This window comes from Acidobacteriota bacterium (genome assembly GCA_039028635.1).
Classification (GTDB): domain Bacteria; phylum Acidobacteriota; class Thermoanaerobaculia; order Multivoradales; family JBCCEF01; genus JBCCEF01.
In genome coordinates this window covers 1-56,137 of record JBCCHV010000025.1, presented here as the reverse complement: position 1 = coordinate 56,137, position 56,137 = coordinate 1, and the positions used below count along the sequence as shown (strand labels likewise).

49 protein-coding genes (1 of these 49 cut by a window edge) are annotated in these 56,137 nt (G+C 67.2%); 25 read left to right on the top strand and 24 right to left on the bottom strand.

What is annotated here, in order from left to right:
• Nucleotides 1-1,123, bottom strand: partial view of an aminotransferase class V-fold PLP-dependent enzyme gene (locus tag AAF604_11990; GenBank protein ID MEM7050376.1) — the 5' portion only. The gene continues 290 nt to the left of window position 1, outside the view; 1,123 of the gene's 1,413 nt are visible here — the first part of the coding sequence; it begins with the start codon at nt 1,121-1,123; its stop codon lies beyond the left edge, outside the window.
• 97 nt (nt 1,124-1,220) lie between these two features.
• On the opposite strand from AAF604_11990, the gene AAF604_11985 reads away from it, so the two are divergent.
• Both AAF604_11985 and AAF604_11980 read left to right on the top strand, forming a co-directional pair.
• Entirely contained in the window at nt 1,221-2,687 is a 1,467-nt protein-coding gene (locus AAF604_11985) for a PLP-dependent aminotransferase family protein (GenBank protein MEM7050375.1), read from the top strand.
• A gap of 121 nt (nt 2,688-2,808) precedes the next feature.
• Nucleotides 2,809-3,108 (top strand): DUF1330 domain-containing protein, encoded by a 300-nt coding sequence (locus tag AAF604_11980; GenBank protein ID MEM7050374.1) that lies wholly within the window; start codon nt 2,809-2,811, stop codon nt 3,106-3,108.
• Here the strand turns inward: AAF604_11980 and AAF604_11975 are convergent.
• The 5 genes from AAF604_11975 to AAF604_11955 all read right to left on the bottom strand — a co-directional run bounded on the left by AAF604_11975 (nt 3,102) and on the right by AAF604_11955 (nt 13,484).
• A complete protein-coding gene (locus AAF604_11975; protein MEM7050373.1) occupies nt 3,102-4,829 on the bottom strand; it encodes a glycosyltransferase family 39 protein in 1,728 nt (575 codons plus the stop codon). The two genes, AAF604_11980 and AAF604_11975, sit on opposite strands and share 7 nt — an antisense overlap.
• 152 nt (nt 4,830-4,981) lie before the next feature.
• On the bottom strand, nt 4,982-6,679 hold the full coding sequence (locus AAF604_11970; GenBank protein ID MEM7050372.1) for a hypothetical protein: 1,698 nt from the start codon (nt 6,677-6,679) through the stop codon (nt 4,982-4,984).
• Between the two features lie 159 nt (nt 6,680-6,838).
• Nucleotides 6,839-11,185, bottom strand: coding sequence for a C25 family cysteine peptidase (locus AAF604_11965; GenBank protein ID MEM7050371.1), 4,347 nt, complete (start codon nt 11,183-11,185; stop codon nt 6,839-6,841).
• A gap of 163 nt (nt 11,186-11,348) precedes the next feature.
• Entirely contained in the window at nt 11,349-12,638 is a 1,290-nt protein-coding gene (locus AAF604_11960; protein ID MEM7050370.1) for an MFS transporter, read from the bottom strand.
• Between the two features lie 24 nt (nt 12,639-12,662).
• The gene (locus tag AAF604_11955) at nt 12,663-13,484 is read right to left on the bottom strand and encodes a hypothetical protein (protein ID MEM7050369.1); all 822 of its coding nucleotides are present in this window, start codon (nt 13,482-13,484) and stop codon (nt 12,663-12,665) included.
• Nucleotides 13,485-13,608: 124 nt separating this feature from the next.
• Here AAF604_11955 and AAF604_11950 point away from each other — a divergent pair, with 124 nt between their 5' ends.
• The 3 genes from AAF604_11950 (at nt 13,609) to AAF604_11940 (ending at nt 19,087) form a co-directional block, all read left to right on the top strand.
• Nucleotides 13,609-15,042 (top strand): hypothetical protein, encoded by a 1,434-nt coding sequence (locus AAF604_11950; GenBank protein ID MEM7050368.1) that lies wholly within the window; start codon nt 13,609-13,611, stop codon nt 15,040-15,042.
• Complete coding sequence (locus tag AAF604_11945) at nt 15,039-16,406, top strand: NAD-dependent succinate-semialdehyde dehydrogenase (protein ID MEM7050367.1); 1,368 nt, start codon at nt 15,039-15,041, stop codon at nt 16,404-16,406. The genes AAF604_11950 and AAF604_11945 overlap by 4 nt, the downstream gene beginning before the upstream one ends.
• 92 nt (nt 16,407-16,498) lie before the next feature.
• The gene (locus AAF604_11940) at nt 16,499-19,087 is read left to right on the top strand and encodes a M14 family metallopeptidase (GenBank protein MEM7050366.1); all 2,589 of its coding nucleotides are present in this window, start codon (nt 16,499-16,501) and stop codon (nt 19,085-19,087) included.
• A gap of 3 nt (nt 19,088-19,090) precedes the next feature.
• Here the strand turns inward: AAF604_11940 and AAF604_11935 are convergent, their stop codons facing one another.
• Together AAF604_11935 and proB are read right to left on the bottom strand one after the other, a co-directional pair.
• Nucleotides 19,091-20,455, bottom strand: a complete 1,365-nt coding sequence (locus tag AAF604_11935; protein ID MEM7050365.1) for a glutamate-5-semialdehyde dehydrogenase — start codon at nt 20,453-20,455, stop codon at nt 19,091-19,093.
• Entirely contained in the window at nt 20,415-21,566 is a 1,152-nt protein-coding gene (gene proB, locus AAF604_11930; protein MEM7050364.1) for a glutamate 5-kinase, read from the bottom strand. Before proB ends, AAF604_11935 begins: the two co-directional genes overlap by 41 nt.
• Nucleotides 21,567-21,949: 383 nt before the next feature.
• On the opposite strand from proB, the gene AAF604_11925 reads away from it, so the two are divergent.
• A complete protein-coding gene (locus AAF604_11925; GenBank protein ID MEM7050363.1) occupies nt 21,950-22,936 on the top strand; it encodes a DUF4388 domain-containing protein in 987 nt (328 codons plus the stop codon).
• Between the two features lie 87 nt (nt 22,937-23,023).
• On the opposite strand, the gene AAF604_11920 is transcribed toward AAF604_11925, so the two are convergent.
• Nucleotides 23,024-24,874: a mechanosensitive ion channel gene (locus AAF604_11920; GenBank protein ID MEM7050362.1), complete on the bottom strand. Its 1,851-nt coding sequence runs from the start codon at nt 24,872-24,874 to the stop codon at nt 23,024-23,026.
• A gap of 210 nt (nt 24,875-25,084) precedes the next feature.
• On the opposite strand from AAF604_11920, the gene AAF604_11915 reads away from it, so the two are divergent.
• The 5 genes from AAF604_11915 (at nt 25,085) to mscL (ending at nt 28,252) form a co-directional block, all read left to right on the top strand.
• On the top strand, nt 25,085-25,666 hold the full coding sequence (locus tag AAF604_11915; protein ID MEM7050361.1) for an RNA polymerase sigma factor: 582 nt from the start codon (nt 25,085-25,087) through the stop codon (nt 25,664-25,666).
• Nucleotides 25,663-25,890 (top strand): hypothetical protein, encoded by a 228-nt coding sequence (locus AAF604_11910; protein MEM7050360.1) that lies wholly within the window; start codon nt 25,663-25,665, stop codon nt 25,888-25,890. Before AAF604_11915 ends, AAF604_11910 begins: the two co-directional genes overlap by 4 nt.
• Nucleotides 25,880-26,704: a hypothetical protein gene (locus tag AAF604_11905; protein MEM7050359.1), complete on the top strand. Its 825-nt coding sequence runs from the start codon at nt 25,880-25,882 to the stop codon at nt 26,702-26,704. The genes AAF604_11910 and AAF604_11905 overlap by 11 nt, the downstream gene beginning before the upstream one ends.
• 99 nt (nt 26,705-26,803) lie before the next feature.
• Entirely contained in the window at nt 26,804-27,667 is an 864-nt protein-coding gene (locus tag AAF604_11900) for a DUF481 domain-containing protein (protein ID MEM7050358.1), read from the top strand.
• 165 nt (nt 27,668-27,832) lie between these two features.
• Nucleotides 27,833-28,252, top strand: coding sequence for a large conductance mechanosensitive channel protein MscL (gene mscL, locus AAF604_11895; protein ID MEM7050357.1), 420 nt, complete (start codon nt 27,833-27,835; stop codon nt 28,250-28,252).
• Nucleotides 28,253-28,353: 101 nt separating this feature from the next.
• Here mscL and AAF604_11890 read toward each other — a convergent pair whose 3' ends face one another.
• From AAF604_11890 to AAF604_11865, 6 genes are all read right to left on the bottom strand, one after another.
• A complete protein-coding gene (locus tag AAF604_11890) occupies nt 28,354-28,878 on the bottom strand; it encodes a GNAT family N-acetyltransferase (protein ID MEM7050356.1) in 525 nt (174 codons plus the stop codon).
• 480 nt (nt 28,879-29,358) lie between these two features.
• On the bottom strand, nt 29,359-30,525 hold the full coding sequence (locus AAF604_11885; GenBank protein ID MEM7050355.1) for a S53 family peptidase: 1,167 nt from the start codon (nt 30,523-30,525) through the stop codon (nt 29,359-29,361).
• Nucleotides 30,526-30,651: 126 nt separating this feature from the next.
• Nucleotides 30,652-31,374 carry a DUF5715 family protein gene (locus AAF604_11880; protein MEM7050354.1) on the bottom strand — a complete coding sequence of 241 codons (723 nt, stop codon included), beginning with the start codon at nt 31,372-31,374 and terminating at the stop codon, nt 30,652-30,654.
• Between the two features lie 51 nt (nt 31,375-31,425).
• The gene (locus AAF604_11875; GenBank protein MEM7050353.1) at nt 31,426-31,728 is read right to left on the bottom strand and encodes a hypothetical protein; all 303 of its coding nucleotides are present in this window, start codon (nt 31,726-31,728) and stop codon (nt 31,426-31,428) included.
• Nucleotides 31,729-31,766: 38 nt separating this feature from the next.
• Complete coding sequence (locus tag AAF604_11870) at nt 31,767-32,639, bottom strand: alpha/beta hydrolase (GenBank protein MEM7050352.1); 873 nt, start codon at nt 32,637-32,639, stop codon at nt 31,767-31,769.
• Nucleotides 32,640-32,893: 254 nt separating this feature from the next.
• A complete protein-coding gene (locus tag AAF604_11865) occupies nt 32,894-33,505 on the bottom strand; it encodes an inorganic pyrophosphatase (GenBank protein MEM7050351.1) in 612 nt (203 codons plus the stop codon).
• 184 nt (nt 33,506-33,689) lie between these two features.
• Here AAF604_11865 and rpsD point away from each other — a divergent pair, with 184 nt between their 5' ends.
• Nucleotides 33,690-34,295: a 30S ribosomal protein S4 gene (gene rpsD / locus AAF604_11860; GenBank protein ID MEM7050350.1), complete on the top strand. Its 606-nt coding sequence runs from the start codon at nt 33,690-33,692 to the stop codon at nt 34,293-34,295.
• 175 nt (nt 34,296-34,470) lie between these two features.
• A complete protein-coding gene (locus AAF604_11855; GenBank protein MEM7050349.1) occupies nt 34,471-35,334 on the top strand; it encodes a DMT family transporter in 864 nt (287 codons plus the stop codon).
• A 138-nt stretch (nt 35,335-35,472) separates the two neighbouring features.
• Here AAF604_11855 and AAF604_11850 read toward each other — a convergent pair whose 3' ends face one another.
• Entirely contained in the window at nt 35,473-36,327 is an 855-nt protein-coding gene (locus AAF604_11850) for a penicillin-binding transpeptidase domain-containing protein (GenBank protein ID MEM7050348.1), read from the bottom strand.
• Between the two features lie 130 nt (nt 36,328-36,457).
• A complete protein-coding gene (locus AAF604_11845) occupies nt 36,458-36,982 on the bottom strand; it encodes a hypothetical protein (protein MEM7050347.1) in 525 nt (174 codons plus the stop codon).
• 269 nt (nt 36,983-37,251) lie between these two features.
• Here AAF604_11845 and hflK point away from each other — a divergent pair, with 269 nt between their 5' ends.
• The 4 genes from hflK to AAF604_11825 all read left to right on the top strand — a co-directional run bounded on the left by hflK (nt 37,252) and on the right by AAF604_11825 (nt 41,954).
• Nucleotides 37,252-38,271: an FtsH protease activity modulator HflK gene (gene hflK, locus AAF604_11840; GenBank protein ID MEM7050346.1), complete on the top strand. Its 1,020-nt coding sequence runs from the start codon at nt 37,252-37,254 to the stop codon at nt 38,269-38,271.
• Nucleotides 38,271-39,203, top strand: a complete 933-nt coding sequence (hflC, locus tag AAF604_11835; GenBank protein MEM7050345.1) for a protease modulator HflC — start codon at nt 38,271-38,273, stop codon at nt 39,201-39,203. Before hflK ends, hflC begins: the two co-directional genes overlap by 1 nt.
• Complete coding sequence (locus AAF604_11830) at nt 39,200-40,399, top strand: NupC/NupG family nucleoside CNT transporter (protein MEM7050344.1); 1,200 nt, start codon at nt 39,200-39,202, stop codon at nt 40,397-40,399. The genes hflC and AAF604_11830 overlap by 4 nt, the downstream gene beginning before the upstream one ends.
• A 130-nt stretch (nt 40,400-40,529) precedes the next feature.
• A complete protein-coding gene (locus AAF604_11825; protein ID MEM7050343.1) occupies nt 40,530-41,954 on the top strand; it encodes a hypothetical protein in 1,425 nt (474 codons plus the stop codon).
• Between the two features lie 123 nt (nt 41,955-42,077).
• Here AAF604_11825 and AAF604_11820 read toward each other — a convergent pair whose 3' ends face one another.
• Nucleotides 42,078-43,247 carry a hypothetical protein gene (locus AAF604_11820; protein MEM7050342.1) on the bottom strand — a complete coding sequence of 390 codons (1,170 nt, stop codon included), beginning with the start codon at nt 43,245-43,247 and terminating at the stop codon, nt 42,078-42,080.
• Between the two features lie 674 nt (nt 43,248-43,921).
• On the opposite strand from AAF604_11820, the gene AAF604_11815 reads away from it, so the two are divergent.
• From AAF604_11815 to AAF604_11800, 4 genes are all read left to right on the top strand, one after another.
• Nucleotides 43,922-44,584, top strand: coding sequence for an OmpW family outer membrane protein (locus AAF604_11815; protein MEM7050341.1), 663 nt, complete (start codon nt 43,922-43,924; stop codon nt 44,582-44,584).
• A 21-nt stretch (nt 44,585-44,605) separates the two neighbouring features.
• A complete protein-coding gene (locus AAF604_11810) occupies nt 44,606-45,268 on the top strand; it encodes an OmpW family outer membrane protein (GenBank protein MEM7050340.1) in 663 nt (220 codons plus the stop codon).
• Between the two features lie 36 nt (nt 45,269-45,304).
• The gene (locus tag AAF604_11805; protein ID MEM7050339.1) at nt 45,305-45,808 is read left to right on the top strand and encodes a GNAT family N-acetyltransferase; all 504 of its coding nucleotides are present in this window, start codon (nt 45,305-45,307) and stop codon (nt 45,806-45,808) included.
• 73 nt (nt 45,809-45,881) lie between these two features.
• Entirely contained in the window at nt 45,882-47,291 is a 1,410-nt protein-coding gene (locus tag AAF604_11800) for a hypothetical protein (GenBank protein ID MEM7050338.1), read from the top strand.
• Between the two features lie 32 nt (nt 47,292-47,323).
• On the opposite strand, the gene AAF604_11795 is transcribed toward AAF604_11800, so the two are convergent.
• The 4 genes from AAF604_11795 to AAF604_11780 all read right to left on the bottom strand — a co-directional run bounded on the left by AAF604_11795 (nt 47,324) and on the right by AAF604_11780 (nt 50,537).
• Nucleotides 47,324-48,052 (bottom strand): SDR family oxidoreductase, encoded by a 729-nt coding sequence (locus tag AAF604_11795; protein MEM7050337.1) that lies wholly within the window; start codon nt 48,050-48,052, stop codon nt 47,324-47,326.
• Complete coding sequence (gene nrtS, locus AAF604_11790; GenBank protein MEM7050336.1) at nt 48,049-48,285, bottom strand: nitrate/nitrite transporter NrtS; 237 nt, start codon at nt 48,283-48,285, stop codon at nt 48,049-48,051. The genes AAF604_11795 and nrtS overlap by 4 nt, the downstream gene beginning before the upstream one ends.
• On the bottom strand, nt 48,282-49,511 hold the full coding sequence (locus tag AAF604_11785; protein MEM7050335.1) for an alkaline phosphatase: 1,230 nt from the start codon (nt 49,509-49,511) through the stop codon (nt 48,282-48,284). The genes nrtS and AAF604_11785 overlap by 4 nt, the downstream gene beginning before the upstream one ends.
• Before the next feature lie 165 nt (nt 49,512-49,676).
• Nucleotides 49,677-50,537: a metallophosphoesterase family protein gene (locus AAF604_11780; GenBank protein MEM7050334.1), complete on the bottom strand. Its 861-nt coding sequence runs from the start codon at nt 50,535-50,537 to the stop codon at nt 49,677-49,679.
• A 129-nt stretch (nt 50,538-50,666) separates the two neighbouring features.
• On the opposite strand from AAF604_11780, the gene AAF604_11775 reads away from it, so the two are divergent.
• Nucleotides 50,667-51,449 (top strand): AraC family transcriptional regulator, encoded by a 783-nt coding sequence (locus AAF604_11775; GenBank protein MEM7050333.1) that lies wholly within the window; start codon nt 50,667-50,669, stop codon nt 51,447-51,449.
• Entirely contained in the window at nt 51,446-51,907 is a 462-nt protein-coding gene (locus tag AAF604_11770) for a VOC family protein (GenBank protein ID MEM7050332.1), read from the top strand. The genes AAF604_11775 and AAF604_11770 overlap by 4 nt, the downstream gene beginning before the upstream one ends.
• Here the strand turns inward: AAF604_11770 and AAF604_11765 are convergent.
• Both AAF604_11765 and AAF604_11760 read right to left on the bottom strand, forming a co-directional pair.
• Nucleotides 51,889-53,154, bottom strand: coding sequence for a PQQ-binding-like beta-propeller repeat protein (locus AAF604_11765; GenBank protein MEM7050331.1), 1,266 nt, complete (start codon nt 53,152-53,154; stop codon nt 51,889-51,891). The two genes, AAF604_11770 and AAF604_11765, sit on opposite strands and share 19 nt — an antisense overlap.
• Entirely contained in the window at nt 53,151-53,585 is a 435-nt protein-coding gene (locus AAF604_11760; protein MEM7050330.1) for a hypothetical protein, read from the bottom strand. Before AAF604_11760 ends, AAF604_11765 begins: the two co-directional genes overlap by 4 nt.
• Nucleotides 53,586-53,723: 138 nt before the next feature.
• On the opposite strand from AAF604_11760, the gene AAF604_11755 reads away from it, so the two are divergent.
• The gene (locus tag AAF604_11755; protein MEM7050329.1) at nt 53,724-54,275 is read left to right on the top strand and encodes a PH domain-containing protein; all 552 of its coding nucleotides are present in this window, start codon (nt 53,724-53,726) and stop codon (nt 54,273-54,275) included.
• On the top strand, nt 54,265-55,767 hold the full coding sequence (locus tag AAF604_11750) for a PH domain-containing protein (GenBank protein MEM7050328.1): 1,503 nt from the start codon (nt 54,265-54,267) through the stop codon (nt 55,765-55,767). The genes AAF604_11755 and AAF604_11750 overlap by 11 nt, the downstream gene beginning before the upstream one ends.
• Nucleotides 55,768-56,137 lie beyond the last annotated feature (370 nt).

The following is a 56,137-nucleotide window of genomic DNA, read 5'->3' as shown; positions in this document are numbered from 1 at the left end:
CCGCGGCGAGCTGGCGGGCCCGGCCGCAGAGTTGGGAGACCAGATCGTCGATGCCGCGACGGCCGAGGGTCAGCAGGCACGCCCACAGCTCGACGGCGCGGGCTCGCCGCGACATGTCCGGCGTGTGGTGCATCGCTTGGCGCTCGCCTTCGCTGGCGAGGTAGGCGGCGTCGGCCCGCAGGCTGGCGGCGAGCTCGCCGCGGTGGCGGCAGAGAATGATGCCGCAGTCGTAGGGCACGTTGAGGGTCTTGTGGGCGTCGACGGACCAGGAGTCGGCGCGCTCGATGCCGGCGTAGAGGTGAGCGGTCTCGCGGCAGGCGCCGGCCCACAGGCCGAAGGCGCCGTCGACGTGCACCCAGGCGCCGGCGGCGGCGGCTTGCCGGCAGACCTCGCCCACCGGATCGAAGGCGCCACTGTTGACGTTGCCAGCTTGGGCGAGGACCAGGGTGCGGTCGTCGAGGGTCGGCAGGTCTTCGAGCAACAGGCGACCCTGGTCGTCGACCTCGACCCATTCGACGCGCTCGCTGCCGAGGCCCGCCAGCGACAGGGCACGGCGGGCCGCGGCGTGGGCCTGGCTGCCGGCGACGACGCGAATCTCCGGGGCACCGTAGAGGCCCTGGCCGTGAACGTCCCAGCCCTGGCGCCGCAGCAGGCTGTCGCGGGCGGTGACGATGCCGCAGAGGAGCGAGGCCGAGGTGCCGGTGACGAAGCCGGCGGCGGTCTTCGGTGGCAGCCCGAAGAGCTGGACCAACCAACGCTCGCAGAGCAGTTCGAGGCGGGCGGCGATCGGCGACATGACGTCGAGGGCGGCGTTCTGGTCCCAGACGTCGGCGAGCCAGCGGGCGGCCACCGCCGGGGGCAAGGCACCGCCGTTGACGAAGCCGAAGTAGCGGCCGGCGGTCTGGGCGACGGTGGCGGGAGAGCCGACCTCGTGGAGCAAGGCGAGCATCGCCTCCGGGCTCGAGGGGGAATCGGGTAGCGGCCCGTCGAGCTCGGCAAGGCGCCGGCGGGCGGTGGCAGCGGGAAAGACCGGCTGATCCTCGACCTGTTCGATGTAGCGGCGGGCATAGCCGGCGGCCTGCTCCAGAAGGCCGAGGTAGCGCTCCGTCGTCCAGTCCTTCATGGCTCCTCCTCGAGTGTTCTCCGAAGAACACCCTAGCGGGCGATGGTGAACTGGAACAGATGCAGAAAATCGCTCCTTTGACTGGTACAGTCGAATCGTGACTCCTCCCCTGCCGGGTTCCCTCACTCCTCCGAACGGTCCGCGTTACCGCCTGCTGGCCGAGGAGATCGAACGCCAGATCTCTGCCGGAGCCCTGCAACGGGGAGACCGGCTGACCTCCCTGCGGCGTCGGGCGCGGGATCGTGGCCTGAGCGTGGGAACGGTGCTCGAGGCCTACCTGCTGCTCGAGCGTCGCGGCCTGCTCGAGGCGCGGCCGCGATCGGGCTTCTACGTCCGGGGTCCGGGCGCCGACCCGCGGTACGACAAGTTGCCCGAGGCGGCAGCGCCGCCGGCCGCTTCGCGGCCCCTCTCTTTGGCCCTCGAAGCCTTGAGCGGGGATGTCGTCAGCCGCGCCCAACTTTCGGATCTGGTGCCCCTGGGGATCGCCAAGCTGCATCGGTCGCTGCTGCCGACGGCGGCCCTCAACCGCTGCGCTCGGCGGGCCCTGCGGACTTATCCGGAGCATGGCTCGGACTACGACAACCCGCAGGTTTCCAGACGTCTCCGGCGGCAGATCGCGCGGCGCCTCGCCCTCGGCGGGGCGTCGGTGGCGCCGGAGGAGCTACTGATCACCAACGGAGCGACGGAGGCTCTCAGCCTGGCCTTGCGGGCGTTGGCGCGGCGCGGTGACGAAGTGGTGGTGGAAACCCCCACCTACTACGGCCTCTTGGAGATCCTGGCGGCCCTCGGCCTGCGGGTGGTGGAGGTGCCCTGCTGTCCGCAGCGCGGGCCGGAGATCGCGGCTCTGCGCCGGGCCCTGGCGCGGCCGGCGGTGCGCGCCCTGGTGCTGATGCCCAATGGCCACAATCCTCTGGGCTACGTCCTGGAAGAGGGCATCAAGGGCGAGATCGTGGCGCTGGCCGAAGAGCGCGGGGTGGCGATCATCGAGGATGACGTCTACGGCGAGCTGTGCCAGCGGCCATCGCGGCCCCGTACCTTGAGCTCCTTCGACCGTCACGGCTCGGTGTTGCTGTGCTCCTCCTTCTCGAAGCTCATCGGGCCCGGCTATCGCCTAGGCTTTCTGGCGCCCGGGCGATTCGGCGCTCGCGTCGCCGCTCTCAAGGGCTTGACCAGTGTCTCGAATGCAGTGCTGCCTCAGGCGATCGTTGCCGAGTACCTCGAGAGCGGCCAGTTCGACCGTTTCGTGGTGACCGTCAACCGCCGCGTCGAGGCGCAGCTGGATCAGCTTCGCCAGGCGGTGGTGGCGGCTTTCCCCGCCGGCCTGCGGGTTTCCCGGCCGGCCGGCGGCTGTGTGCTATGGCTCCAGCTCCCGGCGGGGGTCTCCGGCCTCGAGCTCTACCGTGCCGCCCTCGAAGAGGGCATCGGCATCTTGCCCGGCGATATCTACTCGCCGAGTGGTCGTTTCGGCGAGTACGTGCGGATCAGCGGCGGCAATCCCTGGAGCGACGAGATTGCGGCGGCGGTCGAGACCCTCGGCCGCCTGTGTCGTCACCTGCGGGCCTGATGGACTTCTGTTCCGGCTGAGATCGGGCCCGACTGTCGCTGGCGCGAGGCTGAGCTCGGCCGCTAGGGTCGACCCTGTAAAGGCGTTCTTCGGAGTCGGTGGACGCTCAGGAGGTCATCCCGTGGCAGACCAACCAAGCTACTTTCTCGCCCTCATCGACATCGAGGATCCGGCGACCTACGACCGCTATCTGGCGGGCTTTGACCGCATCTTCGCCGACTATCAGGGGGAAGTCATGGTGGTGGACGATGCGCCGGAAGTGCTCGAAGGCGATTGGCCGGCCCGTCGCACCGTGCTGATTCGTTTTCCCAGTCGCCGTGAGCTGCGCCGCTGGTACACCTCGCCGGATTACCAGGCCATCGCGCGCTACCGGCGGTCGGCCTCGCGCTCCCGGGTGGCGGTGCTGGCCGGGCGCTACTGAGTCTCAACGCCCTCTCTGGCAAGGGGGGCGCGGCTGGTGTCGCGCGGGCGGTTCTTCCAGCGCCGTTGCCAGATCCGGGAGGTTCGTTCGGCGTCGAGCTGGTGCATTCTCTGGGTGGTCCAGCGCCGGCGGTCGTCGAGGGCGGCGGTGGCCGTCTGGAGATCGTGATACCGGGCGACGGCGTCGGCGTCGCCGCGGCGCTGCGCCAGGTCGAGCAGGTGGGCGTAGATCGCTTCATAGCGAGCCTCGACGGGCCAGCGACCGACCACCAGATCAAACAAGCACCGCTCGATTTCCCGGTAGGCCGCCTCGCGGTCGGAGGCCTGCAGGCGAATCACCGTCAGGCGACGGAAAGCGCGGATCTCGCGACCACAGGTGGGTGCCACATCTCGTAGCACCAGGAAGAGCTGCTCGGGGAGAGCCGCCGTGGTGCGCTCGAGCTTGCTGAGCAGGAGCCAGTCGTAGGTCGCCGCCGCGGGCCGGGGGTCGAGGCTGTGGGTGGTGACGAGGTCGGTCGCCAGGACCAGAGTGGGAGTCTCCCGGCTCTCGCTGAGGAGGTGCTGGCGCAGGGTGTCCCAGGGATACTGCGCTTGGTCCTGCCAGCGCTCGATCAGGTTCGGAGCCCAGGTGAGAGCCAGCGCCACCGCCAGGGGGAGCACCAATCCTCGCCGTTGGCCGACGCCGACGGTGCCTTTGAGGCCGGCGGCGAGCAGGATGATCAGGAGCGGCAGCACGAACACCAGGAAGCGTGCCACCCCCCAGGGGTAGTGAGAGATGCCTTGGAGGGCGAGAAGGATGGGCGGAATCAGGACCAGTCCGAGGGCGAGCTGGAGACTGCTGCGGTGGGCGATGGCGCGCCAGCCGGCGAGGCCGAGGAGGGCGAGCGTCGGCCAGCCCCAAAAACCAGCGGCGAAGAAGTCGGACCAGACCGGCGAGAGATAGCCCAGGCCGGTGGGCGCCTGGTCGTGGAAGCGCTCGCCGGCTCGCGCCATCGGGCCGAGTAGGGCGCGGTAGGCGAGGAACCCGCCGAGAACGGCGAGGACGGATGGCACGACGAGGGTCACGGCGCTCCTCCAGCCGCGACGCCAGATGTCGTCGCTCAGCAGGTAGAGGAGGGCGAGGGCGGCGAGTGGATAGGCGCCATTGGGGTGGGCGAGCACCAGCAGCAAGGCGCAGGCCGCGAACCAGCAGCCGTCCCGCCAGCGGCGATGGCGCAACCAGCGGCAGAAGAGGATTAGGGCCAGGATGGCGAAAGCGGCGAGCAGGGCGTAGGAGCGGATGGTGACCGACTGGTGGATCAGGTAGGGGTTGAAGGCGATCAAAAGGCCGGCGGCGAGACTCGCCTCGGAGGTGAGAAAACGGCGCGCGAGCAAAGCGGTGAGGGGAATGGTGGCGACGCCAAAGAGCCAGGGCAGGGCGACGAGCACCCAGCGCTCGCTGCCGAAGGCTTCGACCATCGCCTTCTCGATCACCAGGAAGTAGTTCATCGTCAGCCAGGTGTCGAAGTGGCGGAGGAGGAAGCCGTAGCTCTCCTCGATCCAGCGTAGGGTGCCGAGCTCGTCGCCGAGGAAAGAGCGCTGGCGCTGGTAGAGGACGCGCAGCAGGGCTCCGGCGGCGGGGATCACCGCCAGGAGGATGCCCTCGCGGCGGCTGAAGGGCCTGGAAGGCGCCGCGGCGAGGTCGAGCCAGAGTCGGCGCAGGGCCGCCGGGCTAGCGGCCATGGCTTGCGGTCCAGCGGCGAGCGGCAAGAAAGATTGGACGGAGGATTCGCTGCACGACGTTTCGGGTTGCGACAGAGAAAAGAGGCCCAGACCTTATACCGACACCGCCCGCGACGGCGATCGTCATCGCGGGCGGTGCGGACTGTCGGTCTTTACAGCCGCGAGCTGGTGAGCTCGATGTCCGCCAGGTCCCAGGCCCGTTCGAAGCGCTGGCGGGTGGCGGCGGCGTCCTCTGCCTTGCCCTGCTGCTCGAGACTCTGCATCAACCCGAAGAGGGACCAGCCGTTGCGCGGGTAGTCCTTCAGGTCGCGGCGATAGACCGCCTCCGCCTGCGCCCCTTCGCTGGCGGCGAGCAGCGCGGCGCCGAGGGATTGGCGGGTCGGGTAGTACCAGAAGGGCGGCTCCATGTAGGGCAGCCCATCCTGAAGCTCGACGGCACGCTCGTAGTGCTCGATGGCCTCCGGCAGGCGATCCGCCGCCTGCGCGATCTCGCCCGCCACCAGGGCATCGGCGATGGCGAGGAGGGTGCTCGCCGGGTAGTCCGAGCCATCGAGGGCCAGCACCTTGTCGGTGGCGAGGAGCGGCTGCAGCGCCGTCTGCTCGGCGCGCGCCGCGACGAGATTACCGAGACGGGCCTGGGCGGTGGCGCGCACGTAGTGCCAGATGGCGTTCGAGAACTCGAGGTCGGCTCGCGGCTGGGGCTCTTCCAGGACCGCCTGCCACTGGCCGAATTGAGTCAGCGCCAGTAGCGGAATGGTGTGGAAGAACTCCACCGGCGGAAACTCCTCGATCATCTCGAGGCGGACGTTGGCGGCCACCTTGCGGGCGGCCTCGAGGGCGATGGCGCTGCGCCCTTCCATGCTCGAGGCGGCCCACAGGAAGTGGATGTTGTGCGGGTAGTAGAGGGCCGGATAGAAGCCCTGGGCGTTGCACTGGGCGATATAGGCCTCGTCCACCGCCGCCGCCCGGACGTTGGCCTCGGCGGCGTCGTGGTAGCGCCCGACGCGCCAGTAGATGTGGGCCGGCATGTGGACCAGGTGCCCCGCCCCGGGGACGAGATCGGCGAGGCGATCGGCGGCGGCTTCGGCGCGCTCCGGCTTGGAGGAGGCCTCGACGGCGTGGATGTAGAGGTGGAGCGCGAGGGGGTGCTCCGGCGAGCGTTCGAGCACCCCTTCGAGGGTGGCCAGCACTTGCGCCGTCTCCGGTTTGGGATTCTCGCCGTCGAGCCAGTAGTCCCAGGGCATGGTGTTCATCACCGCTTCGGCGTAGAGCGACTGGGCGTCGTCGTCCTCCGGGTACTTCGCCGCCAGTGCGGCCATGGCCTCGGCATAGGCACGGTCGAGGGGCTCGCGATCGCTGGCGGGATCGCCGTCGTAGCGCGTCGCCAGGGCGTCGATGTAGTCCTGTTCCTTGGTGCTCACCTGGTCTTTGCGGGCGATCGCCTGCTGAAGGGCCGCGAAGGCGGCGGTGCGCTCGTCCGGGCTCATCACCGCCTTGCCGTTGCTGGTGACGTTGATGTTCGGGCCGGTGGCGAGGGCCTCGCCCCAGAAGCACATGGCGCAGTCGTCGTCGAGGCGCTGGGCCGCCTTGAAGGAACGGATCGACTCGGCGTGGTTGAAGGCGAAAGCGATCACCATGCCTTGATCGAAGTAGCGCTGAGCGCCAGGGTGCGAGGTGGTGATCGGGTGGTGGTGATTGCCCATGCCCTCGAACAGCGGTGAGTCGGCCTCGGCGACGAGGGCCTCCTTCTCGGCCGCCGAGAGCGGGCCCGGTGGCATGTCTGGAGCGCCCGAAGAACAGGCGATGGCCAACGGCAGGATACAGATCGACAGCGGTCGTAGACGGAACATAGCGGTGGTCTCCCCGGCAATCCAACGTCTCGTGTGAGGCGACTCTTTTTCTCGAAGGTGTCGCCCACGAGTATACGCAACGACTTCCCTGGGCCCGCCAGGGGGAGGGGATTCGCGGCGCGGGAAAACCGCCGAAGGCGCCGTTCCGACTGGGCCGGGCTACTGGCCGTCGTCGACCAGGACCAGGGCGGGATCTCCCAACAAGGTCCAGCCGGCGAGGACGTCGGCGAGCTCGCCGGCGCGTCCCGCCAGCGATCCCTTGGCAGCGACCATGGCTTCTCCGAGGGTGGTTCCCGGGATCATCAGCCGTTCCAGCACGGCCGGCCCCAGAATACGGTCGGAGCTCACCTTGGAGAGGGTCGACGAGCCGACGACGGCGCTCGCTCCGGCGCCTTCGGCGAGCAGGAATCGATGCCCCAGGGTGTCGTAGGTAGGGGCTACGTGATAGGTGTTCCAGCAACCCCACTGAATCACCATCGAAGGCCCTCCTCCGGGCGTCAGGCGGTCGATGTCGCCGCTGGCGAGGAGGCCGTCGAAGGTCCAGGTGGTCGGGCTCGAGTGGCCGACGAAGTTGATCAGGGCGCGACCGGCCGTGAGATCCGCCAGCAGGTGGCGATGGGCGGTCTCGGTGGACATCTCGTCGAGGCTGATGAGCTGATGTTGCCAGGCTTCCGGGAGCAGACCGGTGAGCCGTCGACTGAGGCCGGTGAGGGCTCGGTCGCTGGCGTCGTCGGCGACGAAGGTCGCCGTCGTCCGGTCGGACCGTTGATTCAGGGTCTTCTCGATCACCACCGCCAGCTCGGTGGTGGTGCGAACCGGGAATCGCCCCACCGCGACCTCCGGCACGCCGTCGCCATCGACATCGCCGAACAGCGGATCCGCCGGTGCGAAGCGGACGATCTCGTCGGTGGCGGTGTAGAGGGTCGGGATGAAGCTGATCGAGCCCTGGCCGAGGTGATCCAGATAGTCGTAGGTATCTCCTCCGACCAGCAGCACGTAGCGCACTCCCAGGCGGCGGTGAGCGCGGGCGATGTAGGCCTGGATGGCGTCGGGATCGAAGACGCCGCCCGAGAACAGGGCGTAGAGATCGCGCACGTCGACCACCCGGACGCGCAGGCCGGCGGCCCGTTTCGCCGCCACCAGCTCGTCGAGGCCGGCGAGGAAATCCGGGTGGCTGATCACCAGATAGTCGGTCGGGCCGGCGAAGAGATCGTCGGCGGGGCGGTGGACGGCCTCGAGGGTCGGTGAGGCGAGGGCCTGCGGTCCGGCCACCACCAGGTCGCGACCGGCCGGCGCGAAGAGCCGCAGGCGGAAGTCTGCGGACCCGCGACGAGTCGCTGCCAGACCCCTCAGCCGGCTGCCGGCCCCCGAGTAGACCACCACCTGATCTGCGGACAGGCCACTGATCTCGATGTCGCGACCGCGGCCGGGGAAGGTCAGGGCGTCCTGTCGGGCGACGAAGCGGCGCTGGTAGCGCAGGCGGTAGCGGTCGAGGTGGATGAGGTCGAAATCGAAGCCGGTGTCGCCGGGCAGGCGGATCTCGACCTCATGATCTCCCTCGACCAGCAGGCCGGCGGGGATGGGAAAGCGCAGCGTGCGCGCCTCCAGCCCGTCGAACCACAGCTCCCCCAGCCACTGGCCGTCGAAGCGCACCTCGAGGTGGTGATCGGGCGCGAGGCCGGGCCAGTCGGTGACGCCCCAGAGGTCGATCTCGAGAACGGCGTCGCGCGCCGAAGCCGGGGCGTCGACGGTGATCGGAAAGGTGGCACTGGCCTCGCCGCGACGGGCCAGGATGGCGGCCTCGTACCAGGGGTCTCCGTGGGGAGCGGCGAAGCTGTAGAGCCGGTCGCGGTGGACTTCCTGGTTGGCGCGGTAGCTGCGCATCGGTTGGCGCTGTCGCGGTCGGCCATCCTCGAGCCGTACCGCCAGCGCATGGTCGGCTTCGAACAGGTGGTAGAGGCGGCTGGTCGTGTAGAGGCTGTCCGCCAAGCCGCGGCCGAGAAACTCGACGTAGCCGCCGGGGCCGAAACGCCGGCGATTGTGGCTAGAGCCCTGGACGAAGACCGGCACCAGCCCGTGATTGGGATCGCTCAAGGCCAAGCGGTGTATCTCGACGCCAGCGAAGTCGAAGCCGGCGGCGAGCAAGTCCTCGTGGCGAACCCGGTAGATGCCGTCGGCGTCGACCCGCAGGCCGACGATGGCGTCACGCTTCGCTCTCGCTTCGGCAGAGCGATTCTGCCGCTGGGCCGCGACCGCCTGCCAGTCGATCGGTTTCACCGCTGGTGGTCGGCCGTAGCTCTCGAGCGGGCCAAAGGGACCGTGGTGTTGCTGGCGACCGCGAATGTCCGTATCGACCAGCAGGAAGGCCTCGAAGGCCGCGGAATCATCGCTTTCGAAGGCATATCGGCCTGGCACCAGGGAGTCGATCTGGTGGCTCGCCACGGGCTGCCGGGTCAGTCGCCGCCACTGGCCATCGTCCTTGCCGAAGAGGTCGAAGCCGAGGTTGGCGGTTTCGGTGACGGTGGTCCATTCGAAGGTCCAGCCATGACGGCCGCGGCGAGAGGCGAAGGATGACAGGGTGACCGGCAAGGTGGAGCAGATGATCTCCGTGTTGGCGAAGGTCGCCACCGTCCCCGGCTGGCCGGCGGTGGCCCCATAGGGCACCGCATCGGGCAGGTAGCTGCCCCCGGCGGCGCCGGCGACGGAGGTGGTGGGGGTGCCGACGCCGGAGGAGTAGAAAATCGCCCCGCCGGCGCCGCCGCCGCCGGGACCATGGCGATCGCCGGCATTGAAGGTGGCGTTGCCGCCGTTGCCGCCGAGGGCCTCGATGGTGAGGTTGGCGAGGGAGCCGTTGAGGGCGGCGAGCACCACCGAGCCGCCGGCCCCGCCGGCGCCGGCGGCGTCCTGGAAGGAGTCGTCGCCGGCCACGCCATCGGCCGAGATGGTGCCCGTTCCGGTGACTTCGTAGGCGTGCACGATGACCAGGCCACCCCCGGGTCCGCCGGCCGGCAGAGAGTCGTTGTTGGAAGCGCCGGCGCCGCCGCCACCGCCCAGCACCACCCGCCGATGGCTGGCGGCGAAGGCCGTGCCGCCGAAGCCGCCGTAGGGCTGCTGCGGGGCGCCGATCCAGGTGTCGCCGCCGGTACCGCCGATGCCGCCGTTGCCGCCGCCGCCGCCGCCGGCGTTGTGCTCGTTGCCGCCGCCGCCGGCGTTGCCCGGGGCGCCGCGCGCGAGATCGCCATTGGGATAGCCCGGTCCTCCGGAACCGGCCGGAGTGCCGACGGTGCCTTCGCCTTTGGCGGCTCCGTCGTCGAGGCTGGTGCGGACGAAGCCCGTATCGTTGGGCGGATCGACGGTGTCGCCGCTGACACCGCCGCGGAAGCCGTCGCCGTCGACGTCGATGGTCTGGCCGTTGAAGTCGAGGCTGGCGGCGGCCTCGAAGACCACCACGCCGCCGGTGCTGCCGTTCCACGGCGAGGCGGTGATGCTGCCGCCGAGGGTGACGTTGGCGTACTGCGGCACGCGGATCACCTGGAAGGTGGAGCGACCGCGATTCCAGTAGCTGTTCTGCAGGGCGCTGCTCAGGCCGACGGTAATGTCCGGCGCCGCCCCGCTGATCGAGGCCACGCCGACGAACTCGTAGAAGCCGGTCCAGCGGTCCGTCAGGCTGCCGCGGGCCGGGACTCCGGCGACGCCGTCGCCGTAGGCGTCCGTGTCGCTGGCGTCGATCGAGCTGTCCTGCATCTGGATCACCAACACCTTGTCGCCGGCGGCCAGTCCGGTGGCCGAGGTCAGGCGCAGGCTGGTGTCGCCGGCGGGAGCGCTCGCCGCTGGAGCGTAGTACTCGTTGACGACCCCCGAGAGACTGGCCTGGTCGCCATCGTTGCCGGGGTTGACGCAATCGATCGCCGCAGCTGCCGCGTCGGGGCCGCGCAGGGTCAGGCGGGCGCTCTGGAAGGTGCCGTCGTTGGTGCCGCCGACGGTGTCGCAGATCAGCAGGGTCCAGGTGCCGTTGACGTTCTCGCCGACGAAGGAACGCAGGGCATTGCTCGGGCTGGCGCTGCGGTCGAGGTGGTAGTTGGGGGCGGCAGTGGAGTCGGCGGTGCCGTCGTCGAGAGCGGCGGCGACGTCGTCGTCGAGGGCGAGGTCGTAGTCGTTGTCGGCGTCGGCCGACTCGGCGATCACCACCACCGAGGTCGAGGCTGGCGACTGCAGGGTGACGCGAATGTCTCCGCGGTTGGGGTGAGTGGCATTGAAGCCCAGGTCGATGTCTTCGAGCAAGAAGCTCTCGCTGACCAGGAAGGTTCGCGTCAACTCACTGCCGCCGCAAGCGGTCGAGCCATCGATGCTTCCGGCGCTGGTGTTGTCCTGGACGACGGTGACTGCGAAGGCCCGGGGTACCAGGAAACCGGTGCTGAGGAGGCAGGCGGCGATCAGAAGAGATCGGAATATATACGTATGTCCGTGAGTGGAGTAGCTCTCGGTTCCCGGCGCTGGTGATCGCATCGATTGCTCCTGCTTGGCTTCTGGAGGAGGAGGCTTATGGGCGGAATTTCGCCTCCTTTGTTGGGTATCTTAGCATTACGCGCCGGCCTGAAGGTGCCGCGCCGCCCGGAGGGAGGCCTCCGAGGGCGCTGCTCATGCTCGACCCGCGATGCCGAGGGCGGGCTCAGGACGGCGGATCGTGGGCGTCCTCGAGCGGGCTCTCGGAGGGCGCCGCCTGGGCCCGCTCGGCGGGCACGATCCAGATCCACCAGGCGATCCCGGTGAGGATCTGGAGACCGGCGAAGGCGGTGATCGCCCCTCGTAGGCTGAGGACCTCGAGCTCGAGAAGCAGGCTGGCGGCGAGGATGGTGACGGTGTCGACCAGCGTCAGCAGGAGCCACTCGGTGGAGAAGATCCGTCCGCGAAAGCGATCGGCGGTGCGCTTCTGCAGCAGGACCGTGGACAGCACCCAGTTGGCGCCACTCGGGGTGTGGGCGAGGAACACGGGCAGGAGAATCCACAGGGTCCACGGGAGCTGACCCAGAACGATGTAGGCCAAGCCGCTGGCGACGATGCCGCTACCGATGAGGGCGGGCCAGCGGCGCTCGTCCGGGAACAGGGTGCGGGCCGCGATCGGTCCACAGCCGGTGCCGAGGCCTCGAATGGCGAAGAGCACTCCCATGCCGACCGCCGGCGCCGCCGGCATCAGCTCCTCGCCGACCAGCGCCAGCAGGTAGACCAGGCCGGCCCCGGCGAGAGACCAGGCGGGTTTGGTGAGGGCGATCCGACCGATGCGCGGTGAGTCCCGCAGGTGTCGCCAGCCGGCGACGATGTCGTTCCAGGCGGTGCGAATCACCGGTCCGTGGGAAGGGGCGTCGGTGCTTTGCGGAATCACCGTGCGCCAGATGAAGAACGCCGAAACCAGATAGCTGGCGCTGTCGATCAGGAACACCGCGTCGGTGCCGAGGCGATCGGTGGCGAAGCCGCCGAGGGCGGCGCCGAGGGCGAGGAGGACGGACCAGGTGGCGGCCGACAGGGCGTTGGCGGTGAGCAGCTCCTTGGGGCTGGTGATGTTGGGGATCGAAGCGCTGCGAGCCGGGATGAAGAAGGCGCCGATCATCACCTGGAGGGCGGACAGGGCATAGAACAACGGCAGATCCTCGGCACCGTCGATGGCGAGAAATCCGAGCACCACCAAGGCTCGCACCAGATCGGCGGCGATCATCAGCCGACGGCGATTCCAGCGGTCGGTGAGCAGCCCGGCGACCGGCGAAGCGAGGGCGAAGGGCAGCATCTTGGTGACGAACACCAGCCCCAAGGCGAGGGTCGAGCCGGTGAGCTGGCGCATCAGCGTGTACTGGGCGATGGTGTTGAACCAGTCCCCCAGCAGGGAGGCGATATCGCCGAGCCACAACCGCCGGTAGGAGCGATTGGTGCGCAGGAGCTCGAGGTACCCGACCTTGTCAGCGCTCAAAACCGGGGGTCCCGAAGATGGCGGTCAGGAGCAGAGCCCGCGGTCGTCCCAGCCGGTACTGGGCACCATCTCTTCGCACCAGATGGCGATGGCGATCTCGGCGAGCTTCGGTCGCAGGGCGGCGCCCTCGAACTTCTCGATGATCCGGGTCGGGCGCTCGAGGGCGATTTCGCGGTGCCTTTCGATGGTCCGTCGACACACCAGGTTGTCGGAGAAGACACCGCTCTCGGAGAGCTCCTCGTGGACCGCGCAATGCAGGAAATCGATCAGAAAATGGGCCACCGCGAGCTGCGGAAAGGGCTGCTTGCGAATCTCCTCGACGCAGGTGAGGGTCGGCCGGCTCTCGGTGCAGTCGCGGTACTCGGACCAGACCCGCGAAATGCCGATGGCTAGATCGCGCTGTAGGCTGGCGAGGAGCTCGCTGGTGGGCTGAAGGTGGGGAAAATTGCGCGTCACGGTGGCTTCGAGCTCCTGAGTCGCCCGCACGTACTCGGCAAAGCCTTCGTCGATCCGGTCGAGGCAGGTCGCCGGCTTGTTGTTGAGACATGGATCCTGCAGCAGATCGATGGCGGCAGCGGTCCGCGGCATGATCTTGGACACCTCGTCGTGCTTGCGGGCGATGGCGTCGCGCTCCTGCTCGCGACTGCTGTAGGTCGAGGACACGATCCACAGCGCGAAGGGCACCAGCAGGGCGGTGGCGACATAGCGCAACAGACTGACCAGCGTTCCGTTGCGCGCCGCCCAGCCGTCGAATCCGTGGAGTGGGCTGTTGCAATTCGGACAGAGCTTGCAGTCGGCGTTTTCCAGCGGTTGAGCGCAGATCGGGCAGGCGCTGGTATCGGTCATCGCAATCCCTCGCTGACGAAACGGCTACCGCTCGGCGAACGGAGCGCGGCAACCAATCCAAAAGTAAGAAACCCACGAAGCTTATCCCGCGCCCCTAGGCTGCTAAAGTTATTGACTTCGATCGATGCTACGACCATTCTCGAACCCTCTGCTGCGCTGGATCCTGCCGTGCCTGTTGCTCGCCGGGTGTGTTCCCTGGGGAGGACCCAAGCCGGACCTGGCGGCGATCTACGGCCGTACCGCGCGCCACGATTCGCCGCAGCGCAATCCCGTCATCGTGATTCCGGGCATGACCGGCTCGCGCCTCGAGGACACCGCCACCGGTCGCACCGTGTGGGGAACCTTCGGCGGCGATTGGGCGAGCGGTCGCCGTCCCGATGGTCAGCTGCTGGCGGCCTTGCCGATGGCCTATGGTGTGCCCTTCGACGAGCTGCGCGACGACGTCGAGGCGGTTGGAGTGCTGGACCACCTCGAAGTCCGTCTCTTCGGCCTGCCGATCCAGCTCAAGGCCTACTTCCACATCCTCGAGTCCCTCGGCGTCGGTGGCTATCGCGACGAGGCCACCGCCGTCGACTATGGCGCGAACCACTTCACCTGCTTCCAATTTCCCTATGACTGGCGGCGCGACAACGTCGAGAACGCCCGTCGCCTGGAGGCCTTCATCGAGGACAAGCGAGCCTACGTCCAGGGGGAGATCGAGCGCCGCTACGGCATTGCCGACTACGACGTCCGGTTCGACCTAGTGGCGCACTCGATGGGCGCCGTGCTGGCGCGCTACTTCTTGCGCTATGGCGGAGGCGACCTGGCCACCGATGGCACGTTGCCGGAGGTCACCTGGGCCGGCAGCCGGTACGTCGAGCGCGCGGTGCTGGTGGCGCCGCCCAACGGTGGCACCGTCGAGGCCGTGCGCCAGCTGATCGAGGGCAAGAAGTTCGGCCCCCTGGTGCCGCGTTACCGGGCCGCGGTGCTGGGGACCTTTCCCTCCGGCTATCAGTTGCTGCCGCGCAGCCGCTTCGGGGCGGTGCTGGAAGGCGACGGACCGATTGCCGACCTGTTCGATCCGGAGCTCTGGGTAGCGCGCGGCTGGGGTCTCGCGGATCCCGCCGAGGCGGATGTGCTGGCCGCCATCCTGCCCGCCATCGAAGATCCCGACGAACGCCGTCGCATCGCACTCGACCACCAGCGCCGCAGCCTCGAACGGGCCCGCGCCTTCACCGCCGCCCTCGACCGGCCGGCGCGGCCGCCGGCCGCTCTCGAGCTCTACCTGATCACCGGTGACGCCGTGCCCACCAGCCGCACCGTGCGGGTCGATTCCGAGCGCCGACGGGTGGTCGACGTCGCCTTCGGACCGGGGGATGGGAAGGTGCTGCGCAGCAGTGCCCTGATGGACGAACGCGAGGGCGGTCGCTGGTCGCCGACGCTGGTGTCGCCGGTTCAGTGGGAGGACACCCTGTTCCTGTTCAATAGCCATCTGCGCATCACCCGAGATCCCTCCTTCACCAACAACCTGCTCTTCTGGCTCCTCGAATCGCCGCGCCGCCCGCTGGAGGGCGAGTGATGCTGGTCAGCGTCGATCCCACCAGCGGAGAAGAGATCGCTCGTTGGGACGAGCTGACGCCGGCCGAGCTGGAAGATGCCCTGGCGGCCAGCCACCGCGCCTTCGAGGCCTGGCGGCGGACCTCCTTCGAGATCCGGCAGGGACTGCTGCGGCGGGTCGCCACCAACCTGCGAGATGGTGCCGAGGCCCTCGCGCGCCTGATGGCGACGGAGATGGGCAAGCCGGTGGCCGAGGGCCGGGCCGAGGTCGAGAAGTGTGCCTGGGTGTGCGAGCACTACGCCGAGCACGGCGAGGCGGACCTGGCGTCGGTGGATGTCGCGACCGAGGCGCGGCGCAGCTTCGTCGCCCATCGACCCCTCGGCCCGGTGTTGGCGGTGATGCCGTGGAACTTCCCGCTGTGGCAGGTGTTTCGTTTCGCGGCGCCGGCTGTGATGGCGGGCAACACGGCGCTCCTCAAGCACGCTTCCAACGTCACCGGCTGCGCCCTCGAGATCGAGCGATTGTTTGCGACCGCCGGGGCGCCGCCGGGGTTGTTCACCACCCTGCGCCTGGGAAGTCGCCGGGTCGGTGCGGTGATCGACGATCGGCGGGTGGCGGCGGTGACCCTGACCGGCAGCACTCCCGCCGGCAAGGCGGTGGCGGAGCGCGCCGGCCGGGCCCTCAAGAAGACCGTTCTGGAGCTCGGCGGCAGCGACCCCTACGTGGTTCTCGAGGACGCAGATGTCGAGCTCGCGGCCCGGGTCGGCGCCGTCAGCCGGCTGATCAACAGCGGCCAGAGCTGTATCGCCGCCAAGCGCTTCGTGGTGGTGGCGGCGCGACGGGCCGAGCTCGAGGAGCGTCTGGTGGCGCAGATGGCGTCCGTCGCGATGGGTGATCCGCGCCACGAGGACACCCGCCTGGGGCCGCAGGCGCGGCACGACCTGCGCGACGATCTGCACCGCCAGGTCACCACCAGCCTCGCCGCCGGGGCGCGCTGTCTGCTCGGTGGCGAGCTGCCGGAAGGGCCGGGGGCGTTCTATCCGGCCACCGTCCTGGGCGGTGTCGGTCCCGGCATGGCGGCCTATGACGAGGAGCTTTTCGGCCCGGTGGCGGCGGTGATTCCGGTGGCCGACGAAGGGCAGGCCCTGGCCGTCGCCAACGACACCGTTTTCGGTCTCGGAGCGGCGATCTTCAGCCGCGACCAGGAGCGCGCCGCGGCGCTCGCCCTCGAACACCTGGAAGCCGGCTGTTGCTTCGTCAACGACTTCGTGCGTTCCGATCCCCGGTTGCCTTTCGGCGGCGTCAAGGAATCGGGTTGGGGGCGAGAGCTCGGCGCCTGGGGGATTCGCGAGTTCACCAACGTCAAGACAATCTGGGTTGCCTAGCGGCCGGCAGTTTGTTTTCAGGGGCCTAAAGGCTGATAGCCGCGCAGTGTGGCGGTCGCTGGTACGATTCCGGCGCCTACCGGGAGACACCCATGAAGAATCGATTCGCCCTGATGCTCGCCCTCGGACTCTGTCTGTCGCTGGTCCCGGCCTTCGCCGACGAACCGGCTCGCGGACTGGCCGCCTCGGCGACTTTCCAGTACCTGCCGGCCGGGCAGGCTTACGATCCCGAGGTGCCGACCCCGGCATCCCACCTCGGCTGGGAGGTCGGCACCTGGCACGTCCGTCACGATGCCCTGGTGCACTACCTGACGCGCCTCGCGGCGGGTTCCGACCGCATGACGGTCGAGACCCAGGGCTACAGCCACGAAGGGCGACCGCAGATTCTGCTCACCATCACGTCGCCGCGCAACCACGCCCGCCTCGAGGAGATCCGGCAGGCCCGACTGGCGCCCGGAGGGCCGCCGAAGGGCGCTCCGGCGGTGCTTTGGCTGGGCTACAGCATCCACGGTAACGAGGCCAGTGGGTCGAACGCCTCGCTGTTGGTGGCCTACCACCTGGCGGCGGCGCAGGGCGAGGAGATCGATCGCCTGCTCGACGAAGTGATCATCCTGATCGATCCCTGCCTGAATCCCGACGGCCTCGGCCGCTTTGCGCAGTGGGCCAACATGCATCGCGGTCGCCAAACGGTCGGCGACCGCTTCCATCGCGAGCACCTCGAGGTCTGGCCCGGCGGTCGCACCAACCACTACTGGTTCGACCTCAATCGCGACTGGCTCCTGCTGCAGCACCCGGAGTCGCGGGCTCGCGTCCGCACGGTGCAGCGCTGGCGACCGGACCTCTCCGGCGACTACCACGAGATGGGTGCCGACAGCACTTATTTCTTCCAGCCGGGAGTGCCGACGCGGCAGAACCCCCTGACCCCGGATCGAAATCTCGAGCTCACCCGCGAGATCGCCACCTTTCACGCCGCCGCCCTCGATCGCTTCGGTCGCCTCTACTTCACCGAGGAGACCTTCGACGACTTCTATCCCGGCAAGGGCTCGACCTATCCGGACCTCATCGGCGGGGTCGGTGTGCTCTTCGAGCAGGCCACCGTGCGCGGGCATCAGCGCGATACCTCCCGCGGACCGCTGACCTTTCCGGAGGCGGTGCACAACCAGTTCTTGACCTCCCTGTCGATGATCGCGGCGGCCCAGGCCAAGGGCACCGCCCTGCTGGACTATCGCCGCGAGTTCGATCGCTCGGCTCTGCAGTTGGCCCGACAGGATGAGGTGGCGGCCTATGTCTTGTCCCACGATGGCGATGTCGCTCGCGGCCACCACCTGGTGGAGATTCTTCTGCAGCACGGCGTCGAGGTGCACCGACTCGGTCGTTCCGTGAGCTTGCGGGGAGAGACTTTCTCACCGGCGGACTCTTTCGTCGTGCCTGTCGAACAGCGTCAGTACCGCTTGGTCAAGACCCTCTTCGAGCGGCGCCAAGAGTTCGTCGACTCGACCTTCTACGACGTCTCGGCCTGGACCCTTCCGCTGGCCTTCGGGTTGCGCTCCGCCGAGGTGCCGCGGCGAGATCTGGCCGCGGATCTGCTGGCGGCGAAGGTCGCAGAGAGCTCTCAGCCGGCCTTCGAGCTCGAGCCTGCGTCGGCCGAGCCCTATGCCTACCTGCTCGACTGGTCGGCCTACTATGCGCCGCGAGCGGTCTATGAGCTGCTGCGCGAGGGCGTCGGTCTGCGGGTCGCCGAGAAGCCCTTCGAGGTCGAGACCGCCCGCGGACGCCGCGCCTTCGCGGCCGGCACCGTGGTGATTCCAACGGCGGGAGCCGAAGCTTCCCTGGGACCCCGGCTGGCCGAAGTCGGTCGCCGCTACGGCGTGCCCGTGGACCGGGTCTCGAGCGGCCTGACGGCGGCCGGTATCGATCTCGGGAGCCCGAGCTCGCAGGTGCTGCGTCAGCCCAAGCCGCTGCTGCTGGTCGGCCCCGGCGTGGCGGCCTACGAGGCGGGGGAGATCTGGCATCTTCTCGACCACCGCACCGGCGTCGAGCTGCCGCTGGTCGAAGGGTCGCGGCTCACCGGCGTCGATCTCGATCGTTACACCCATCTGCTGATGGTCGACGGCGACTACAAACGGCTCCCGGAGGAAACCGTCGAGGCGATCCGGCGCTGGGTGCGGCGCGGCGGCATCGTGGTCGCCACCCGGCGGGCGGCGCGCTGGGCCGGCAGCCAGCTCCTCGAGCTCGACGAGCAGGAGGCGGCGGTGGCCGGCAATGTCGGCGAGGGGCGTCGCCCCTACGGTGACTACGACCGCGATCGGCAGGCGGAGCAGATCAGCGGTGCGATCTTCGCCACCGAGCTCGATCTCACCCATCCCCTCGCCTTCGGTTTCCGCAACGCCATGTTGCCCAGCTTCCGGACCACGACCCATGTGCTGCGGCCGCCGGCCGACGCCTACTCGACGGTGGCCCGCTACAGCGAGTCGCCACTGCTGGCGGGCTATGCCTCGCGCCAGCGGCGCAACCAGATCGCCGGAAGTGCGGCGGTGGTGGCCACCCGGTTGGGGCGCGGCGTGGTGGTGCGAATGAGTGACTCGGCCAACTTCCGAGGCTTCTGGTACGGCACCAATCGCCTCTACCTCAACGCCCTTTTCCTCGCTCCGCTGGTCGACTCGACAGCCCCCTGGCGTTAGGGATCAGAGCGGCAGTGGCCGGTGGCGGAAGGCGCGCTTGCCGGCGCCGTAGTCGCCGGCGGTCTGGCCCTGGCCTTCGAGCAGCCAGCGAGTGGTCAACAGCCCTTCGACGCCGACCGGGCCGCGGGCGTGGATGCGGCTGGTGCTGATCCCGACCTCGGCCCCCAGGCCGTAGCGGTAGCCGTCGGCGAAGCGGGTGCTGGCGTTGACGAACACGGAGGCGGCGTCGACGCGCTCGAGGAAGCGGCTGGCCTGGTCGGGATCGGCGGTGACGATGGCCTCGGTGTGGGCGCTGCCGTGGCGATGGATGTGCTCGATCGCCTCGTCGAGGTCCGAGACGGTGCGCACCGCCAGGGTGAGATCGCCGAACTCGGTTCCCCAGTCGTCGGCGCTGGCATCCTCGGCGCTCTCCAGATGGGCCTTGGCTTCGCCGTCGGCGCGCAGGGTGACGCCGGCCGCCGCGAGGGCCGAGCCCACCGCTCCCAGGCGCGGCAGGAAGTCGCGGTGGACGAGCAGGGTCTCGGTGGCATTGCAGGCGCTCGGATAGCCGCACTTGCCGTCGAGGGCGAGGCGGGTCGCCATGGCGACGTCGGCGGAGGCGTCGAGGTAGAGGTGGCAGATGCCGTCGGCGTGACCCAACACCGGAATCCGGCTGCTCTCCTGGATCGAGCGCACCAGCGCCGCCGAGCCACGGGGAATCACCAGGTCGATCAGGCTGTCGAGCTCGAGGAGCTGATGCACCGCTTCGCGCCCCTCGACGCCGCAGATCGCCTCCGGTGACAGTCCCTCCGCTTCGAGGGCGGCGCGCAGGCAGGCGATCAGGGCGCGGTTCGAATGCACCGCTTCGGAGCCGCCCTTGAGGATCACCCCGTTGCCCGAGCGCAGCGCCAGAGAACCGATCTGGATGACCGCGTCGGGTCGACTCTCGAAGATGATCAGGAGGACTCCGAGGGGGCTTTTCACCTGACGCAACACCAGTCCATCGTCGAGCTCCGTGCGCCGTACCGGCTGGCCGATGGGATCGTCCTGGTCAGCGAGCTCCGCGATGCCTTCGCGCAGGGTGGCGAGCTTGTCGCCATCGAGGGCGAGACGCCCGAGGAGGGGGGCCGCCAGGTTGCGCCGGCGTGCCGCCTCGAGGTCGCGGCGGTTGGCTGCCAGCAGGTCGTCGGCGCGCTCGTCGAGCAACTGGGAAAGGCGGTGGAGCACGGCGCTGCGCCGCTCACCGGCGGCGCTGCCGAGCTGGCGTTGGGCCTGCCGAACGGCTTGGGCGAGGGATGCGAGGTCTGGGCTCACGGCATGGCTCTCCGGGACTCGGGAAATTCGGGCGTCAGCTCTCGAGGGCGAGGTGACGGCGATGGATGAGGGCATCGTGATTGCGGATACCGTCGGGCGGGTCGCCGGCACACCAGCGCCGGGCCGTCCGCGCATCGCAGAACACCATGCCGCGGCCGATCAGAGAATCGTCGGCGGCGCGCAGCTCGACGACGTCGCCGCGCTCGAAGGCTCCCTCGACGGCGTGGACTCCGGCGGCGAGGAGCGAAGCGCCGCGATGGCGTACCGCATCGATGGCACCGGGATCGAGGCGCAGAATGCCGCGCGGCGCGACCGCGAAGGCGATCCAGCGGCGCCGGGCGGCGAGGCCCGGCCGGGCCGGAAACCAAGTGCCTTCACTCTCACCCCGCAGCACCTTCGGCAGCGCCATCAGGTCTTTGCCGGAAGCGATCACCGCATCGCAGCCGCCGCGGCTGGCGATGGTCGCCGCTTCGACCTTGCTGCGCATGCCGCCGCGGCCGATCTCCGAGCCGCTGTCGCCGGCCTCGGCGGTCAGCCTCTCGGGGTCGTCGATGCAGGCGAGCAGCGGGGCCTCCGGGTCTCGGCGAGGGTCGCGCTCGAAGACACCGGCGACGTCCGTCAACAGCACCAGCAGATCGGCGTCGAGGTCGGTGGCGACCAGCGCCGAGAGCTTGTCGTTGTCGCCGAAGACGCGCCGCCGGGCGCCGGCCAGGAAGGCCAGCTCTTCCGTCGACACGGCGTCGTTTTCGTTGATCACCGGGATCACTCCCCAGCGCAGCAGCGTGTTGAGCGTGTTGCGCAGGTTGAGGTAGCGCGGTCGGTCTTGAAAGTCGCTCTGGGTCAGCAGGACCTGGCCACAGGTGTGGCCGAGATGGGCGAAGCCTTCCCGCCACAGGGACATCAACCGGCTCTGGCCAACGGCGGCGCAAGCCTGGCGCTCCTTGAGCTCTTCCGGGACATATTCGAGGCCGAGCATGTCCTTGCCCAGGCCGACGGCGCCGGAGCTCACCAACAGGACGTCGGTGCCGCGGTCGAGGAGGGTGGCGACCGCTTCGGCGACCGCCAGCAGCCGGCTCTGCACCAGCCGGCCGTCGTCATCCGTCAGGACCCTGGTTCCGAGCTTGATGACGGTGCGGCGCGAGCGGGCGACGGTCGGCCGATCGGTGCTGGAGGATCGGTTGGGCATGGCTTCGGTGTCGGACGATATCGAGCGCCGTACATTAACAGCCGGTGGTGAGGGTCGGCATCGCCTCCTCGACTCGCCTTGGCGGCGCGCCGGAGGACCCATGGGCTTGACCCGCGGGGCTTTCATCTCGGGCTGTTGGCAGCCTGGGTTGTGGTGGCGGCTATACGTTTCAACTTAGAGATGATTATGCATATTTTGTCCTCGGTGGGAAAGCTGCGCGATTTGTCTTTTGGCCCCCGAGGATTGATTAGGGTGTGCGGGAATTCTTAGAGGCCTTGAGCTGTGACTTTGTGGATCGCTATGATCAGAATTCTTTTGAAGGTCGTTCTACCTTGAGCACCGCTGGGTCTTGGTCTGTTGAATGGGGAATTAGGGAGGGTGTCATGAGCCTCTCGGGAAGTCTTGCGCAAGTCGCGCTACCGCACCTGCTGCAGCTCGTTGCCACCAACGGTTTCTCCGGTAAGTTGTTGATCCGTCGGGCCGAGGATCAAGGCCTGCTGGTGTTCCGCGATGGACAGATCATCTACTCCGCGACCAATGCGGCGCGCGAGACCTTCGGCTCGATCCTGCTGATGCGGGGTCTGGTCAGCCGGGAGATCCTGCAAGAGGCGCTGGTTCGGCAGAGCACGGCGCTCGAAGAGCAGCGCCTCGGAAGTCTGCTCCTGGAGATGGGGGTGATCGACGAAGCGACCGTGCTGTCGGTGCTGCGGGAGCAGGTCGAGCAGACCCTCGCCGTAATGTTCCAGTGGAGCGACGGCCTGTTCAAGTTCGAGCCCCTGGAAATCCCGGAACGCGGCGAGATGGGGGTCGATCTGACCGACTTCGTGGTCGCCGAAGGCCTGCCGACGGACGAGATCGTGGAGCGGGTGATGGACCGCCTGCGCAGCAGCCGACAAGAGCCGGGGGCGACCCTCGGCATTTTGCGCCAGGAGCTGGCCGGTACCGAGGTGACGGCCGAGATGAGCTCGCGAATTCTCGAGGTCGGAGCCGACGTCTTTCAGCGCTGCTTGCTCTTTCAGCGCGTTGGAGGGGAGCTGCGAGGCGTCGGCCAGCGCGGGATCGAAGGGGGCGATGATCGCGTTCGGGAGCTCAGGGTCTCGCTGCAGGAGCCCTCCGTGTTGCGCCGGGTGGTGGCGGAGAAGATACCCTTCTGGGGGCCGCTCGATCCGTCGCCGGTACACGGCGCCCTGTCGCAGTGGCTCGGCCGCCGCCCGACCGGCGTGATGGTGGTACCGATCGCCGTCAACGAGCGAGTTTCGCTGGTCTTCTTCGGTGACCGCCTCGAGTCGGCCTCGGGCTGGGCGCCGCCTTCCGAGATCGCTCCGCGTCTGGCCGCCGTCGGCCGCCTCTCGGGCCAGGTCGCGACCTGAACCAGAGCCGCGAAGGCAACAGCCCTCGGTTTCCCGAGGGCTGTTCGATATGCGACCACCGGGGACTCTCGAGAGCCCCCGATAGCCCTACAGATTGCCGCGATCGATGATCTCGCGCGCTTTCTCTCGGCCGCCCAGGCCGAAGGCCAGGCCGAGCGCCAGGGCGGCGCCACCGAGCACCGCCGAGACGGCGATGACGATGATTTCCTGACCCACTCCCAGCTGGTTCAGGCCCATGCTGAAGCCGAGGAAGACGATTGCCCACTTGGCCACCGCCTGAACGATCGCGCGATGGGCCGAGCTCGCCAGGACCCGTCCGAGCAGTTCCGAGACGTAGTGGCCCAGGCTGAGGGCGGCGAGAATCACCGCCAGGCCGATTCCCAGGCTCGGCAGGAACGCCAGCAGGCCTCCGACCAGGTCCGAGAGCTGGTGTAGGCCGAGGGTGGCGAGGGCCTGCTCGGCGGTGAGCAACAGGATGACCGCCATCACCACGGTGCCGCCGATGGCGGACAGCGACATGGCGCCATCGCGCGGTTCGAGAAAGCTCAAACCAAGGCGTTTCGGCAGGCCGTCGAAGCCGACACCGGAGAGGAACGACTCGACGAAGCCGCGCACGGCGCGGGCGATGTAGTAGCCGACGGCGATCACCACCAAGGCGACGAAGATCAAGGGAATCGCGGCCATCAACTGTTCCAGGGTGCTCTTCACCGGATCGGAGATGGCCTGTACCTTGAGGCTGTCGACGGCGGCCACCAGAATCGGGATGATGATGAAGAAGAAGGCGACCGCACCGGCGATCTCCGAGACCTTCTTGGTTTTCTCTCCCTGACCGAAACCGAAGCGTTCGGCGACTCCGTCGATGCCGGTGGCGGCGAGGAAGTTGGTCACGATCTCGCGCACCACGGTGGCGATGATCTTGCCAACGAAGAGCAGGATCAGGGCGGCGACGATGTTGGGGATGAAGCCCAGCACCTTGGCCATCATGTCGCGCAGCGGAGCGACCAGCGACTCCTGGCCGAGGGCCTGCAGGAAGGGCAGGATGCCGAGCAGCAGGATGATGTAGAACAGCAGCCGGCCGACCAGCGCACTCGGGCCGACGGTTTCGCCCTTGATTTCCCGTGGCGGCAGGAAGCGGCCGGCGCGCTGGTCGAAGCCGAGGGCGCCCAGGCCTTTGGTCGCCGCCAGCTTGACGACGCTGCCGATCGCCCAGTAGGCGAGTAGGATGACCGCCGCCTTGAGCAACGAAGGCACCGCACCGGTGACCGTGTTGAGGACGTTCTGGAGCGGGCTGGCGACCAGCTCGAGATCGAGGGCGTTGAAGAAGGCGACGAAGCCGAAGAGCAGAATGATCCACTTGACCACCGTGCCCGCGATGTCGTCGACTTTGCGCTCGCTACCGTCGCTGCGCTTGAGGAAGCCTTCGAGGCCCCAATCGCGAGCCAGTTTCTCGTCCTTGTCGGTCAAGCTCAGGACCTTACGCACCGCTGCGCCGGCGAGCAGCGCCACCAGCCAGAACAACAGCAGCAGGGCGATGGCCTTGACCACCGACGGAAAAGCCGCCGCGAAGCGCTGGCCCATCGGCATCAGGACCTCGCGCCACTGGGCCTTGCCCTGGCTGGCGACCTCGGCGAGGCCGCCGCTGACCGCGCCGGCGGTCTCGCTGACCGCTTCACCGACGGCTCCGACGCTCGAGCTCGCGGTCCGCTGGGCGCCACCCACCACCGTCCCCACCACCGAGGGATCCTGGTCCGCCGTCGCCGCGGGATCCGTTGGTGCTGGATCGGGGGCTGTCGCCGGGGCGGTCGGGTTGTCGACCTCTGCACTGCTGACGGACGTTCCGGCGGTCGCGCCGGGGTCGGGCTCCTGGGCCGCCAAGGTCATGGGCAGACACCAGATCAGAACCGCGAGGAGCAGGACTCTTCCTGCGATGGTCATCATCCTCATCTCTTCGAACCTCCATGGCATTCGGAAACTCGGCGGCCGACCAGTGGTCGAGCTCGACCCGGCTCGTCGGTGCCGATTCATGTCGATCGTGATGGGTTCTCCCGCGGGGCGAATTCGCCCATGGGGAGCACCTCCATTTCCTCAGACAAGTCGTTGCGCAAAAAGTCACGTGACTTTTTGTGTTGTGCCCGGTCTGGAGAGTTGATGAGCTCGCTCGAAGACCTTCCCGATGAAGAGCTGGTCGAGCGCTGGCGGCAGGCGGAAGACCGAGACTTGCGGGCTTTCGAGATTCTGGTGGCGCGCCACGAGGCCCAGGTGCTGGCCAATTGCCGTTACCTGACGGGCGGCTCGGAGGAGGCTCGGGACCTTGCTCAGGAGGTCTTCGTGAAGGCCTTCTTCGGTGTCGACGGATTCGAGGGCCGGGCACGTTTCGGGACCTGGGTCCAGCGCATCAAGATCAACCACTGCCTCAACTTCCTGGAGAAGAACAAGCTCCGGAATGCGGTGTCCCTGGAGGACGAGGTGGTGGCCGTGGCGCCGCAGATGCAGGTGCCGTCGCGGGCCGAGCAGGAGGTGGTGTCGCGGCGCGATCGGCGACGCATCGCGGCGATCTTGCGCCAGTTGCCCGACACCTTGCGGGTGCCCCTGGTGTTGCGCGATGCCGATGGCCTCAGCTACCAGCAGATCGCCGACACTTTGGGCGTCGGGCTTTCGGCGGTCAAAATGAGAATCAAACGTGGCCGAGAAGAGTTTCGCCGACGCTACCGGCGGGAGGTGGAAGGATGACCCGAGACGACGCGATGGGCGAGCCGATCAGTCTGCTGGGCGATCTGCGCGAGCCGCCGCGGGAGGGCTTCGTAGAGCAGGTTCGGCAACGTATCGAGCGCCGCCACCTGGCGGCGGATCTGGTGGGCCTTTCGTGGTCCGCCGTGACCCAAATCACCCGGGAGCTCCTCGGTGCCACCTTCGACCTGATGGGTTCCCCCGAGGAGAAGAACGATGATGGATGAGACCGTCGCCCTGGGCGATCAATTGCTGGTGGCCTTCGATGGTGCCTTGCGCTCGACCGTTGCCGCCCTGCCGCGAGTGCTCCTCGGGCTTCTTCTCCTGGTGTTGGCGCTGCTGGTCGCCAAGTGTTGCGAGTGGATCCTGCGAGGCGCCCTGCGGCGCCTTCACTTCGATACCTTGATGGCGAAGCTGGGTCTCGACAAGAGCCTCGAGAGGCTCGGCATCTCGGCACCGGCCCATCGCCTGGTGTCGCGGGTTATCTACTTCCTGCTGCTCTTCCTGTTCGCGCGGACGGCGGCCGAGGCGCTGGGGCTGAGTGCCGTCGCCGAGGCGATGGGAGCCTTCCTCGCCTATCTTCCGCGGCTCGTCGCGGCGGTGGTGATTCTGATTCTCGGAAGCCTGGGAGGGCAGGTGGCGGGTCGTGCCGTGGGGCGGATGGCGGCCGGCGCCGGTATCGACTTCGGATCCTCCCTCGGCAGCCTGGCCTCGGCCTTGATTCTGTTCGTGGCCGGGATCATGGCCCTGAGTCAGCTCCGCATCGAGACAGAGATCATTCGAATTGTTACTCTCTGTTGCCTCGCCGGTCTGGCCCTGGCCTTCGGTCTGTCTTTGGGCCTGGGAACTCGGGACATCACCCGCAGCATCCTGGCCGGTTTCTACGCTCGCAAGATCTTCCGAGTCGGAGACGAGATGGAGATTCGCGGCGAGCGGGGTGTATTGAAGGTCATCGGGCCGACTCAGACGCTCCTCGAGCACGAGGGACGGACGGTCGCCATCGCCAACAGCGTCTTTTTGGAAGACGTCGCTCGCCAGTAGACCGCCGTTCGGCGGTTACGGCCTCCTTGGGAACAACGACGAGCCCCTGCCTGCGGTGGGGGTAGCAGCCCTTGCTCGTAGCTCGAGGAGAGACAGATCATGAAGCAGAGCCTGAAGTGGACCGCACTCTGGTTGGGAGTGTTGCTGTTCCCCGGACTGACCGGGGCCGAGGAGGAGGAAAGAAAGCTTGGCTGGTCGGATGTCGCCGAGCTCACCTATGTTGCGACCGGGGGCAACGCCGAGGCCGAAACCCTCGGCCTGCGGAATGTCCTGGAGCACCAGTGGGAGAAGGCTCGATTCGAGCTGGTGGCGGCGGCCTTGCGGGCCGAATCGACGGTGACGCCGCGTACCGCGATCGGCGATGGCACCGGCGGCTTTCGGGTGCGGGAGGACTCGGAGTCGGACCTGACGGCGGAGAACTACCTGCTCGCCGGGCGCTACGACCGCCATCTGACGGATGCATTTTTCTGGTTTTTCGGGGCTCGTTGGGAGCGCAACGAGTTCGCCGGCTTCGAGAACCGTTACGTCGGTATCGCCGGTGTCGGCAATGTTTGGTTCGACGACGAAACCACCGCCCTGCGCACCGACTACGGCCTTACCTACACCAAGCAAGATGATATCTTCGAAGGCGAAAATTCCGACGATGGTTATCTCGGCCTGCGATTGTCCTACGACTATCGGCGCCTGCTGACGGAGAGCACCACGTTCACCAACGTCCTGGCGATCGATACCAACTTCGATGAGACTTCCGACTATCGGGCCGACACGACTCTAGCGCTGGCCGTGGCGATGAGCGAGCGCTTGGCTCTCAAGACCAGCTTGCAACTGCTTTACGACAATCAGCCAGCCCTGACGGAAGTCGACCTGGTGACCCCAGTGGCGTCACCCGGCTCCCAGACGGTGCTGGTCGAGCTGGACGATCTGGATTCCATCTTTTCAGTCGCTTTGGTGGTGAGCTTCTAGACGACGCTGGTGCCCGGCTTCGGGCCTCGAGGTCAGACCGCCGCGTGGGCGGAGGGCCGAGCCTCGGGCCGAAGACTGGACGTTCGAGGATTCCGCGACGGCTGGACTGCGGCGCGGAAAACGCAGTTTGAACGCACCCTGCAGAGCGGGGAAGGAGGGTTTCTCATGTCCATGATGGAAGAGTTCAAGGAGTTCGCGGTCAAGGGCAATGCGATCGACATGGCGGTCGGCATCATCATCGGTGGTGCCTTCGGCAAGATCGTCAGCTCGCTGGTCAATGACGTCATCATGCCGCCGATCGGCAAGATGCTCGGCGGAGTCGATTTCTCGAAGCTGTTCATCAACCTGGGGGACGTTCCCTACGACACCCTCGCTGCCGCCCAGGAAGCCGGGGCGCCGACGATCAACTACGGCAGCTTCATCCAGACGATCTTCGATTTCGTGATCATCGCCTTCGTCATCTTCATGATGGTGCGGGCCATGAACAAGGCGCGCAAACAGGAAGAGGAAGCGCCGGCCGAGCCGCCCAAGCCCTCCGAGGAGGTCGTCTTGCTGCAGGAGATTCGCGACTCCCTCAAGCGTTAGCGACCCGACCCATCGGCCGACGACGAGGGGCCGTTGCTCGGCTCCTCACCAGAGGGCGCTCCGCGCCCTCTGGCCGTTCACCTCCGCAGCGAAAGCCGCCTTCAGGGCAAGCGCTCGAAGAGCAGGATCTCTGCCGCCGCGCATTGGCGGAAACCGCACTTCTCGAGAACTCGGATGGACGGTCGCGAGTCCGGTCGGGTTTCGGCCGTCACCCGCTTCACCCGGGGCTGCTCGAAGGCCCAACGGACCAGCGCTTCGACCGCCTCCGGTGCGAATCCCTGGCGTTGATGGTGGGGCAGGATCGAGTAACCGATCTCGACCGTACCGGCGGATGTCGGAAGGCCCTGGAAGCCGCCGCCTCCGATCAGCTCGGGAAGCCCCCGATCGCCCGTCGGGCGCAGGAAATACCACAGTCCCCAGCCGACGGACTCCGGGTTGTCGCGCAGAAACAGGCGGTTGTACGCCATCGAGCGCCGGTCGTGGAGGGGCGGCGGCCAGTGCCTCGGCACCGCGGCGCCGAGACCTCTCGCCAGGCTCTCCCGACCTTCGAGCTCGGCCTCGGCGAGCGCGAGGGTCGAAGGCCACAGCAGCAGGCGGCGGGTCGAAAGGCGAGGTGAAGAATCCATGGTCGCGGCGGGGCGCAGGCCCCATCCCCTGGATCCGTGTCGCCAACCGGCCACGAGCGGGACAAACAACCTCCAGAAGGGCAACTCGAAGGAAGCAAGCAAGCCGCGGCGCCGCTGAGCCGAAGATGCGGCCACCCGGCCGAGGAGTGCCTCGAGGTCTCGAAAAGTTGGTGAGAGAAAGCAAGCCGTCTGCTAGAGCAGCAGACGGCCACCGAGCGCGATCAGCGCGAGGCGGCGGCCTCGCCGCCGAGGTCGGGCGTACCTGGGCTGCCGTGAGGCGCGCGACATGCGCGAGATGCCGAGCAACGCAGCCCGACGGTGGCGCCAGTATCCTCGGCAGGACGAAGAAAGCAGCCGTCTGCTTTGGAAGCAGATGGCTACCGAGCGCGAAGCCGCGAGGCAGCGGCAGAGCCGCTGAGGACGGGGGTGAGGCCGCACGACACGTGCGTGCGGCCGAGGGGGGCGCCTTTAGCCCCCCTGCTAAGGAAACGCCTCGAGGTCGGCGGCAAGGGCGGCGAGGAGCTTCTCGCCGTGGGGACTGCCCCAGCCGGTGACGGGATCCCACCCGAGGCTGGCGCGAAAGCCGCCGTTCGAGCCCGCCACGACATCGCGGAAGATCGACGGATCGTCCTTGGCGATGCGGTAGAGGCGTGGATTGACGTGACCGAGGCGGCGGCCGAGGGCCTCGTTGAGGCGCGCGATGAGGGCAGCCCACAGTGGGGCGGCGGCGCTGGTGCCGGCGGAGCCTTGCTCGGCGCCGCCGAGATAGAAGGTGACGCCGGAGCGTTGATCGGCGAGGCCGGCGACGTCCGGAACGCCGCGGCCGAGGCCGGGGAGGGTCGAGCAGACGATGCGCTGCTGCCACTCCGGGCGATCGAACAGCTTCGAGGCACCACCGGTGCTGGCGTAGAGGGTGCCGCCGACGTCGACCGACCAAACCACCTCTTCGAGGCCGGCGCCATCGAGGGAGGTGCCGCCGCAGGCCAGGGCATAGGGGCTGCTGGCGGGAAACTGCACCCAATCGATGGCGGTGGCCTCGTCGGCCGCCGGGAGGCCGACGCCGGAACCGGTGTCTCCGGACGAGGCGCAGAGGGTCATGCCCTTCTGGGAGGCGAGGGCGAAGAGCTCGTCGACGGCCTGGATGACCCCGGCCTTGGCCTGGCCGTCGGCCATCTCCTCGGGCTCCGGCCAGCCCCAGCTCAGGGAGATGACGGAAGGCCGGTGGGTCGAATCATGAATCGCCGTGAGCAGCGTGTAGAGAAAGCCCTCGGCGTCCGCGCTGGGCGCGAAGTAGACCACCAGATCGGCGCCCGGCGCGAAGGCGGCGGCGATCTGCACGTCCATCGAAGTCTCGAGGGTGGCGATGGCGTCGGGCGGCGGTGCCGAGCCTTCGGCCAAGGCCTTGACGAGCTGCTGCAGTATCTCGCGGCTCACCGGTCGGTTGGTGCCGCGACTCTGGTGGCCGGGCACGCTGACGTCGACGATCTTGGGGGCCGGTTGACCGAGGCTGCGAAAGAGAAGCTCGACATCCTCCGGGTAGTAGCCGCCGCCGAGGGCGATGATGCCGATGGTCTCGCCCTTGCCGTCGACCTTCTCCGGAAAACCGTAGAGATTCGCCAGCTCTGCTACCGAAAGTCGCTGTGACACTTGAGGCTCCTCCCCAGAAACCGCAGAAAACTCACCGCAACAGTATCAATCGCCGGCCTCGGCGGATCGAGAGGGGGCTCTGGCGCGTCTTTTTTCTCTGGATCGTTCGGCGAAAGGTCGCACGAACTAGTCGTCGCTCGGGACCTTCAGCATCTGCCCCGGAAAAATGCGATTCGAATCGAGGTCATTGAGGCGCCGTAGGACCTCGACCTCGGTGCGATGCTTGCGAGCGATCTTCCACAGCGTGTCGCCGGAGGCGACGCGGTAGGTCTTGGCGTCGCCGCGATTGCGCAGGCCAGCGACGTACTGGCGGTAGGGGCGCGGAAAGATCGCCAGGTGATAGTGCGGCGGCCAGCGCTCGCGGGTGGCCTCGAGCACTTTCTGACCTTCGAGGTAGAGCAGCGTGCGCTCGAGCCAGCGCCGGCAGTCGCGGCTGCGGCTGCGGCGGAGATCGAGGGCCATGCCGGTGGGATGAACGCTGCGCGGTGAGGCGTTCCAGGGCTGGTGGCTGCGCGGTCGCGTCAGGCTGGTGACGGTCAGTGGCTCGCCGCAGGCGGCACGATACTGACGGGACAGTCGCTCGACGAACAGGCGGACCTCGGGCCGACCGTAAGGAAACGAAACGCCGTCGAGGCGATAGTCGCGATTGCCGGTGATCGGCACCAGCCAGCCGCGTTCGACGAAGCGGGCGACCTGGGCCGGGTTGCGGAGAAAGGTGAAGTCGTGATCCCGGGCCTGGTGATTCTGGGAGTTGAGGGAGCTCCGGCTGGGTTTGAGGCTCTGGCCTTCGATCGGCGTCGCGGCGCCCGGCAGGAGCAACAGGCCGAGGAGGAGGTGAAAGGGCTTCATGGCGTGCGGACGGGCCGGAACTTTGGAAATGATAGCCGAATCGCAGCTCGATCAGGCCTCGCTGCACTGGCAGCACACGCGGCTCATCGGCAGCATGAAGGGGTCGAAGCCTTGTCGCTCAGGGTCGAAGGTCGCCTCCAGCACCTCGAGCTCCCACAGGCGTTCGAGGCGAAAGGTCCGCCATCCGAGGGCGGCTCCCGAGGAGCTGTGGCCATCGGTCTGGTAGACCAGAACGAGCTCCGATCCGTCCCGGCTCTGGCCGTGGGCGAAGGGTTCGCCGACCCGGTAGCCGCCCTTGTAGAAAAACCGAATCTGGCGCTGTCCGGCGATGGCGGAGCAGACCTTCGAGTTCATCACCCGCTCGGGGATGGCTCCGATCCGGGCCTCGGGCTTCACGAGGCCGTCGCGCTGGTGGTCGCCCGCAGGCGCTGATCCCGAAACCGCATGAGCTGGCGCAGGTAGCCTCGGCCGCCGCGCAGGGCGACATTGCGGTGGTTGGCTCGCGGGACGAGAAAGAGCTGCTTGGGAGCCGTCGCCGCTTCGTAGAGCTCGACACCGAGCTGGTGTGGAATGGTGCGGTCGCGCATACCGTGGATGAAGAGCTTCGGGACGCTCAAGGACTGCACTTTGTCGCGGCTGCGGAACTGATTGCGAGCCACCCAAGCCGGCAGGCGAGGGAAGCGCACTCGCGCCATGCCGCGAATATCGGTGAAGCTCGACTGCACCACCAGGCCGGCCACCGGGCGGTCGAGGGCGCAGTCGATGGCGATGGCGCCGCCGAGCGAATGGCCGAACAGAATGATCTGCTCGGCGGGCTGGCCGAGGGGTCCGGTGAGATGGTCCCAGGCGGCGCGAACGTCGAGGAAGACGCCTTTCTCGCTCGGCGTTCCGGCGCTCTGGCCGTAGCCCCGGTAGTCGAACAGGAAGAAGTTCATGCGCAGCGGCCGGAGGCGTTCGAGAAGGGCGATCTGGTGGCCGATGCTGCCGGAATTACCGTGGCAGAAGAGCACCGTGCCGCGGGCTCGGGGGTGGACGATCCACCAACCGTGGAGGCGTCGTCCGTCGCGGCTCTCGAACCATTGATCCTGCGCTTGCGGTCCGAAGGGGCTGGGCGGCGCATCGACCTCCGGAAGGCCCTGTGGCTCGAAGATCTGGCGGCTTTGGAACTGGTGACGCAAGAGGCCCAGCAGGCCGACACTGCCGGCGACGGCGAGGGACGGAAGGACTAGGCGTTCGTGAGGCTTCTTCTCGGGAGTGACTGCCATAGGGGTTCGAATCCTCGTACAAGGAGTGCGGTGCGGGCACCGAATCTCCGGTCTTTTGCTTCCGCCGAGAGCCCTCTTCTGAGGTGCCCTCACAAACACCTATACGAAAGGTGAACCTGCGGGGGTCTATGGAAAAACTGGACTCGGGCCCGGAAGGACGTAGAATAGGGGCTTGCTGGTGGCGTCCGAGCGGACGTCGGAGGGTGGTTACGGGGGATTCGCGAGATCTTCCGTAGGGCTCTTCGGCGGCGACCTCAGGCGCCGAATTCGGCTGCGTAGTCTCGCATCGAGGCCGCGACCACCGCTTCGGCGTGCTCGCGGTCATAGACCTGTTCGATGGAAACTCCGGTCTCGGAACCGGGGACCAGCTTGTAGGTCAGAAAATAGTGGCGCAGTCGCTCGACCAGGATTTCGGGAATGTCCGCCAGGCCCGCGGCATGTCCCCACAGGTTGTCTCCTTCGAGGACAGCGATGATTTTGTCGTCTGCTTCTCCTTGGTCAACCATCTGGAGGCCTCCGACCACTCGCGCCTTGACGATGACCTCGGCGCGGTCGATGGGCCTTTCGGAAAGTACGCAGAGGTCGAGCGGATCGCCATCCCCTTGCGTCGCCTGGGGCGACAAACGCTCGACCTCTTCACCGCAGAAGGTGCGAGGAACGAACCCATAGAGGGCCGGGGGCTGGGAGGAGGATCGCTGCGGCCGATCGACGGCCAGATATCCCGTCGTCTTGTCGATCTCGTATTTGACCAGATCGAAAGGCGTCATCTCGATATAGGCATGGACCACCCGCGGTGGATCCGGACCGACATCGAGACCGTGCCAAGGATGCGGTCGCCAGCGATAGAAGGGCTTGGGAAAACTCATTGCCGAATAGCTTAGCAAGCAGTGGTCGCGGTTGTGACGACGCGTTGGAAAAGTCCTTCACAGCTCGACGGTTGACAAATCGGACTGTTTCGGTCCAGAATAAACACCAGTTAATGAGACATCGTCTCAATAACGCTGGAAGAGGCCGAACCCCTGATGGGTGGGTGCTCTTGGAGGTTGAAGAATGAAGTACAACGGTCCAAAGGTGCGGTTGTCTCGGGCGTTGGGGCTTGCCCTGACTCCGAAGGCTGCGAGGATTATGGAAAAGCGGCCCTATCCGCCGGGACAACAGGGACCCAATCGACGCCGGCGCCGGCCTTCGGGCTACAAGGAGCAGCTGGTCGAGAAGCAGCGGCTCCGGGCGCAGTACAACGTCCACGAGCGTCAGATGAAGACCTACTTCAAGAGGTCCATGCAAAAGAAGGGCAACACGGCGGACAACCTGGTCGCGATGCTTGAGACTCGGCTGGACGCGGTGGTGCTTCGCGGAGGTTTCGCCCGTTCGATTTATGCAGCGCGGCAGTACGTTGGCCATGGCCATTTCGAGGTCAACGGCCGCAAGGTCGATGTGCCGTCCTATCGGGTACGGCCCGGTGATCTGGTGCGGGTGCGTCCGTCCAGCCAGAAGATTCTCTGTTTCAGAGACGCGATTCAGTCGAGCACCGGCCATCCCGACTACCTGTCGGTCGACATCGACAAAATGACGATTCAATTCGAGAGGATGCCGGAACGTAGCGAGGTGCCGGTAATTTGTGACCTCTCCAAGGTCATCGAGTTCTACTCTCGCTAGGCGTTCTCCTCCGAGCCCTAGTTTCTCGCCATTCAAGTCGTTAGTAGCTCACTTTCGAGCCCTCGAAGCCACCTGTCTTGGGTGGTTTCGAGGGCCGCTTTTTTTTTGCGTCGAGGAGTTGGTTGTCCGGTGGTGTCGACGGCCTTCCTGATCTCGGCGTTGGTGCCCGAAAACCATGAACACATCGGCGGTCAGGGGCGGCGTGCGCTCGATGGTGGCGAGCGCCTTCTGGTTCAGCGTCATGAGCGCTCTGGTCAAGGTCGCCGGGGAGCGCCTGCCGAGTCAGGAGATCGTGCTGGCTCGGGCGATCGTCTCCTTGGTCTTGAGCTACGCCCTGGTGCGTCGGGCCGGAGTTTCGCCCTGGGGCAACCAGCCCGCGTGGCTCCTTCTGCGAGGCCTCTGTGGCTTTCTCGGATTGACCTGCTTCTACTACGCGGTGACCCAGCTCCCGCTCGCTGAAACCACCGTCATCCAGTACCTCCACCCAATGCTGACCGCCCTTTTCGCGGCCTGGTTTCTGGGCGAGGTGGTGCGCTCGTCGCTGGTCTTCTCCCTCGCCTTGAGTCTTGTCGGCGTGCTGGCGGTGGCGCGGCCATCTTTCCTCTTCGGGGCGGCGGCCGCCGACTTGCCGCCGCTGGCCCTGGCCGCCGCTGGCGGTGGCGCCCTGTTCAGCGCCTTCGCTTATGTTCTGGTGCGCCGCCTGAGCGGCAGTGAGCACTCGATGGTGATCATTCTCTACTTCCCGCTGGTGACCGTGCCCTTGGCGCTGCCCTGGGTGTGGCAACACGGAGTCTGGCCGCACGGTTTCGAGTGGCTGATCCTGCTCGGCGTCGGCATCGCGACCCAGCTCGGCCAGGTCTATCTGACCCGCGGCATCCGGCTGTTGCCGGCCGGCAAGGCGACCTCCCTGTCCTACCTGCAGGTGGCCTTTGCCGGGCTCTGGGGCATGCTTTTCTTCGCCGAGGTGCCGGACGGCTGGTTTTTTGTCGGGGCGGCGTTGATTCTCGCCGGTGCTTTCGTTTCCGCTCGCAGTCGTTGAGACGGTTGGACTGTGCTCGGTGAGGGCGCGACTGCGCGCTCCCCGGATCAGGCTGACGAGGCCCTCGAGCCTTGCGGCCAGGAGTCGCGTTACGGCGATCTGCCCTGCTGAGGAGTGAAGCTCGGCCGGTGCGCGGAGTCAGCGCAAGGCTGGAAGCTCCGCGGGTAGCTGGCCGAAATGGTGCAGGAGTTGCGGTGCCACTTGCCGTCGCGCTGCGAAAGTCGGACTTTCGCGCCAGGCGCCTGCAGTGTCTCCCAGCACGACGGCAGCGAAGCTGTGGGTTGGGCGGTGGCGCTCGATCCAGCCCACTTGCCAGCCCACGCGCCGGTCACCCTGTTCGCAGAGACCGGTCTTGGCGCGTACGGTGGTGCCTCGCTGCACGGCGGACGGCAGGATCTGGCGCACCACTTCGAGATGGCGCTGCGGCACGTCGAGAGCGCCGTTCAGAAGACGGGCGAGGAAGCTCGCCTGTTGGCGCACCGAGATCCGCAAGTTTCCCGCTAGCCAGAAGCTCGTCGGGTGACCGCTGGGGTCGCGATTGCCGTAGTCGAAGCGGGTCAGGTATTCGCGATAGGCGGCCAGGCCCACCCGCCGCGCGATCTCTTCGAAGTACCACAGCACCGAGTTCTTCATCGCGCTTTCGAGATCGTGATCACGGTTCCAGGCCTCGACGAAGGGCCGCCGGCGACCGTCCCAGGGGAGTTCGAGCTCGGCGTTCGGAATGACGCCGGTGGCGAGGCCGATCAAGGTGTTGGGGATCTTGAAGGTCGAAGCCGGCCGGAACGGCAGGTCGACATGCCTTGGGAAGACGACCGTTTGCTCACCGGTCGCCAGCTCCTGGAGGCAGAAGGCGCCGGTCACGCCAGCGGCCTTGAAGATGGCCTCCGCCGAGGAGGCTTGCGTAGTCCTGCCCGCCGTCTGCGATGCGGGCGACAGCAGCAGGGCGGCGCTCCCGGCCAGGAAGCGGCGCCGATTGAAGATTCGACGACTCACCAACGGAGTGTAGCCCCTTGGGCCGAGAGCTGGCTCGATGGGATCGGGCGAGCCCGGGTCGGGGTGCATCGGGGCTCGCTCCTTGGGACAGAAAGTCCGGGAGCCGCTCGAAACGGCTCCCGGCATGTGATCAACGGGTCAGGATCTGTCGATTGTTGCTCTCGGAGACCTCGGCGACCTGGTTCTGAGGATCGACCACCACCTCCAGTCGGGCCCGCTGCGGCACGTTCTCCCACGGCACGTGGATGTCGATGCCGACGACGCCGTAGTCACAGACGCACAGCACGATGCTGGGCTCGCAGGTGCCCTTGCGCTTCTTGCCATTGATGATGGCGTCGGGACAGGTTTGGGTGTCGCACTTGTCGTTCGAGGTGTTGGCGCAGGGATCGCCGCCGTCGGTGTCGCTGAAGATGGCGGCGAGATCGAAGGTCTGCTCGGCCAGGACTCGACCCTCGTGCTCGACGGCGACGGTCGCCTGGCCGACCTCGCCGGCATCGCAACCGGTGAGGCGCAGGGAGCCCTCGATCCGGTTACCACCATCGACCAGGGCGACGTGCTCGAGGGCGAAGTCGGCATCGCTGGCGGCGGCGCTGCCGGCGAAGCAAGCCAGGCCGATCAGGAAGCAAAGAGAGAGCAGGGTGGGAAGTCGACGCATAGGGGTTCTCCTTTTCGAAGATGAGGCCTCCCGCGGCGGCGGGACTTGGGAGAACCGGGGGTTGTCTATTTCATGATCTGCCAGTCTTGGCATTCGCGTCAAGGCCGGGCTGGACGGAATACCCTCGCTGAGCGGCCCGCCGAGGCGGATGACGATGCGGTCCGCGCGAGCCTCTGCCGTCGCCCGAGCCCGCGCCGACGAGGCCCTGACGGGATGGTGCGGCCGGCGTCTTGCCTGGGGCTGACGACTCCGGTAGGCTGCGGACGAAAATGACTCAAACAAATGGCAGTTCCGGCGATTCGGTGTTGGACTTCCCGGACCTCGAAGAGCGCCTCAAGAAATTCCGCGGCCGCTTTCCGGGCAAAGTCTTCGTGATCCTCGTGCTGGTCATCCTGGCGGTGGCCACTTCCTTCTACACCATCGATCCCGAAGAGGTCGGTGTGGTGATGCGCTTCGGCGAGTACGTCCGCACTGCCGAGCCGGGCCTCAACTTCAAGATGCCGCTCCCCATCGAGACCGTGATCAAAGTGCCGGTGGAGCGGCAGCTCAAGGCGGAATTCGGCTATCGCACGGAACGCGCCGGCGTGCGGACCCAGTACAGCGGCTCGGCCTTCAAGCAGGAGTCGCTGATGCTCACCGGCGACCTCAACATCGCCGACGTCGAGTGGGTGGTGCAGTACCGCATCGTCGACCCGGCGCAGTACCTCTTCCGGGTGCGCAACGTCGAGGCGACCTTCCGCGCCATGAGCGAAGCGGTGATGCGGGAGGTGGTGGGGGACCGCACCGTCAATGAGGTCATCACCGTTGGTCGTCAAGAGCTCGCCGGCCTGGTGGAGCAGAGGCTTCAGGCCCTCTGCGAGCAGTACGAGACCGGCCTCAAGGTGGAGCAGGTAGTGCTTCAAAACGTCAAGCCTCCGGAGCCGGTTCGGGCCTCCTTCAACGAGGTCAACCAGGCCGAGCAGGAGAAGGAAGAGAAGATCAACACCGCCGAGAGCGAGTACAACCGCGAAGTGCCGAAAGCCGAGGGCGAGGCGCTGCAGACGATCGAGCGGGCCGAGGGTTATGCCCTCGATCGGGTCAACCGGGCGCGCGGCGACGGGGCCCGTTTCACAGCCCTCTACGGGGAGTACCGCAAGGCGCCGGAAGTGACTCGCAAGCGCCTCTACCTGGAGACCTTGGGGGATGTCCTCCCGGCCGCCGGCCGCACCGTGGTGGTGGATGAGCGGGTCGAGGGCTTGCTGCCGCTGCTGCAGCTCAATGAAGTCACCAAGGCCGGAGGTACTCCGTAATGCGTGCCGGAATCCTGATCCTCGTCTTCGTCGTCATCTTGCTGGTGGCCAATGGTCTGTTCGTGGTCAACGAGGCCCAGCAGGCGATCATCACCCAGTTCGGCCGCCCGGTGGGCGATCCGATCACCGAGCCCGGCCTGAAGATGAAGGTGCCCTTCCTGCAAAAGGTGCATCGCTTCGATCGGCGTTTCCTGGAATGGGACGGCGAGGTCAACGAGCTGCCGACGCGCGACAAGCGCCTGATCTTGGTCGACACCTACGCCCGCTGGCGCATCTCCGATCCGCTGCTCTATTTCCAGCGCCTGGGAACGGAGCGCCGTGCTCAAACCCGCCTCGACGACATTCTCGACGGCGAGACTCGCAACGCGATCGCCAAGCACGACCTCGTCGAGGTGGTGCGTACCGGCAATCGCCAACCGGCCCAGGACGAATCGACCCCGGAGATCACCTCCCAGCTCGAGGTGATCGATGCCGGCCGCGAGCAGATTCGGCAGGAGATCTTGGCCGCCGCTCAGGAACGCACCGGCGATCTCGGCATCGAGATCCTCGACATGCGCCTGAAGCGCATCAACTACATCGAAGAGGTGCGCGACAAGGTCTTCGACCGCATGATCTCCGAGCGCAAGCGCATCGCCACCCGCTTCCGGTCCGAGGGCGATGGCGAGGCGTCGCGGATTCGCGGTGAGAAGGAGCGCGAGCTCAAGCGCATCCGCTCCGAGGCCTATCGCCAGGCGCAGGAGATCCGCGGCCGGGCCGACGCCGAGGCCACCGAGATCTATGCCGGGGCCTACGATCAGTCGCGCGATTCCCGCGACTTCTACGAGTTCTTGCAGACCATGGAGACCTTTACCGGCACGGTCAACGGGGATACCTCCCTGATCCTGTCGACGGATGGAGATTTCTACCGCTTCCTCAAGGGAAGCACTCCGTGATCGGGCTGCTCGGCGTCGTCGTCATCCTGGCGCTGGCCTGGGCGCTGTCGATCAACCGGCGGGCGATTCGGTGGCGCATCGTCGCCGTCGGCACCGGGATTCAGTTCGCCCTCGCTCTGCTGATCCTGAAGACCACCGCCGGCCAGCGGCTGTTCGAGGTGGCGACGCAGTACGTCACCGCTTTCCTCGATTTCTCCGACGCCGGCTCGCAGTTCATCTTCGGGGAAAACTTCACCGACCACTTCTTCGCCTTCAAGGTGCTGCCGACGATCATCTTCTTCTCGAGTGTGATCACGGTGCTCTACTACCTCGGGGTGATCCAGTGGGTGGTGCGGATTTTCGCTCGCGCCATGATGTTTCTGCTCGGTACCTCCGGTGCCGAATCGCTCTCCGTGTCGGCCAACATCTTCGTCGGCCAGACGGAGGCACCGCTGCTCATCCGACCCTATGTCTCGGCGATGACCCGTTCCGAGCTGATGGCGGTGATGACCGGTGGCTTTGCCACCATCGCCGGCGGAGTGCTGGCGGCCTATGTCGGCATGGGGGTCTCGGCCGGCCATCTCATCGCCGCCAGCGTGATGTCGGCGCCGGCGGCCTTGGTGATGGCCAAGATCATGTTTCCGGAGACCGAAGAGAGCTTGACCGCCGGCTCCGTCAAGCTGAAGGTCGAGCGGCCCTGGGCCAACGTCATCGATGCTGCCGCCGAAGGGGCCGGCTCGGGGATGAAGCTGGCCCTCAACATCGGCGCCATGCTGCTGGCCTTTCTCGCTCTGATCGCCATGCTCAACGCCGGCCTCGGTAAGGTCGGCGGCCTGTTCGGGTTCCCGGATCTGACCCTCGAGCTGATCCTCGGCTACGCCCTGCGGCCCCTTGCCTTCGTGATGGGGGTGCCCTGGGAAGAGACCGTCGAAGTCGGCTCCCTGATCGGCGTCAAGACCGTCGCCAACGAGTTCGTCGCCTTTGTCCAGCTACAGGACATGATGGCCGATGGCGGTCTCTCGGAGCGCTCCCGGACGATCGCCACCTACGCCCTTTGTGGCTTCTCCAACTTCTCGTCGATCGCGATTCAGATCGGCGGCATCGGCGGCATCGCGCCGGAGCGCAAGCGAGACCTGGCGCGCCTCGGCCTGCGGGCGATGGTGGCGGGATCCCTCGCCTGTTTCCAGACCGCGACCATCGCGGGACTCCTGCTCTAGAGAGATTTCCACCAGTGCGCTCGGCCCGGATCGTCGCCGGGGCGAGCGTGCTGTCCTCTCGAAGATGTTTTTTAATTTGAATATAGAAATGCAATGAACTTTTGGTGATCCTCTTGCGTAGAGAGGGGCGATGCCGAAGCAACTCTCCCGCGAGGTTCCCGCGGCCCTCGGTGCGGCCGAGCGCCAGCGCCTGCATTGGGCCGAATCGAACGCCGACTTGCTCGCCGAGGCCTCCTATGCCCCTTGGTTCGAGGCCATTCATCGCGAGGTGCCCCGGATTCTCGCCATGGAGCGCGACGATCCCGCGCCGCTCCAGCCCTGGCCGGCGCTGGTCGAACCCGCGACGCACCGCCGGTGGTGGGGCTGGAACCATGCCTTGTCGCAACTCTTGAGGAGCCTGCCGGAGCGCTTCTTCGCTTCCGATCCGGCGGCCCTCTTCGACTTTCTCGGCGTCGGCAGCGAGCTGCTCTTCGATCTCGTGCTGAGCGAGCCGGACGGGGTCTCGAGCGCCCTGTTCCGCGGTGACTACTTGCTGACCGAGGAGGGGCTGCGCTGCATCGAGCTCAACGTTGGCGCCGTCGGGGGCTGGCAGAACATCGCCTATGGACGGCTCTACGAGGAGCTGCCCGTCTGGCGCCGGTTTCTGAGTGAGAACGGCCTCCGCGCCCACTTCGACGACACCGTCGAACGCATGTTCGAGCACGCCGTGCGCAGCACTCGGGAGGCGATCGATCCGCCGGGCTCCGAGATCAACCTGCTGATCCTGGTCGCCGAGTCGGGGCTGTCGGTGGCCGAGACTCATCCCCAGCGTCTCTACGAAGATCTCTATCGCCGCGCCCTCGGAGCGGTCAATCCGGCCTTGAGAGGGCAGCTCCTGGTCGCTCCCAATGCCGATCTGACCTTTCGGCGCGGCCAGGTGCGCTGCGGCGAGACGGCGATTCACGCCGTCATCGAGCAGGACACGGAAGTCACCAGCCGGCCTCTTTTCCGCGCCTTCAAGGCCGGCTCCGTCCATCTCCTCACCGGTCCTCTGTCGATGATCTTCGGCGACAAGCGCTGGCTCGCTCTGATGTCGACCCACCAGGAGTCGGACCGCTTCGACGAGGCCGAGCGCGAGCTGATTCGCCAGGTGGTGCCTTGGACCCGCCAGCTCGGACCCCACGAGGCCACCTGGCAGGGCGAAGCGGTGTTTCTACCGGAGTGGGTGGAGCAGGCGCGCGAGGAGCTGATCATCAAGTCCGGTCAGGGCTACGGCGGACGCGAGATCTACATCGGCTGTCGTACCTCGCCGGAGGAATGGCGTCAGGCGGTGGCGGACGCCCTCGACGATGGTCAGTGGATCGTTCAGGAGTACCTGCCGACGGTGCCGTCGCCGGCCCTGGCTCGCGGTGGCGGCTGGCAGCCCCACGACGTCGTCTGGGGGCTCTTCGATCTCGGCGATGGTGCCAGCGGTGGCTTCCTGCGCTCGGCACCGCGACAGAGCGAGGGGCGCGGCGTTCTCAACCTCGTCCAAGGGGCGCGGATCGGTCTCTACTTCGAAGTCGAATCGGAGTAGGCGAAGCTCGCGGCCCTGCGGTTGTCAGCAAGACAGTGTGGAGTGAAGGGCGGGGCGCTCGTGGAGCGCCCCGCCGGGCGGCCGAGGCTTGTCGCAGGACCGCTCGGTCGCCGGGTCGTCCCCTCAGGGGGCGACCGGAGGCACCGTCACGAAGGGCGTGAAGTCGGTGTTGCCCTTGATGAAGGAGCTCAGATGGGTGACCGTTTCGACGCCCGGTCCGTAGCGCGCCCCGCAGGCACCCCAGGTCTGGTAGTCGAGGTGGAAGTCGACGATCACGCCGGTGACTCGCTCGCCGAGAAAGTCGGTCGCCGGATCCGGGAAGGGGTTGGTGGACTTGATCTTGACCCGTGCCCTGCCCTTGTCGTTGGCGACGATGATGTTGGGAATGCCGATCGGGTCGGCGCGGGCGATCAGCTCGCTCCCCGGCGGCTGCCGGTTGCGCACCGTCCAAACGGTGTAGACCCCGCCCGGAATCATGTTGCGAAAGCGGAAGTCTAAGATCGCCGCGGTGTATCCGCCGGCTTCGTCACTCCAGTCGGTGAGGGTGATGAAGATCTTGGCCTTGGCCTGAATCCAGTCGCCAAGGGTGATCGGCTCGCTGCGTGGCCGGAAATCGAGGAGATCCTCGCCGGAGCAACCGCGACCACAGCCCGGACCGGCGCTCGCCATCGGGTCGTAGACCTCGCCGGTGACCACGTCGTAGCCGACGCCGTCGCCCTGGAAGCCCTGGATCGGGAACTGATGGAGGGGAAAGCGCGGCAGCGAGAAGTTGGCTTTCTGCTCCGGCGACGGCCAGGTGTCCGGGCACGGGTACTCGGCGGTCAGGAGGTTGTAGGCCGAATCGCCGGCGGCCGGGATGCGGGCGACGTTGCTACCGTCCTCCGGCGGCCCGATCGACAGGTTGTAGAGCACCATGTCGAGGTCCGGGCTGCCGGCGCGCAGGTCGAGGGGCCGGACGATGTCGTAAGGCGCCAGGAACCAGTTGTTGCGGATCGGGTTGCCGAAGGGATCCATCGGTGGCCGCGAGTCCTTCGAGATCACCAGCTTCTGATCGAAGAAGGGAAAGCCCGGAAAACCGTTGGCGGTGAACAGGCCAACCCCGAGGAGAACGAAGTCACCCTCCTGGTTGGTGATCACCGAAGGCGGCCAGAGCGGCGCTTGGGTGGTGACCGGTAGGTCGACCTTGATGGTGGGTGCTTCGTCGGCCGAAGCGGGGTTGAGCGCGAGAAGGGTGCTGAGAGCCAAGGCTCCGATCACACCCCAAAGGTATGTCCTCGAACGGATCTTCTGCATCGAACGTTCTCCACGATCGCAGCGAGTGGCAGTGGTGCGGGGGCGAGGTACAGCTTTCCCTTCGCGGCACGGAGAAACCTGCCGCCACACCACGACCGAATTGGTTGACCAAGAGCCTCGAGGGCTCCGCCGCAAGCTCGGAATCGACGCCGTCCGCCGTTCCGGCTCGGAGACCCACCGCCCCGGTGGGTTCCAATGAATCTGTCTGATCACGCGAATGCTGTCGTTTACTTATTTCCGAGAGCTGGCGTGTATCGGATTCCTGATATTGAAATTTCTAAGTTCTCCGATAAAGGGGTGCACCGGTGCCGGGGTGCCGCTTCGATTTCGAGGCCCCTCGGAAAGGGCGCCGAGGAGCCCCCGGAGGGTTGTCGGAGGTGGCCTCTTGCTTCGCCGGGCGAGGGCTGGAAGTGACGCCTGTCAGGAATCGAGCACAGGCGTGAGGTTGCGGCAAGTTCCATGGCTCGGCTTTGTGATCGGTCCAAGCGATTGATTCGACGCGGTTTGCGCTGCCTCGGGCACGGCATCGAGCGGTGGCACTGGCCTTGCGATGAAGGAGCGGTGCTGCTTCCGGTGTGCGGGAGTGGCCGTGATCGCGGGGTCCCGGCAAGCTGCCGGGACCCCATCTTCCCAGGCTTGTCTTGCGAAGGCCGAACTTCCCGAGGGAGATTCCCATGAACTCGTCGCGTCCGCTCTGTTTGCTGCTGCTGTTCCTGATCTGCGCTCTACCGTCCGCCGCCGATGACCGCTGGACGGTGCGCTTCTTCGCCTCATACCTCGAAACCTCCGGCTCCTTGAGGGATGCTGGTCCGGGGCAGACCCTCGAGATCGATCTCTCCGGTGATGTCGGCTTCGGTGCCGCCATCGAGCGCCGCTTCGGTGAACGCTGGGGCGTGGAGCTGTCGGCCCTCACCACCGAGGTCGAGTCGCGGGTCGACCTCACCGGTCTCAACTTCGAGGCGGTGGACGTCACCGACTTTCGCTTCGTTCCAGTGACCCTCGGCCTGAACTACCACGTCGATGTCGGCGAGCGGGCGGACCTCTATTTCGGACCGCTCGTCGGCCAGGCCTCCTACGGCGATCTCGAGGCCTTCGTCGACGTCGGCTTCGTGACCGAGCTCGGGTTCGATCCCGGGGACCGGGTCGAGCTCGAAGACGACATCGTCTATGGCGCCCAGATCGGGCTCGATCTGCCCGTCGGGGAAAGCGGTTGGGGTTTCAATTCCTCCCTACGCTATCTGGTGGCGGAGCTCGCCGGTGAAGACGAGGGGCCCGATGATTCGACCATCGATCTCGATCCCTTGATCGCCACCGCCGGCCTCTCCTACCGCTTCTAATCACCAGATCGAGGAAGATTCATGCAACGCTCGCAAATCCTTGTTTGTCTTCTGTTGGCCCTGCTCGTCGCCCTACCGTCCGTTGCCGAAGACCGCTGGACGGTGCGCTTCTTCGGCACCGATCTCAAGACCTCCGGCTCCTTGAGGGATGCGGGTCCGGGTCAGACCCTCGAGGTCGACCTTTCCGGTGACATCGGTTTCGGTGCCGCCATCGAGCGCCGCTACGGCGAGCGCTGGGGTGTCGAGCTGTCGGCTCTCACCACCGAGGTCGAGTCGCGGATCGACCTCACCGGCCTCAACTTCGAGGCGGTGGATGTCACCGACTTTCGCTTCGTTCCGGTGACCCTCGGCCTGAACTACCACGTCGATGTCGGCGAGCGGGCGGACTTCTACTTCGGGCCCCTCGTCGGTCACGCCACCTATGGTGATCTCGAAGCCTTCGTCGATGCCGTCTTCGCGGCCGACCTCGGTCTCGGTCCGGGTGTGCGGGTCGAGCTCGAGGACGACATCGTCTATGGCGCCCAGGTCGGTCTCGATGTGCCCGTCGGGGCAAGCGGTTGGGGCTTCAACTCCTCCTTGCGCTATCTGGTGGCGGAGCTCGAGGGCGAGGATTCCGAACCCGGCGATTCGACCATCGATCTCGATCCCCTGATCGCGACGGCGGGCCTGTCCTACCGCTTCTAGAGTTAGACTCCGGGGCTCAATTTCATGGAGCCCCGGATGACCACTCTCGAGACCGATCGACTGCTGCTGCGCCCGTTCCGCGAAACGGATCTCGCCGAGTACCGCGAGATCCTCAACGATCCCGAGTCGCGCCGCTTTCTCGTCGACCAGGAGTGGAGCGAAGAGCAGGCCTGGCGCTCCATCGCGACCATTCTGGGCCATTGGCAGCTGCGCGGCTACGGGTTGTGGGCGGCGCAGGAGAAGGCGAGCGGTCGGTTGGTCGGTCGCATCGGGCTGATCCGGCCGGCCGGCTGGCCGGGACTCGAGGTCGGCTGGCTGGTGGCGCCCTGGGGACGGGGCTCCGGATTCGCCACCGAAGGCGGTCGGGCGGCCATTGCCTTCGCCTTCGAGACCCTCGGAGCAAGCCATCTGATCAGCCTGATCGACCCCGCCAACGGCGCCTCGCGCCGAGTCGCCGAGAAGCTCGGTGAGTCCTTCGAGCGCCAGGTCGAGCTCCACGGCAAGACCCTCGACGTCTACGGCATTGGCGCTCCCGCCTGACCCCCTTTATTGCATAGCGTATTCGTGATGTGCTATTTATCGATGCCTCGATTCCGAAGCAGAGGAGCGTGGCATGTTCGACCCCAGCGCACGAGCGATACAGACGAGTCATTCGGAGGCTGCCGGTAGGTTTCTGGATTGGGTGGAGGCCCGTCCCGACTGGCTACGCCACGAGACCTTCGGAGATCTCTTCTCGTCCCTGGCGACGGTGATCTCCAACGTCCCCGGCATTCCTCCGGAGGAGGGTTTCGGGTTGCAGCCCTGGCCGCTGCTGATCTCCCCCCAGCGGCGCGCCGAGCAGGTCGAGGCGGTGGTCGGCTTGGGCAGGCTGGTGCGCTCCGTCCCGCAGCGCTTCTTCGACTGCGATCCCCGGGCGGTGGCCGAGTTCTACGGTCTCGACGCAATGTCAGCGGACCTCTTCCTCGCCGAGCCCAACGATCTCGCCTCGGCCCCGTGCCGTGGTGATTTCGTCGAGACCGCGGCGGGCTTGCAGTGCCTCGAGCTCAACTTCGGGAGCCTCGGGGGCTGGCAAGAAACGGTCTTTGCCGAACCCTACTTGAGCTCCTCGATCCATGCCCCTTGGGTTCGAGATCTCGGTGTCGAGCTCAGCTACACGAGCTCCCTGGAGACCCTTTTCGAGTACCTCCTCGATGAGGTTGCCGCGGCTCGTCGCTTGGCGGCGGACGAGGTCAACGTGTTGATCTTGGTGGCGGACGAAGGCATCAACTCGGTGCTCGCCCACGCTCCCGAGCGCTACCGCGCCGAGTACGCGAAGGTGCGCCGGCGGCGCGGCGAGGTCGGTGGCCATGTCGAAGTGGTCGGGGTTTCTGAGGTCGAGTTTCGGCGCGGCGAGGTGTGGGCCCGGGGGCGCCGCTTCCAGGCGGTGGTCGAGCAGAGTGATTCGGTGACCAGTGCGGCCTTGTTTCGCTCCTTCAAGGCGGGGCGGGTGGTCCTGATGGGAGGGTTTTCGGGCCTCATTCTGGGCGACAAGCGCAATCTGGCGCTGCTCTCGGAAGCCCAGGAAACGGACCGGTTGGACGACCGCGAGCGCCGGCTGGTGCGGCGCTTCGTGCCCTGGACCCGGTGGGTGCGGCCGGGGCCCGTCGAGCACGACGGGCGCTCCCGGGAGCTGCGCGACCTGCTCCTCGAAGAGCGGTCGCGGATGGTCCTGAAGGCGGCGCAATCGCTGGGCGGCGGCGATGTCCATGTGGGGCTCTTCGAGACTGCCGAGAGCTGGCGCCGGCGGGTCGATGAAGCCTTGGAAGACGGTGCCTGGATTGCTCAGGAGTTCGTCGAGTCGCTGCCCTGGATTCTGCAGCAGGGTGAGCGGGGTTGGGCTCCTTACGCCGTGGTCTGGGGGCTTTTCGCTTTCGGCGAGCGCTTCGGAGGCACCTATCTTCGGATGGCTCCGCAGGGCACTGACCCGGTGCTCAATGTCGCCCGCGGAGCGAGGGTCGGTCTCGCCTTCGTGGCCGAAGGATGAGCCGAGGGCTTCCGCCTGTTTTTCCGGCACCTCTACCGTTCCTGGTCGATCGGGCGAACCACGATCTCGTTGATCGCCACGTCCGCCGGCTGCTCGACGGCGTAGCGAATCGCCCGGCCGATGGCCTCGGCATCGAGGGGGGTGAGCTGCACCGTGCGGTAGCGCTCGCGAACGTCCTCGTCGGTGATGGCGTGGGTCAGCTCGGTGGTGACCGCTCCCGGCGAGATGATGGTCACTCGCACCTTGCCGACGGTTTCCTGCCGCAGGCCCTCGGAGATGGCGCGCACCGCGAACTTGGTGGCGCTGTAGACGGAGGACGACGGCATCACCCAGTGACCGGCGACGGAGGCGACGTTGATGACGTGCCCGGAGCCTTGCTCGAGCATGCCGCCGAGGACGGCGTCGATGCCGTAGAGAACGCCCTTGATGTTGACGTCGATCATGCGATCCCATTCCGCGACCTTGCCCTTGGCGAGGAAGGACAGGGGCATGATGCCGGCGTTGTTGACCAGCACGTCGACGCGTCCGAAGGCGTCGCGGGTGGCGGTGGCCAGGGCCTGGACCTGGGCGCGGTCGGTGACGTCCGTGAGGTGGTAGCGGGCGCCGCCACCGAGCTCTTGGCAGAGCTCCTGGAGGCGGTCCTCGCGGCGGGCGGCGAGCATCAGCCGGCAGCCGGCGTCAGCGAGCTCGCGAGCGGCGGCGGCGCCGATCCCGCTGCTGGCTCCGGTGATGATGGCGACGGGGCTGGTGGTGGTGGTCACGATGAGTCTCCTTGCTCTTGCTGACGCAGGGCGGCAACGCTCGAGGCGGTGGATACCAGGTACGGGACGAAAAAGGTCAGGGTCATGCGCAGGGCGCGCGAGGTGTCGAGGTCGCCGGCGAGCAGCGCTCCGCCATGGTTGATGGCGTTGAGGATCAAGCCGACGAAGATGCCGTACATGATGCCCCGGCGAACCACTGCCGGCTGCAGCGCGAGGCGTATCCAGTGCGTCACGGCGAGGGCGTCAGCTCGAAGCCGAAGAGGTCGGCGAGGCGGCGGGCCACCTCGGTGTTTTCGAGGCTACCGGTGAAGCGTGAGGCACCGGGACCCCAGGCGTAGAGAGGGACCGGTTCGGCGGTGTGGCTGGTGCTCGTCCAGGCGACCTCGAGGGGCGAATCGGCGCTGCCGCCGACGATCCCGAGACCTCCCGTTTCGTGGTCGGCGGTCACCAGGACGAGGGTATCGGCCGGAGCCTCGAGGCCCTCGGCGACGGCTTCGTCGAGGGCGGCGATGCCGTTCAGGACGCGATCGATCTGGTGGCGGTGGGAGCCCGTGTCCGGCTCCTCGGTCTCGACGAAGAGGAAAAAACCGGCAGGATTGCGCGACAGGCGGCGAACCGCCCAGGCGGTGAGCTGGGCCAGGGTGGGCTCTTGCTCTCGGTCGGCGATGGTGCCGGCCGCGAAGAGGCCCGCAGCCGGTTCCTCGGCTGACTCCAAAGCCTCGAGATCGCTCCAGGTCTCGGCCAGGCGATGCTGACGCTGGAGGACGCTGGCGGCCTCTTCGGTGCCTTCGTGGTCGGACGATTCGCCGACCAGCAGGTCGGCTCCGGAGGTCGCCATATCGGCCAGGATCTGGCCATACTCGCGGCGGCTCTCGCGGTGCACCACGAAGGCCGCGGGGCTGGCGTCCCAGAGGTACGAATCGGTCACCAGGCCGATCGCCTTGCCCGCCTCCCGGGCGGCCTCGAACAGGGTTCGCACCGGACGCCCGCGGTCATCGACGGACAGGTGCCCGGGGGGGACCGCCACGCCACTGGCCAGCGCGGTGGCGCCGGCGGCGGAGTCGGTGTAGAGGCTGAAGGCGGAGAAGGTGGTGATCGCCGCCGAGTAGGGCAAGCGCTCGAAGAGCAGGGGTTGGCGGGCGCCCCGGCGGGTGGCGCGGGCGGCGGCGACGTGGGAGTAGCCCATGCCGTCGCCGAGGAACAGAATGAGATTGCGCGGTGTCGCGGTGGCCTGGGGCTGGTTCGCGAGCTCGCCCTCGACAGTGCCAGTCGGCTGTGCCAGTGGGGATCTCTCACCGATCGCGAAGTCGATGGGGGAACCATCGATCGGCTCGCCTCCGCCGTGCGACGGGCGCGGCAGCTCGACGCCGAAGAAACACAGGGCGAGGAGCACCCAGCCGAGGGCGAGGACTCCCATGACGACGCCCAGGATGACCCGCTGCGGACTGACGGTCGGCATCTCGCTCTCCTTCTCGGTCGGTGATCGGACGCCTAGTCTCGCGGTATTCGCCGATCGTCGCAAGGACGCTAGCAGGTTGCTGAAGAACTTTTAGCCCCCCTGGCCGGCCGCCCCTGAAATAAACAGCAGGCGCTGAAGCCGCCACGCGGCTTTCTCAGCAGCCTGCTAGGCGTCGATCTCCTGCAGGCGGGAGAAGAAGTGGCGCAGGGACTCGCCCGGTCGATGGAACTCGAAGAAGCGGTCGAGATGGCCCAGGGAGGGCTCGAGACGCTGTCGTCGCGCCCACTCGAGAAAGGGCACCAGCAGCGGCGAAGCGTGCTCGAGCTCGAGGCGCAGAAGGCGCGCCGTGACGCCGCCGTCGGCGAGGAAGCCGGTGCGGTCGTAGGCGCGATAGACCTCTTCGAGGTCGTAGGGCACCCGTCGCAGCTCGACTTCCCAGCCGTCGGAGGTGCTCTCGAAGATGGCGTACTGGGCCGCCTGGTCGCGGTTGAAGGGCATGCCCACGGAGCCGATGTTGACGATCATCCCCTGGGCGACGTGGCGGATCAGCGGGCGGTGGGTGTGGGCGCAGACCAGAACCCCCTCCGGCACTGCGTTCCAGTGCTCCTCGAGGCGGGCTTCGTTGGTCCACGGTCCGATGCCGTCGCGGTTCGACGCCGGAGTGCCGTGCACCAGCCGCATGCCCGGTCGGCGGAGCGAGAAGGGCAGGGCAGCGATGTACTCGACGTCCTCGGAGGTGAGCTCGGCGGCCATCCAGCGCGCCGCGGCCCACTCTTCGTCATGGTGCCAAGAGCTCGGGATATTGCCGCGGCGGAAGTCGAGGAGGTACTCCTCGTGATTTCCCCCGATGGTGGCGAGGCCAAGCTCGCGGATGCGTCGGGTGACGGCCGATCCCTGCGGACCCCGCCCGACGAGATCGCCACCCACCAGGGTTTCGTCGACGTCTTGAGAGGCGATGTCCGCCAGGACGGCGTCGAGGGCGGGAACGTTGCCGTGGATGTCCGAGAGGATGGCGATGCGAGACATGGGGAAAGCTTGCTGGTGATTGGCGCTCGAATTGTAAGCCGGCAAAACGATTCTCTGGCGCCTTTCATTCCTGTGCCGTGCTGCCGACCCGTCCGGTCCATGCCTCGGCCGCTATGATCGTGCGCGATCATGTCCTACCGCGAGTATCTGCCGCCGGCTGCGCTACGAGCTTGGGTCGAGTGTTTCTGGTTGGCGCGCCGCGGCGACGCCCATCGGGTGATGCCGGACGGCTGCGCCGACATCCTGATCGAGCTCGACGAGGCCGCGGCGTCGGTGGTCGGCACGATGACCGTGGCGCGACAGATTCCGGCCGTTCGCTCCGGAACGCTCGTGGCGGTGCGCTTTCGGCCCGGCGGGGCGCAGCCCTGGTTGGGGGGCTCGATGCGACCATTGACCGATCAGCGGCAACCCTTGCAGAAGTCTTGGAACGAGCGCGCGGAGCGCTTGGCCGAGGTCGCGATCAGCGGCGCCCGCGGCGACTCCGACCTTCAGCCTCCGGTGGTGCAACGGCTGGCTGCCGAGATGATGGCCGAAATCGGGCGGGTCGAGGCGCCGCCGCGGGCGATCGCTCGCGCGGTGGCCCGCTTGAACTGCGGTACCCGAGTTGCTGCCGTGGCCGATGAGCTGGGGATGTCTCGTCAGCAGCTCACTCGGCGGTTCCAGAAGACTGTCGGCGTGGGCCCCAAGGCTTTGGCCCGCATCCTGCGGCTTCGCCGCCTATTGGCGCACTGCGCCGGCCGCCGGCCGCAGGCCGACGACGCCTTCGCCCTCGGCTACTGCGATCAAGCCCACATGGCTCGGGAAGTGCGCCTGTTGACTGGTGAGTCCCTGCGCCTCCTCTTCGCCTCCGCGCGGGAGGTTCCATTCTTCCAAGACGCGGCGGATTCGATCCTGTCAGGATCGAGAGCATGACCAAGCCACTCATCTCATCGCTGTTGATTCTGGTGTCGACCCTCGCGTCGGCCGGGGCCCTTGGCGGGCAGGAGGTCGAAGTGAAGCGTTTGACGTCATTGCTGGTGGTCGAGAAGGTCGAGCCGAGTCTGGAGTTCTGGGTCGAGAGGCTCGGCTTCGAGGTCGCCGACGAGGTCCCCGGCGAAGGAGGACTCGCCTTCGTGATCCTCAAACGGCCGGGGATCGAGCTCATGCTGCAGTCCCGAGCCAGCGTCGCCGCCGACATTCCGGCGATCGCCGAGGCCTCCGGACCGAGCTCCCTCTACATCGAAGTCGAGGATCTCGCCGCCATCGAGCGGGCTCTCGAAGGGGTCGATCTGGTGTTCCCGCGCCGCACCACTTTCTATGGAGCGACGGAGATCGGGGTGCGCGATCCCGGCGGCCACTGGCTGGTGTTCGCTCAGTTCGGCGACGATTGATCGCTGGCGTTGCCATCGGTTGAAGGTGCCTTGGCGAGGGGGAGCTCGAAGGCGTAGAGGGTCTCGTGATTGCGCGCCAGGAGCAAGCCGTCGGAAAGGGCTGGATAGGGCAGCATGCGGGGGGCGGTGCGGTGGCGGGCCAGGGGCTGAAAGGCCTCTGGCGTCGCCTCGGCGAGGATCAGCTCGCCGGCCTCGCGCAGGATCAACAGCTTTTCACCGACCCGCAAGATCGATCCCGCCCCGAAGCGGTCGACGCTCCACAGCACCTCACCACTGGCGGCGTCGATGGCGCGCAGCGCGGGCATCGCCTCCTGGCGGCCGTGATAGCCGAACAGGGTGCCGCGGTGGTGGACGCTGGTGGCGTAGTGATTGGTCAGCGAGCGATCACCCTGCCACAGGGCGCGGGCAGCTTCACCGGAGACATCGAGTAGGACGGCGCCGGTGCCGTAGCTGGCCGACAGGAAGACCTGGTCTCCGACCAGGATCGGGGTCGCGGCGTTGACCGAAGCCTTGATGCGGGCTCGCCACCGGAACTCGAGGCGGACCTTGCCGGTCCCGGGTGCGAGGGCGACCAGCCCTTCGCGGGTGAAGACCAGCAGCTCGGCCTTACCCCGGTAGCGGTGAAGGATCGGTGACGAGTAGCTGGCTTCGTGGTCGGTGGCGGTCCAGCGGGTTTCGCCGCTGCCGCGGTCGAAGGCCACGATGCCGCCCTTCTCGCCGCCGACATTGACCACCACCAGGTCGTCGACGACCAGTGGGGAGCAGGCGGCGCCGAAGTAGCCGTCGTCGGCGACGAAGCGGCGGTGGGTGTCCACCGACCAGAGCTCCTTGCCGCTGGCGAGGGCGATCGCCGTCAGTCGGCCCTCGGCGCTGTAGGTGAAGACTCGATCGCCGTCCACCGTCGGGGTGCTGCGCGGCCCCTCGTCGAAGCCGAAGTCGTCCTTGTAGGTCGACCGCTGGCGGTGGCTCCAGAGAACCTTGCCGTTCGTCGGGTCGAGGGCCTGGAGCAGATCGTCGGCGTCCTGCCGATGGAACACCAGCACCTTGCCTTGGGCGATGACCGGTGCCGAGTAGCCGGCACCGACGGCGTGCTTCCAGCGCACGGACGGGCCCTCCGGTCCCCAGGCCGCAAGGGCGACATCGCTGGTGCCGTTGCGCTCGGGTCCGAGCCACTGCGGCCAGTCGGCGAGACTCGGCAGGCTGCTGGCAAGGGCCAATATCAAGGCGAGGCAGGCGGGTTTGGTCATCGCTCCGCTTCCTGCTGCCAGCGATCCGGGATGGCGCTGAGCATGACCAGCAGCAGGACACCGAATCCGAGCACCGAGGTCGCCTCGACGGTGGTCCACCACCAGGGCAATCCGGCGTAGAGATCGACCGCTGCGAGGGCGAGGCCGAGGCCGATATTCGAGATTCCCAGGTAGCGCAGCATCGGTCGCAGGCGCTGGATGTCCGACGCACCGAGGATCAGGATGCCACCGTGGATGCCGTAGATCAGGGAGATGGAGCGCGTCAGATACTCCACCAGGGGCGAGGCCGGGAAGTCGCCGAGGCCGAGGCGTTGGTGGGTCGATGCCATCCAGTCGGTCGGCATCAAAGCGGCACCGAAGGCCAGCAGCATGGTGCCACCAGCCAGGCGAAGGACGAGCGGGAGCCAGCGAGCCGCGTAGCGGGCAATCATGGCGGGACCCTACCAGCCGAGGCGGCGGTGGCGAAGGGGATCACGGTCTTTCGCCTGCGATTTCAGCAGGCTCCGAGAGCTTGCTATTCTCGGACCGTGAGCCACCATCCACCGCCCTCCGAGGCGGCACCTCGACCGATGTCTCCTCCGGCTGGCGAGGCGGCGGCCGAAGCCACGGTGCCGGCCGACTCGTCGCCTGCCCTTCCCGAAGGCCGGCAGCAGCTCGACCGGCGCTACGTTTCGGTGCGGCGGCTGGTCAACTGGATCAACGTCGTCGTCCACGCGGTGGTCTGGTCCATCGGCAGTGTGGTGATGGCCTTTTCCAGCATGCCGCGAGGGTTGTTCGCTCTGATCGCCGGCGGCTGGGGCCTGCTGGTGGTCTTGATCGCCTTGCGAGCCCACTTCTGGCCGGCGCTGAGCTATCGCTACGCTTCCTATCGGGTTGGCGCCCGCGAGCTCGAAATCCGTCGTGGCGTGCTGTGGCGTGAAGTGGTGACCGTGCCGCGGTCGCGAGTCCAGCACACGGACGTTTCGCAGGGTCCCCTCGAGCGCGCCTTCAGTCTTGGCACCCTGCTGATTCACACCGCCGGCACCGATCACGCCCGGGTGGCTCTGCCGGGTTTGACTCATGAGCTCGCCTCCGTGATTCGGGACCACCTGGTCGAGGTCGACGAGGACGATGCCGTCTGAGAATCGTCTCCATCCGACCTCCATTCTGTTCAGCCTGCTCAACAGCGCCCGCTCGCTGATCCTGCCGGGCTTGATCGTCTTGTTCGCCGCTCGCGGCGGCAATCGCTACGAAGTCTGGGCGATGATCTTGGTGATCCCGGCGACCCTCAGCGCCATCCTGCGTTACCTCACCTACCGCTATCGCTTCGACGAATCGGAGCTGGTGATCAAGACCGGCCTGCTGTTTCGCAATCAGCGACACATTCCCTACTCCCGCATCCACAACATCGGCTCCCTGCAGAATCCTGTGCACCGCTTGCTGAGGGTGGCGGACGTTCGCGTCGAAACCGCCGGTGGCCAGGAGCCGGAGGCCAAGCTTCAGGTGCTGTCGCTGCAGGCCCTGGACGAGATGCGCCGCCGGGTGCGTGCCGAGAAGGCCGCCCAGGGAGCGCCGGTGCCCGGCACGATCGGGAGTGAGGGGGCGGAGAGCGTCCTCCAGGAGGAGCCGACCGGTGACGAGCTGGTCGCCCTCGACTGGCGCGACCTGGTCGCCCAGGGGCTGGTCGACAACCGCGGCATGCTGGTCGTCGGCGCCATGCTGGGTCTCGCCTGGCAGTTCGATCTCGTCGACAGTGCCTTCACCGATGTTCGCCGATACTTGCCCGAGGCGGCGCCCCGCGACCTGATCGGAGCGCTGTCCTGGGTTCTCCGGTTCTCGGGCCTCGCCGCGGCGTTCCTGGTGCTGGTGCGGCTGCTGTCGGTGGTCTGGTCGTTCCTCAAGTACTGGGGCTTTCGCTTGGAGAAGGTCGGGCGCGAGCTGCGCTCCCGGAGCGGCCTGGTGACGCAGGTCGCGGCCTCATTGCCGCTCCATCGCATCCAGGTGCTGTCGGTGCGCGAGAAGTTCATGCATCGCCTGCTCGGCCGCCTCGAAGTGTCGGCCGAGACCGCCGGCAGCTCGCAGGAAGGCCCGGGGGGCTCCAGTCGTCAACGGCTCGCGCCGGTGTTGCCGAATGTGAACCTGGCGACCTTCCTCGAGGAGGTCGAGCCCGGAGCCGACCTGGCCGCTGTCGACTGGCGGAGAATCGACCCGCGAGCCTCCACCCGCATGATTCGTCGGGGCCTGGCGGTGGTGTTCCTGCTGTCGATCCCGGCGTTCTTCATCAACCCCTGGCTGCTGGGCCTGTCGCTGCTCTTTGGTGCGCTGGTGGTCATCGATGCGCGCCGAGAGGTCGTTCGCCGCGGCTATGCTCTATCCGGCGAGCGCATCTACTATCGCAGCGGCTGGTGGACTCGGCGCACTAGCCTGGCCCGCTTCAGCAAGATCCAGTCGGTGTCCCTGGTCGAGTCACCCTTCGACCGCCGATGGGGCATGGCCAACCTCGAGATCGACACCGCCGGTGCCGGCGCCTCGGCCCACCGCCTCCACATTCGATTCCTGCCCAAGGCCACCGCCGAAGAGCTCCAAACCCACCTCGCCGCCCACGCCGCCCGCACGCGCTTCCGCTGGTCCTGAAACCTGTCTTCGCCCCGAGGACGAGGCGCCACTCCCTGAGGCGCTTCTCGTTTTCCGGACATCTTTCGGACGTCTTCCGGACATCTTCCGGACATCTTTCGGACACCTTTTTCGGGCCTGATCGCCGAAAACGCCTGTAAAACGGCGAAGGCTCCCATGGCACGCGGGTTGCTATAGCGCTTTGGCAAGGAAGTGAATCCAGTTTTACGTTGTCTTGGCCCGTCCTTCTTATCGGATCTCGTGGCGAAAGGTCGTAGGTTGCTGGAGATGCAAGGCATCCGTTGGTGCCGCGACGCAGCCGTACTGGACGTACTGCGAGGAGTGCAGCCGGCGGATAACGCCGCAGATTCAGTGACCTACGGCCTTGCAG

What these genes read in the sequence shown, in the direction of transcription:
- AAF604_11975 (MEM7050373.1), bottom strand. Translation starts at nt 4,829, where the DNA reads ATGGCCGCTAGCCCGGCGGCCCTGCGCCGACTCTGGCTCGACCTCGCC.
- AAF604_11970 (MEM7050372.1), bottom strand. Translation starts at nt 6,679, where the DNA reads ATGTTCCGTCTACGACCGCTGTCGATCTGTATCCTGCCGTTGGCCATC.
- AAF604_11965 (MEM7050371.1), bottom strand. Translation starts at nt 11,185, where the DNA reads ATGCGATCACCAGCGCCGGGAACCGAGAGCTACTCCACTCACGGACAT.
- AAF604_11955 (MEM7050369.1), bottom strand. Translation starts at nt 13,484, where the DNA reads ATGACCGATACCAGCGCCTGCCCGATCTGCGCTCAACCGCTGGAAAAC.
- AAF604_11950 (MEM7050368.1), top strand. Translation starts at nt 13,609, where the DNA reads ATGCTACGACCATTCTCGAACCCTCTGCTGCGCTGGATCCTGCCGTGC.
- AAF604_11940 (MEM7050366.1), top strand. Translation starts at nt 16,499, where the DNA reads ATGAAGAATCGATTCGCCCTGATGCTCGCCCTCGGACTCTGTCTGTCG.
- AAF604_11935 (MEM7050365.1), bottom strand. Translation starts at nt 20,455, where the DNA reads ATGCCCTCATCCATCGCCGTCACCTCGCCCTCGAGAGCTGACGCCCGA.
- proB (MEM7050364.1), bottom strand. Translation starts at nt 21,566, where the DNA reads ATGCCCAACCGATCCTCCAGCACCGATCGGCCGACCGTCGCCCGCTCG.
- AAF604_11925 (MEM7050363.1), top strand. Translation starts at nt 21,950, where the DNA reads ATGAGCCTCTCGGGAAGTCTTGCGCAAGTCGCGCTACCGCACCTGCTG.
- AAF604_11920 (MEM7050362.1), bottom strand. Translation starts at nt 24,874, where the DNA reads ATGATGACCATCGCAGGAAGAGTCCTGCTCCTCGCGGTTCTGATCTGG.
- AAF604_11915 (MEM7050361.1), top strand. Translation starts at nt 25,085, where the DNA reads ATGAGCTCGCTCGAAGACCTTCCCGATGAAGAGCTGGTCGAGCGCTGG.
- AAF604_11910 (MEM7050360.1), top strand. Translation starts at nt 25,663, where the DNA reads ATGACCCGAGACGACGCGATGGGCGAGCCGATCAGTCTGCTGGGCGAT.
- AAF604_11905 (MEM7050359.1), top strand. Translation starts at nt 25,880, where the DNA reads ATGATGGATGAGACCGTCGCCCTGGGCGATCAATTGCTGGTGGCCTTC.
- AAF604_11900 (MEM7050358.1), top strand. Translation starts at nt 26,804, where the DNA reads ATGAAGCAGAGCCTGAAGTGGACCGCACTCTGGTTGGGAGTGTTGCTG.
- mscL (MEM7050357.1), top strand. Translation starts at nt 27,833, where the DNA reads ATGTCCATGATGGAAGAGTTCAAGGAGTTCGCGGTCAAGGGCAATGCG.
- AAF604_11890 (MEM7050356.1), bottom strand. Translation starts at nt 28,878, where the DNA reads ATGGATTCTTCACCTCGCCTTTCGACCCGCCGCCTGCTGCTGTGGCCT.
- AAF604_11880 (MEM7050354.1), bottom strand. Translation starts at nt 31,374, where the DNA reads ATGAAGCCCTTTCACCTCCTCCTCGGCCTGTTGCTCCTGCCGGGCGCC.
- AAF604_11875 (MEM7050353.1), bottom strand. Translation starts at nt 31,728, where the DNA reads ATGAACTCGAAGGTCTGCTCCGCCATCGCCGGACAGCGCCAGATTCGG.
- AAF604_11870 (MEM7050352.1), bottom strand. Translation starts at nt 32,639, where the DNA reads ATGGCAGTCACTCCCGAGAAGAAGCCTCACGAACGCCTAGTCCTTCCG.
- AAF604_11865 (MEM7050351.1), bottom strand. Translation starts at nt 33,505, where the DNA reads ATGAGTTTTCCCAAGCCCTTCTATCGCTGGCGACCGCATCCTTGGCAC.
- rpsD (MEM7050350.1), top strand. Translation starts at nt 33,690, where the DNA reads ATGAAGTACAACGGTCCAAAGGTGCGGTTGTCTCGGGCGTTGGGGCTT.
- AAF604_11855 (MEM7050349.1), top strand. Translation starts at nt 34,471, where the DNA reads ATGAACACATCGGCGGTCAGGGGCGGCGTGCGCTCGATGGTGGCGAGC.
- AAF604_11845 (MEM7050347.1), bottom strand. Translation starts at nt 36,982, where the DNA reads ATGCGTCGACTTCCCACCCTGCTCTCTCTTTGCTTCCTGATCGGCCTG.
- hflK (MEM7050346.1), top strand. Translation starts at nt 37,252, where the DNA reads ATGACTCAAACAAATGGCAGTTCCGGCGATTCGGTGTTGGACTTCCCG.
- hflC (MEM7050345.1), top strand. Translation starts at nt 38,271, where the DNA reads ATGCGTGCCGGAATCCTGATCCTCGTCTTCGTCGTCATCTTGCTGGTG.
- AAF604_11825 (MEM7050343.1), top strand. Translation starts at nt 40,530, where the DNA reads ATGCCGAAGCAACTCTCCCGCGAGGTTCCCGCGGCCCTCGGTGCGGCC.
- AAF604_11820 (MEM7050342.1), bottom strand. Translation starts at nt 43,247, where the DNA reads ATGCAGAAGATCCGTTCGAGGACATACCTTTGGGGTGTGATCGGAGCC.
- AAF604_11815 (MEM7050341.1), top strand. Translation starts at nt 43,922, where the DNA reads ATGAACTCGTCGCGTCCGCTCTGTTTGCTGCTGCTGTTCCTGATCTGC.
- AAF604_11810 (MEM7050340.1), top strand. Translation starts at nt 44,606, where the DNA reads ATGCAACGCTCGCAAATCCTTGTTTGTCTTCTGTTGGCCCTGCTCGTC.
- AAF604_11805 (MEM7050339.1), top strand. Translation starts at nt 45,305, where the DNA reads ATGACCACTCTCGAGACCGATCGACTGCTGCTGCGCCCGTTCCGCGAA.
- AAF604_11800 (MEM7050338.1), top strand. Translation starts at nt 45,882, where the DNA reads ATGTTCGACCCCAGCGCACGAGCGATACAGACGAGTCATTCGGAGGCT.
- AAF604_11785 (MEM7050335.1), bottom strand. Translation starts at nt 49,511, where the DNA reads ATGCCGACCGTCAGTCCGCAGCGGGTCATCCTGGGCGTCGTCATGGGA.
- AAF604_11780 (MEM7050334.1), bottom strand. Translation starts at nt 50,537, where the DNA reads ATGTCTCGCATCGCCATCCTCTCGGACATCCACGGCAACGTTCCCGCC.
- AAF604_11775 (MEM7050333.1), top strand. Translation starts at nt 50,667, where the DNA reads ATGTCCTACCGCGAGTATCTGCCGCCGGCTGCGCTACGAGCTTGGGTC.
- AAF604_11770 (MEM7050332.1), top strand. Translation starts at nt 51,446, where the DNA reads ATGACCAAGCCACTCATCTCATCGCTGTTGATTCTGGTGTCGACCCTC.
- AAF604_11765 (MEM7050331.1), bottom strand. Translation starts at nt 53,154, where the DNA reads ATGACCAAACCCGCCTGCCTCGCCTTGATATTGGCCCTTGCCAGCAGC.
- AAF604_11760 (MEM7050330.1), bottom strand. Translation starts at nt 53,585, where the DNA reads ATGATTGCCCGCTACGCGGCTCGCTGGCTCCCGCTCGTCCTTCGCCTG.
- AAF604_11755 (MEM7050329.1), top strand. Translation starts at nt 53,724, where the DNA reads ATGTCTCCTCCGGCTGGCGAGGCGGCGGCCGAAGCCACGGTGCCGGCC.
- AAF604_11750 (MEM7050328.1), top strand. Translation starts at nt 54,265, where the DNA reads ATGCCGTCTGAGAATCGTCTCCATCCGACCTCCATTCTGTTCAGCCTG.